General features: G+C 70.0%; 45 protein-coding genes, 1 pseudogene and 1 riboswitch (1 of these 47 running past the window's edge). Of the genes and pseudogenes, 12 read left to right on the top strand and 34 right to left on the bottom strand.

The window, feature by feature from the left end; translation table 11 throughout:
- Nucleotides 1–406: 406 nt before the first annotated feature.
- The 4 genes from fxsA to ACFXJL_RS24395 form a co-directional block, all read right to left on the bottom strand.
- Nucleotides 407–1,027: an FxsA family membrane protein gene (fxsA, locus tag ACFXJL_RS24410; protein WP_358879149.1), complete on the bottom strand. Its 621-nt coding sequence runs from the start codon at nt 1,025–1,027 to the stop codon at nt 407–409.
- 123 nt (nt 1,028–1,150) lie between these two features.
- On the bottom strand, nt 1,151–1,936 hold the full coding sequence (locus tag ACFXJL_RS24405; protein ID WP_358879150.1) for a polyprenol monophosphomannose synthase: 786 nt from the start codon (nt 1,934–1,936) through the stop codon (nt 1,151–1,153).
- Between the two features lie 578 nt (nt 1,937–2,514).
- The gene (locus ACFXJL_RS24400) at nt 2,515–4,158 is read right to left on the bottom strand and encodes an amidohydrolase (protein ID WP_358879151.1); all 1,644 of its coding nucleotides are present in this window, start codon (nt 4,156–4,158) and stop codon (nt 2,515–2,517) included.
- A gap of 21 nt (nt 4,159–4,179) precedes the next feature.
- Nucleotides 4,180–4,620, bottom strand: coding sequence for an Lrp/AsnC family transcriptional regulator (locus ACFXJL_RS24395; protein WP_358879152.1), 441 nt, complete (start codon nt 4,618–4,620; stop codon nt 4,180–4,182).
- Nucleotides 4,621–4,822: 202 nt separating this feature from the next.
- On the opposite strand from ACFXJL_RS24395, the gene ACFXJL_RS24390 reads away from it, so the two are divergent.
- The gene (locus tag ACFXJL_RS24390; protein ID WP_358879153.1) at nt 4,823–5,233 is read left to right on the top strand and encodes a hypothetical protein; all 411 of its coding nucleotides are present in this window, start codon (nt 4,823–4,825) and stop codon (nt 5,231–5,233) included.
- Between the two features lie 365 nt (nt 5,234–5,598).
- Here ACFXJL_RS24390 and ACFXJL_RS24385 read toward each other — a convergent pair whose 3' ends face one another.
- A complete protein-coding gene (locus ACFXJL_RS24385; protein WP_384695588.1) occupies nt 5,599–6,771 on the bottom strand; it encodes an acyl-CoA dehydrogenase family protein in 1,173 nt (390 codons plus the stop codon).
- A gap of 289 nt (nt 6,772–7,060) precedes the next feature.
- On the opposite strand from ACFXJL_RS24385, the gene ACFXJL_RS24380 reads away from it, so the two are divergent.
- Together ACFXJL_RS24380 and ACFXJL_RS24375 are read left to right on the top strand one after the other, a co-directional pair.
- Nucleotides 7,061–7,615, top strand: a complete 555-nt coding sequence (locus tag ACFXJL_RS24380; protein ID WP_384695585.1) for an HAD domain-containing protein — start codon at nt 7,061–7,063, stop codon at nt 7,613–7,615.
- A 93-nt stretch (nt 7,616–7,708) separates the two neighbouring features.
- Nucleotides 7,709–8,340, top strand: a pseudogene (locus ACFXJL_RS24375) (class I SAM-dependent methyltransferase).
- A 123-nt stretch (nt 8,341–8,463) separates the two neighbouring features.
- Here ACFXJL_RS24375 and ACFXJL_RS24370 read toward each other — a convergent pair.
- Together ACFXJL_RS24370 and ACFXJL_RS24365 are read right to left on the bottom strand one after the other, a co-directional pair.
- Entirely contained in the window at nt 8,464–9,165 is a 702-nt protein-coding gene (locus ACFXJL_RS24370; RefSeq protein ID WP_384695583.1) for a hypothetical protein, read from the bottom strand.
- A 1,027-nt stretch (nt 9,166–10,192) separates the two neighbouring features.
- A complete protein-coding gene (locus ACFXJL_RS24365) occupies nt 10,193–10,822 on the bottom strand; it encodes a TetR/AcrR family transcriptional regulator (RefSeq protein ID WP_384695580.1) in 630 nt (209 codons plus the stop codon).
- A 134-nt stretch (nt 10,823–10,956) separates the two neighbouring features.
- Between ACFXJL_RS24365 and ACFXJL_RS24360 the strand changes: the two genes are divergently transcribed.
- Complete coding sequence (locus ACFXJL_RS24360) at nt 10,957–11,838, top strand: GNAT family N-acetyltransferase (RefSeq protein WP_358879159.1); 882 nt, start codon at nt 10,957–10,959, stop codon at nt 11,836–11,838.
- 370 nt (nt 11,839–12,208) lie between these two features.
- Here ACFXJL_RS24360 and ACFXJL_RS24355 read toward each other — a convergent pair whose 3' ends face one another.
- Both ACFXJL_RS24355 and ACFXJL_RS24350 read right to left on the bottom strand, forming a co-directional pair.
- The gene (locus ACFXJL_RS24355) at nt 12,209–12,349 is read right to left on the bottom strand and encodes an SCO1431 family membrane protein (protein ID WP_358879164.1); all 141 of its coding nucleotides are present in this window, start codon (nt 12,347–12,349) and stop codon (nt 12,209–12,211) included.
- A 343-nt stretch (nt 12,350–12,692) separates the two neighbouring features.
- Nucleotides 12,693–14,057: a peptidase C39 family protein gene (locus tag ACFXJL_RS24350; protein ID WP_384695576.1), complete on the bottom strand. Its 1,365-nt coding sequence runs from the start codon at nt 14,055–14,057 to the stop codon at nt 12,693–12,695.
- A 195-nt stretch (nt 14,058–14,252) separates the two neighbouring features.
- On the opposite strand from ACFXJL_RS24350, the gene ACFXJL_RS24345 reads away from it, so the two are divergent.
- On the top strand, nt 14,253–14,882 hold the full coding sequence (locus tag ACFXJL_RS24345) for a uridine kinase (protein ID WP_384695574.1): 630 nt from the start codon (nt 14,253–14,255) through the stop codon (nt 14,880–14,882).
- 369 nt (nt 14,883–15,251) lie between these two features.
- A complete protein-coding gene (locus ACFXJL_RS24340) occupies nt 15,252–17,168 on the top strand; it encodes an AAA family ATPase (RefSeq protein ID WP_358879167.1) in 1,917 nt (638 codons plus the stop codon).
- 28 nt (nt 17,169–17,196) lie between these two features.
- Here ACFXJL_RS24340 and ACFXJL_RS24335 read toward each other — a convergent pair whose 3' ends face one another.
- The 8 genes from ACFXJL_RS24335 to ribD all read right to left on the bottom strand — a co-directional run bounded on the left by ACFXJL_RS24335 (nt 17,197) and on the right by ribD (nt 23,122).
- The gene (locus ACFXJL_RS24335) at nt 17,197–17,658 is read right to left on the bottom strand and encodes a PH domain-containing protein (protein WP_384695571.1); all 462 of its coding nucleotides are present in this window, start codon (nt 17,656–17,658) and stop codon (nt 17,197–17,199) included.
- Between the two features lie 15 nt (nt 17,659–17,673).
- Nucleotides 17,674–18,522, bottom strand: coding sequence for an ATP phosphoribosyltransferase (gene hisG, locus ACFXJL_RS24330; protein ID WP_358879169.1), 849 nt, complete (start codon nt 18,520–18,522; stop codon nt 17,674–17,676).
- A 61-nt stretch (nt 18,523–18,583) separates the two neighbouring features.
- Nucleotides 18,584–18,856 carry a phosphoribosyl-ATP diphosphatase gene (locus ACFXJL_RS24325; RefSeq protein WP_329015786.1) on the bottom strand — a complete coding sequence of 91 codons (273 nt, stop codon included), beginning with the start codon at nt 18,854–18,856 and terminating at the stop codon, nt 18,584–18,586.
- 34 nt (nt 18,857–18,890) lie between these two features.
- Nucleotides 18,891–19,376 (bottom strand): 6,7-dimethyl-8-ribityllumazine synthase, encoded by a 486-nt coding sequence (gene ribH, locus ACFXJL_RS24320; RefSeq protein ID WP_329015788.1) that lies wholly within the window; start codon nt 19,374–19,376, stop codon nt 18,891–18,893.
- A gap of 42 nt (nt 19,377–19,418) precedes the next feature.
- Nucleotides 19,419–20,789 (bottom strand): bifunctional 3,4-dihydroxy-2-butanone-4-phosphate synthase/GTP cyclohydrolase II, encoded by a 1,371-nt coding sequence (locus tag ACFXJL_RS24315; RefSeq protein WP_384695566.1) that lies wholly within the window; start codon nt 20,787–20,789, stop codon nt 19,419–19,421.
- Nucleotides 20,786–21,430, bottom strand: a complete 645-nt coding sequence (locus tag ACFXJL_RS24310; RefSeq protein WP_358879171.1) for a nicotinamide mononucleotide transporter family protein — start codon at nt 21,428–21,430, stop codon at nt 20,786–20,788. Before ACFXJL_RS24310 ends, ACFXJL_RS24315 begins: the two co-directional genes overlap by 4 nt.
- Nucleotides 21,427–22,035 carry a riboflavin synthase gene (locus ACFXJL_RS24305; protein ID WP_384640076.1) on the bottom strand — a complete coding sequence of 203 codons (609 nt, stop codon included), beginning with the start codon at nt 22,033–22,035 and terminating at the stop codon, nt 21,427–21,429. The genes ACFXJL_RS24310 and ACFXJL_RS24305 overlap by 4 nt, the downstream gene beginning before the upstream one ends.
- 1 nt (nt 22,036) lies before the next feature.
- Nucleotides 22,037–23,122, bottom strand: coding sequence for a bifunctional diaminohydroxyphosphoribosylaminopyrimidine deaminase/5-amino-6-(5-phosphoribosylamino)uracil reductase RibD (ribD, locus tag ACFXJL_RS24300; protein ID WP_384695563.1), 1,086 nt, complete (start codon nt 23,120–23,122; stop codon nt 22,037–22,039).
- A gap of 154 nt (nt 23,123–23,276) precedes the next feature.
- Nucleotides 23,277–23,407, bottom strand: a riboswitch (FMN riboswitch).
- 372 nt (nt 23,408–23,779) lie between these two features.
- Between ribD and ACFXJL_RS24295 the strand changes: the two genes are divergently transcribed.
- On the top strand, nt 23,780–24,532 hold the full coding sequence (locus tag ACFXJL_RS24295; protein WP_384695560.1) for an SDR family oxidoreductase: 753 nt from the start codon (nt 23,780–23,782) through the stop codon (nt 24,530–24,532).
- Between the two features lie 37 nt (nt 24,533–24,569).
- On the opposite strand, the gene ACFXJL_RS24290 is transcribed toward ACFXJL_RS24295, so the two are convergent.
- Complete coding sequence (locus tag ACFXJL_RS24290; protein WP_358879175.1) at nt 24,570–25,763, bottom strand: ROK family transcriptional regulator; 1,194 nt, start codon at nt 25,761–25,763, stop codon at nt 24,570–24,572.
- A gap of 92 nt (nt 25,764–25,855) precedes the next feature.
- Between ACFXJL_RS24290 and ACFXJL_RS24285 the strand changes: the two genes are divergently transcribed.
- The 3 genes from ACFXJL_RS24285 (at nt 25,856) to ACFXJL_RS24275 (ending at nt 29,771) form a co-directional block, all read left to right on the top strand.
- Nucleotides 25,856–27,088 carry an MFS transporter gene (locus ACFXJL_RS24285; protein WP_384640085.1) on the top strand — a complete coding sequence of 411 codons (1,233 nt, stop codon included), beginning with the start codon at nt 25,856–25,858 and terminating at the stop codon, nt 27,086–27,088.
- Between the two features lie 362 nt (nt 27,089–27,450).
- Complete coding sequence (locus ACFXJL_RS24280) at nt 27,451–28,923, top strand: solute carrier family 23 protein (RefSeq protein WP_358879239.1); 1,473 nt, start codon at nt 27,451–27,453, stop codon at nt 28,921–28,923.
- 74 nt (nt 28,924–28,997) lie between these two features.
- Nucleotides 28,998–29,771, top strand: coding sequence for a DUF5995 family protein (locus ACFXJL_RS24275; protein WP_358879177.1), 774 nt, complete (start codon nt 28,998–29,000; stop codon nt 29,769–29,771).
- A 70-nt stretch (nt 29,772–29,841) separates the two neighbouring features.
- Here the strand turns inward: ACFXJL_RS24275 and ACFXJL_RS24270 are convergent, their stop codons facing one another.
- Together ACFXJL_RS24270 and ACFXJL_RS24265 are read right to left on the bottom strand one after the other, a co-directional pair.
- The gene (locus ACFXJL_RS24270) at nt 29,842–31,533 is read right to left on the bottom strand and encodes an NAD(P)/FAD-dependent oxidoreductase (protein WP_358879178.1); all 1,692 of its coding nucleotides are present in this window, start codon (nt 31,531–31,533) and stop codon (nt 29,842–29,844) included.
- A 536-nt stretch (nt 31,534–32,069) separates the two neighbouring features.
- On the bottom strand, nt 32,070–32,525 hold the full coding sequence (locus ACFXJL_RS24265; protein WP_329015812.1) for an Lrp/AsnC family transcriptional regulator: 456 nt from the start codon (nt 32,523–32,525) through the stop codon (nt 32,070–32,072).
- Nucleotides 32,526–32,815: 290 nt separating this feature from the next.
- Between ACFXJL_RS24265 and ACFXJL_RS24260 the strand changes: the two genes are divergently transcribed.
- Nucleotides 32,816–33,901: a GDSL-type esterase/lipase family protein gene (locus ACFXJL_RS24260; RefSeq protein WP_384695555.1), complete on the top strand. Its 1,086-nt coding sequence runs from the start codon at nt 32,816–32,818 to the stop codon at nt 33,899–33,901.
- A gap of 60 nt (nt 33,902–33,961) precedes the next feature.
- Here the strand turns inward: ACFXJL_RS24260 and ACFXJL_RS24255 are convergent, their stop codons facing one another.
- The 6 genes from ACFXJL_RS24255 to fmt form a co-directional block, all read right to left on the bottom strand.
- The gene (locus ACFXJL_RS24255; RefSeq protein WP_384695552.1) at nt 33,962–34,834 is read right to left on the bottom strand and encodes an RNA polymerase sigma factor SigF; all 873 of its coding nucleotides are present in this window, start codon (nt 34,832–34,834) and stop codon (nt 33,962–33,964) included.
- 160 nt (nt 34,835–34,994) lie between these two features.
- On the bottom strand, nt 34,995–36,437 hold the full coding sequence (locus ACFXJL_RS24250; RefSeq protein ID WP_384695549.1) for a GuaB1 family IMP dehydrogenase-related protein: 1,443 nt from the start codon (nt 36,435–36,437) through the stop codon (nt 34,995–34,997).
- A 279-nt stretch (nt 36,438–36,716) separates the two neighbouring features.
- Entirely contained in the window at nt 36,717–37,757 is a 1,041-nt protein-coding gene (locus ACFXJL_RS24245) for a sugar-binding domain-containing protein (RefSeq protein ID WP_358879182.1), read from the bottom strand.
- A gap of 163 nt (nt 37,758–37,920) precedes the next feature.
- Nucleotides 37,921–38,607, bottom strand: a complete 687-nt coding sequence (gene rpe / locus ACFXJL_RS24240; protein ID WP_384695546.1) for a ribulose-phosphate 3-epimerase — start codon at nt 38,605–38,607, stop codon at nt 37,921–37,923.
- A 390-nt stretch (nt 38,608–38,997) separates the two neighbouring features.
- On the bottom strand, nt 38,998–40,443 hold the full coding sequence (locus ACFXJL_RS24235; RefSeq protein WP_358879184.1) for a transcription antitermination factor NusB: 1,446 nt from the start codon (nt 40,441–40,443) through the stop codon (nt 38,998–39,000).
- A 153-nt stretch (nt 40,444–40,596) separates the two neighbouring features.
- Nucleotides 40,597–41,553, bottom strand: coding sequence for a methionyl-tRNA formyltransferase (fmt, locus tag ACFXJL_RS24230; RefSeq protein WP_358879185.1), 957 nt, complete (start codon nt 41,551–41,553; stop codon nt 40,597–40,599).
- Nucleotides 41,554–41,789: 236 nt separating this feature from the next.
- On the opposite strand from fmt, the gene ACFXJL_RS24225 reads away from it, so the two are divergent.
- The gene (locus ACFXJL_RS24225; RefSeq protein WP_384695543.1) at nt 41,790–42,320 is read left to right on the top strand and encodes a hypothetical protein; all 531 of its coding nucleotides are present in this window, start codon (nt 41,790–41,792) and stop codon (nt 42,318–42,320) included.
- 92 nt (nt 42,321–42,412) lie between these two features.
- Here the strand turns inward: ACFXJL_RS24225 and ACFXJL_RS24220 are convergent, their stop codons facing one another.
- The 8 genes from ACFXJL_RS24220 to ACFXJL_RS24185 all read right to left on the bottom strand — a co-directional run.
- The gene (locus tag ACFXJL_RS24220; protein ID WP_384695540.1) at nt 42,413–44,557 is read right to left on the bottom strand and encodes a primosomal protein N'; all 2,145 of its coding nucleotides are present in this window, start codon (nt 44,555–44,557) and stop codon (nt 42,413–42,415) included.
- Nucleotides 44,558–44,733: 176 nt separating this feature from the next.
- Nucleotides 44,734–45,954, bottom strand: a complete 1,221-nt coding sequence (gene metK / locus ACFXJL_RS24215; protein ID WP_329015836.1) for a methionine adenosyltransferase — start codon at nt 45,952–45,954, stop codon at nt 44,734–44,736.
- A gap of 253 nt (nt 45,955–46,207) precedes the next feature.
- Complete coding sequence (gene coaBC, locus ACFXJL_RS24210; protein ID WP_358879188.1) at nt 46,208–47,410, bottom strand: bifunctional phosphopantothenoylcysteine decarboxylase/phosphopantothenate--cysteine ligase CoaBC; 1,203 nt, start codon at nt 47,408–47,410, stop codon at nt 46,208–46,210.
- Nucleotides 47,411–47,526: 116 nt separating this feature from the next.
- Complete coding sequence (gene rpoZ, locus ACFXJL_RS24205) at nt 47,527–47,799, bottom strand: DNA-directed RNA polymerase subunit omega (RefSeq protein WP_329015842.1); 273 nt, start codon at nt 47,797–47,799, stop codon at nt 47,527–47,529.
- Between the two features lie 152 nt (nt 47,800–47,951).
- Nucleotides 47,952–48,524, bottom strand: coding sequence for a guanylate kinase (gene gmk, locus ACFXJL_RS24200; RefSeq protein WP_358879189.1), 573 nt, complete (start codon nt 48,522–48,524; stop codon nt 47,952–47,954).
- Nucleotides 48,525–48,562: 38 nt separating this feature from the next.
- Nucleotides 48,563–48,886 (bottom strand): integration host factor, encoded by a 324-nt coding sequence (locus ACFXJL_RS24195; RefSeq protein ID WP_329015847.1) that lies wholly within the window; start codon nt 48,884–48,886, stop codon nt 48,563–48,565.
- A 301-nt stretch (nt 48,887–49,187) separates the two neighbouring features.
- Nucleotides 49,188–50,018 carry an orotidine-5'-phosphate decarboxylase gene (gene pyrF, locus ACFXJL_RS24190; RefSeq protein WP_358879190.1) on the bottom strand — a complete coding sequence of 277 codons (831 nt, stop codon included), beginning with the start codon at nt 50,016–50,018 and terminating at the stop codon, nt 49,188–49,190.
- Nucleotides 50,015–51,088: the 3' portion of a quinone-dependent dihydroorotate dehydrogenase gene (locus ACFXJL_RS24185; RefSeq protein WP_383537627.1), read on the bottom strand. 48 nt of this gene lie beyond the right edge of the window; only the last 1,074 of its 1,122 coding nucleotides appear in the window; its start codon lies beyond the right edge, outside the window — the gene reads right to left on this strand; it ends in the stop codon at nt 50,015–50,017. Before ACFXJL_RS24185 ends, pyrF begins: the two co-directional genes overlap by 4 nt.

Below are 51,088 nucleotides of genomic sequence, written 5' to 3'. Positions count from 1 at the left end.
GTGAGATGTGTATAAGAGACAGGAGTGGAGCACAGCCCGCGGCTCTGTGCGTTGCCGTGCGCCCGCGTTTCCACGGGTTCCGGGCAGGTGTCCGGACAGATGCAGCGCCAGGCCGGCTCACTACCCCAACACACGGTGACCGTCGTCCGGGACCGACCATTTCGAGCCGCCTCAGGGCCCGGGCGGCAACACGCCCCCTACGGAGCGAGTCCCGCTGCCCTGTCCGTACGCGGATACGCAGATCGGGCTGGCTCGTACGGAGAGAACTGGTCCGTACGGAGAGAACTGGTCCGTACGAACAGGACGGACACAGAACGGACAGAGGCGAGCCCGGGCCGCTCTGGTCACTCGACACCGGCCAGCGCGTTGAGGGGGAACTCCACGCCTCAGCGTCAGCGAGGAGCGTTCATGAGGTCAGCGGCGGCCGGGGGCCGGACTTGCCCGTATCGCCGGGTCCCGGGCGTTCGGAGTTGGTCCCCTGCTGGCGGCCCGCGTCCTCGCGGATGACCTCGCCGGGAACGACCTTGCCGTCGGGCCGGTGGATCCTGGCCTGCTGGTAGGCATCGCCGATAGTGCCCGGCGATGCGGCCCGCACGCGTCGCTCCAGCGACCTCTCGACCGAGCGGCGGAGGACCGAGCGGACGGGCGGAACGAGCAGCACCAGCCCGAGCACGTCGGAGATCAGTCCGGGCAGCATGATCAGCAACCCGCCGAGCATCAGGAACCCGTTGCCGTCGCTCTTGGCACCGGGATCGCTCGGGGTGCCCGGCTGCGCCGGCCCGCCCTGTTGGCGCTGGATGGTCTCGGAGAGATTGCGGAACGCCCGGCGACCCGCTCGCTTGATGACGGCGGCCCCCAGGATGCCGCCCGCGATGAGCAGGGCCAGTACGGTCAGACCGCCCGCCGCGGCGGCGACGAGGGTCAGCAGCCAGATTTCCAGCACCAGCCAGGCGACCAGGGCGAGCGGAATGAAACTGCGGGCGCGGGAGCGCTTGGGGGCTGTCGGGGGCGTGGCGCCGATCGTCATGTCACCAGTGTGCCTGGACGTCCGCCGAAGCGGCGTAAGGGGGTGATCAAGAGGATCACCACCACGGGCCGGAAGGGGTTCCGGATCGCATCGGCACCGGGCGGCGGAGACGGCTCCGGACCGTCAGAGCGTCTTACGACCGCGCAGCCGGTTCGCCCGGTCGTTGAGGCCCCAGCCCGCGACGCGCCAGAGGGCTTCCACGGCGATGTTCCGGTTCATCTTGGAGTCGCCGAGCTCCCGCTCGACGAAGGTGATGGGGACCTCCACCACGTGATAGCCGGCGGCCACGGCCCTGCGGGCGAGGTCGACCTGGAAGCAGTAGCCCTGGGAGGCGACCTCGTCGAGTCCGAGGCCCTTCAGCGTCTCCGTGCGGAAGGCGCGGAAACCGCCTGTGACATCGCGGATCGAGAGTCCGAGGAGCAGTCGGGAGTAGGTGCTGCCGCCACGGGAGATGAACTCGCGGTACTTGGGCCAGTTGACCACCCGGCCGCCGGGCACCCAGCGTGATCCGAGGACCAGGTCGGCGCCCTTGAGCGCGGTCAGCAACCGGGGGAGCTCCTCGGGCTGGTGGGAGCCGTCGGCGTCCATCTCGATGAGCACGCCGTAGCCGTTCTCCATGCCCCAGGCGAAGCCTGCGAGGTAGGCGGCGCCGAGCCCTTCCTTCCCCTTGCGGTGCAGCACCTGCACCTGGGGTTCTTCGGCAGCGACCTCATCGGCGATCTTGCCGGTGCCGTCGGGGCTGTTGTCATCGGCGACGAGGACGTCCGCATCGGGTACTGCGGCGCGCACCCGGGAGACGATCTTCTTGATGTTCTCGGCCTCGTTGTAGGTCGGAATGATCACCAAGGATCTGCCGAGCGGCCCGTACCGCTTCCCCTGGGCTTCGCTGTCCCTAGCGCCGTCGTTCACTACTGCCCCTTTTAATGTCCGTGCACAGAACCCCACCATAGCGAGCGGGCCGCGCCGGCTCACGACAGCACGGACCTGGGGTGTCGTGCCCGAGGTCCGTGCTGGTGCGTGGTGCGGGTCGGCCCGGTGGCGGCAGGTGTCACCGGTGGTCCCAGGGACGGTATCGCGAATGGTGCGGATCGGGGCCCGGCGTCCTTCGGGCCGGCCTGGGACCCGCTGGCTGCGGGTCGACCGAGAGCCGTTGTCTACTGAACGCCGGACCCCATCCGGGTCGCACCAGCCGGCCGGCTGAAACCTTCCCTCGCCCCCGAGGCGCGGGTGCTGGACCTGGCTCCCAGTGGCAGTGCCCCGGTGCGGCGCACTGCCCCCTGGCCCAGCGGCGTTCAGCGACTGCGTGGAGATCCCACCGGCCGGACGTCCTGTGGTGGACTCGGCCGAACCTACCCGCCCGTGGGCGCTCCATGTCAACAGTCATGCGATCTGCGCGGTTTGCCCATTTCGGCCGGATCAATACCGAAGATCCGCAGGTCGTGGCCGAACGTCACAGACAGTAGCGCGCCGTACGAAATGTCCGTACGTCACTCGTTCGGCCGGTCAAACACGGTCCGCCCGGAGACCACCGTGCGCAGGCAGCGCGGCAGTTCACGGCCGGGGGTGAGATCGGGCAGACCGGGGGTGCCGGAGCGCGGGTCGGTGGACCAGCGCGCCACCCGGTCGTCGGGGGCCTGGACCACCAGTTCCTCGGTGCGCCACACGGCGTAGTCGGCCGGTGCTCCGGGCACCAGGACACCGGCGTCGTCCCGGCCGGCGGCCCGCCAGCCGCCGCGGGTGTGAGCGGTGAAGGCGGCCCGCACCGAGATCCGGTGCTCGGGGGTGCGGTGAAAGGCCGCGGCCCGGACGGTGCCCCACGGATCGAGCGGGGTGACGGGACTGTCGGAGCCCAGCGCCAGGGGCACTCCGGCTCTGAGCAGCGCGGCGAACGGGTTGAGCGTACGGGCCCGTTCGACGCCGAGCCGCTCCGCATACATGCCATCCTCGCCGCCCCAGGCGGCATCGAAGGCGGGCTGGACGGAGGCGGTGAGACCGAACTCGGCGAAGGCCGCGATGGTTTCGGGCGTGAGCATCTCCGCGTGTTCGATGCGGTGCCGAGCGGCCCGGACCCGGTGCGGACCGACCAGTTCGGCCGCGGCGCGCACACCCTCCGTGACCGTGGTGAGCGCGGCGTCGCCGATGGCGTGGAACCCGGCCTGGAGGCCGGCCTCGGTGCAGGCGGCGACGTGTGCCGCGACGGCGGCCACATCCAGGTGCGCCGACCCGGTGTGGGCGTCGGCGTCGGCGTAGGGGGCATGGAGGCAGGCGGTATGGGAACCGAGGGAACCGTCGACGAACAGGTCTCCCGCGGCGCCGACGGCGCCGAGTTCCTTGATCCGCTGAGCACCCTTCGCATCCGCGATGCGCTCGGCCCAGTATCCGACCACCCGAGGCCCCGCGCCTTCCGCGGCCAGGGCCAGCAGGGCGGTGAAGTCCTCCTCGTCGGAGATGTCGGGCCCGGCGCACTCATGGAGGGTGCCGATGCCGAGGGAGGCCGCGCGGTCCAGCGCGGCCCGCTGGGCAGCCGCCCGCTGCGCAGGGCTGACGGCCTCGTGGGCGGCGGCTCGTACGGCGTGGTGGGCCGCCGCAGTGAGCGGTTCGTCGGGACGGTAGCCGGTCAGCCCGGTGACCTCGGGAACGAGGTCGAGCAGGGCGGTGGTGACGACGGCGGAGTGCACGTCGATGCGGGTCAGGTACAGGGGCCGACCGCCGGTCGCGGCGTCGAGTTCGGCGCGGCTGGGGTGACGCCGCTCGGGCCAGCGGGCGGCGTCCCAACCATGGCCGAGAAGGACCTTGTCCGCGGGGTGTGCGGTGCTGTGGTCCCGTACCAGCCGCAGGGCGTCGGCCAGGGTGCTGGCGTCGGACAGATCGAGCCCGGTGAGGGCGAGCCCCGTGGCGGTGGTGTGCACGTGTGCGTCAGTGAACGCCGGGGTGACCAAGGCGCCTTCGAGGTCGACGACCTCGTCGACGCCGCCGGCGAAGGCATCGGCGGCCCCTTCGGAGCCCACCCATGCGACATGGCCCCGCTCGATGACCATCGCGGTGGCGAAGGGGTCGGCCGGGCTGTGGACTTCCCCGCCGCGCAGCAGGGTGGTGCGCTGTGCGCCGGGGACGGTGGTGCTCTCGCTCATGGGGCCAGCCTAGGCACTGGCCTAGATACGCGGTGGGCGGGCCTCGTAGGGAGTCGAGAGGACGACCGTGGTGCGCGTGGAGACGCCGGCGAGGGAACGGATGCGGGTGAGGAGGTTCTCCAGTTCTAGGGGCGTGGAGACCCGCACCTTGAGGATGTAGTTCTCGTCCCCGGCGACGCTGTGGCACGCCTCGATCTCCGGCACGTCGGCCAGGCGTTCGGAGATGTCGTCGGGGGCGCTCGGGTCGAAGGGCTTGACGGAGATGAACGCGGTCAGCGGCAGCCCGACCGCCTCGGAATCGACGACCGCGACATAGCCCCGGATGACTCCACGCTGCTCCAATCGGCGGACTCTTTGATGCACCGCGGAAGTGGACAGGCCAGTGGCCTTGCCCAGGTCTGTGTAGCTCATGCGCCCGTCTTTGACGAGCAATTCAACGATCTGACGATCCAGCTCCTCCATGCGGATCAACCTAATTCCCCAGGTCGGCTACGGCACAGTCATATGCGATGCCGGAGGGCACTGATGGCCACCATGTGACGAACGCCACACGATTGGCGCGCCCTTGCCCGTGACCGGATGGTTATGCGCCCGCGCGGATGGGAAGTGCTTGCTGTGGTCGAGGCCACATGTGCCTGATTGGCCCACCCGAGGGGGAGATCCCATGCAGAACGTCAGGAACATCAACCGTCATCAACCGGAGCCCCTCGATGTGGCTGAACCCGGTGAGGCGGATGAGCTCGATGCCTATGACACCTTCGAGATGTACCGCGTGATCTGCCCGGACTGCGTCCAACCGATCGCCCTGCTGGCGGGCGAGGACCTGCTGCCGGAGCACGCGCTGTGCCCGACCCCGTGGAATCCGTTCGGACTGACCGTGTGCAGCGGCACCGGTCGAACGGCAGCGCAGGCGCGGCCCGCCGATGAGAACCTCGTGGCCCAGGAGCAGGAGATGGGACTCCTGCTGACCCTGCCCCAGGGACTCGACTGGCGGATGCAGCCCTTCTCCCACGTCGGCGGCCCGGAAACCCGACCGGTTCGGGTGCCCCCGATGCGCAGCCGCCGCGCGGCCTAGAGCCCCCGCCGCTCGCTTCTCCGTAGTTCCCTTGCCCCACACGTGCCTTCACCATGGCAGCCGACTGGCGTGGTGCAGGATCCGTCGACACGGGCTCTCGGGCCCGGTCGCGAACGAACACCGGCTCCACCCCGACTCACCTCTCTCCACCCGCGGGCCGTGGCCCTGCCACTCGGCGTGAACGCCTCGCCCCGTCGAGCCTGCCCGCGTCTGCGCACCCCATGCCCCGTACACCCGGATGAGTGCCGGGCCGTGCTCACTCGGCCCTGTGCCGACGCGCTCCCGGATCGCCGGAGACCGTGCCACTGAACGGGCACGCCTCGGCCCCGACAGGATCTGCCGGGGCCGAGGGTAGTGCGGGACGATCAGCGGGACTCAGGGCCGATCAGATGACGGGCGATCACCATGCGCTGGATCTGGTTGGTGCCCTCCACGATCTGGAGCACCTTCGCCTCGCGCATGTAGCGCTCCACCGGGAAGTCCAGTGTGTAGCCGTAGCCTCCGAGCACCTGTACGGCGTCCGTGGTGACGCTCATCGCCGCGTCCGTGCAGAACAGCTTGGCCATGGCCGCCTGGCGGGAGAAGGGCCGCTGCTGATCGTGCAGTCGGGCGGCGGCGAGGTAGAGCGCACGGCCCGCCTCTATCCGGGTGGCCATGTCGGCGAGGAGGAAGCGCATCCCCTGGAAGTCGGTGATCGGGCGGCCGAACTGGTGGCGGCCGGAGGCGTAGTCGACCGCCTGGTCCAGCGCCGCCTGGGCAACGCCGATCGCGCAGGCCGCGATGCCGAGCCGCCCCGCGTCGAGCGCGGACAGGGCGATCGCGAAACCCTGGCCCTCGGCGCCGATCCGGCGGGTGTCGGGCACCCTGACTCCGTCGAAGTGGACCTGGGCCGTGGGCGAGCCCTTCATGCCCATCTTCTTCTCGGGGGCCGCTGCGCTGAGCCCCTCGGCGTCACCGGGTACCAGGAACGCGGTGATGCCCCGGGGGCCCTCCGCACCGGTGCGGGCCAGGACCGTGTAGAAGTCGGCGATCCCGCCATGGGTGATCCAGGACTTCGTACCCGTGATCACCCAGTCGTCGCCGTCGCGCACCGCCTTCGTGCGCAGCGACGCCGCATCCGACCCGGAAGAGGGTTCGGAGAGGCTGTAGGCGCCGAGGAGACCTCCGCCGAGCATCGCCGGGAGGTGGGCGGTCCGCTCCTCCTTGGTGCCGTAGCCCGCCAGGGCATGGCAGGCCAGGGAGTGGACGCTGACCCCGAGGCCCACGGTCAGCCTCGCAGCGGCGAGCTCTTCGAGGACCTGGAGATAGACCTCGTAGGGCTGGTCCCCGCCACCGTACTCACCTTCGTACGGCAGGCCGAGCAGACCTGACGACGACAGGAGGGTGAAGAGTTCGCGGGGGAAGTGCCCCGCCTCTTCCTCATCGGCTGCACGGGGGGCGATCTCCCGCTGGACGATGTCTCGCACCAGGGTGATGAGGTCCCTGGACTCCTCGGTGGGCAACTGACGTTCCACCGGCTGCGGGGCGCGGTCGGACATTACGGCGCTCTCCTCCCTCTACGGGCGCTGCGGCGGCGCGCGAAGGGTGAAGCGCGCCTCGCCGATCTTGCTCTCCAAGGCCGTTAGTACCCCTCCGGATCACGGAAAAGCCCTGCTGACGGCCGTGGCGGGTTGAGTATGCCCGATCAGCGCCCTTCCGTCACGGGTGCGATGGAGCGCTTACCGTCGACCCGGTCGGGAGGCAACAGACTCCCCATGGGAAGCCGCGCGACGCGTGTGACGCAGGAGGCTGACGCGAAAGGGCCCTGGGGCGCCGATACGGTGGGGCATGATCTCCTCGGCCCGGACACCCCTGCTGTTCCTCGATGTCGACGGACCGCTCATCCCCTTCGGTGGGACCCGGCAGCAGCGTCCGGACGGCTACCCGCTCTACGGGTCGGCCTCGATGCGTGCCACCCACTCGAACCCCCTGCTGGCGCGGATCGACCCGGCCCACGGGCCCCGATTGGCCGCCCTCCCCTGCGAGTTGGTGTGGGCCACCAGTTGGATGGAGGAGGCCAATGAGTGCGTGGCCCCGTGGATCGGTCTGCCCGCCCTGCCCGTGGTCCACGGGCACCCGCACTCGTCGGCTCGGGAAACGGACACCTGGGGCGACCGGCACGGCAAGGCCCCGGCCATCGTCGAGTACGCGGCCGGGCGGGCGTTCATCTGGGTCGACGACGAGATCACCGAAGGGGATCGGACCTGGGTTGCAGCCCACCACAGGGGGCCGGCCCTACTCCATCGGGTCGAGGCGCACCGAGGGCTGGTCGAAGCGGACTACGCCGCGCTGCGGGCGTGGTTGCGCACCACAGGGGACACCACGCCCACGGACCCGGTCTAGGCACATTGCCCAGCGGTTTTTCGGACAGATTGGCGATGCTCGCCGTTGGGCACTCCTCGTCACTGTCCCAGCGTGCCGCTACTGTCCTCGCTCGTGTCCGAACTCTCCTCGCACCTCAGCACAACGGCGGATGCCTACGATGCGATCGCCGTGGTGTACGCCGATTCGTCCGTAACGCGCTGGATGATTTTCCGCTCGATCGCGCGGTGCTCGCCGCATTCGCCGAACTAGCGAGGGAGGGAGCGACCAGGCCCGTCGCCGAGTTGGGGTGCGGGCCCGGATGGATGACGGCGCACCTGCGGGATCTGGGTCTGGACGCCTTCGGCATCGACCTGTCGCCGGTGATGATCGATCTCGCCCGGAAGGCGTACCCGGATCTGCGGTTCGAGATCGGCTCGATGCACGCCCTGGACCTGCCCGACGGAGAACTGGGCGCCATTGTGTCGTGGTACTCGATCATCCACACCCCGCCGCGGATCGTGCCTTCGATCTTCGCGGAGTTCCGTCGGGTCCTCGCACCCGACGGCCATCTCCTGCTCGGGTTCTTCGAGTCGGATGGCGAGCCGGTGACGGAGTTCGACCACAAGGTCACGGCCGCCTATCGATGGCCGATCGACGACCTCGCGGAGTTGGCGGGCGCCGCGGGATTCGTCGAGGTCGGCCGCATGCTGCGCGGGCCGCACCAGGACGAACGGTTTCGCCGGGGTCATCTGCTGATGCGTTGAGACGAGCAGTTCGTCCGGCCCGTCCGAATGCCCGCTGGCTCCGAGAAGCGCTCGGGTGCGGACCGACGGTGCGTGGCCACTCGCCGGTGGGTCGAGCGGGCCCGGTCGGCCAGCGGGGCCGTCTCAGGATCGGCAGGGGGCCTGGCGGTCGCCCGACGGCTCCCATGCGTCGCAGTACTCCAAGCGCATCTCGCGCGCACGGCCTGGCGCGGCACCTTCGGGGCGGAGCGCCGTACGGAAGTCGCGCCGATCAGTCCGATCAGCCCGATCAGCCCGATCAGCCGCATGCTCGGGACCTCGGTGCGCCACGTCCAGGAAGTGATGGGCGCTCTCCCTGAAGGTCTTGGCGTTTCCGCTCATCAGGAGCGTCTCGGCGTGGAGGTGTTGGTGGAAGTGGTCGACGCTCTCCCGCGAGCGCCGGGCCCTGCGGCCCATCGCGAGTGAGGTAGCGGCGCCCGACGACGCGAGGGTGACCGTCTGGACCCGTCCGGGGTCGAGCCGTCCGCGCACCTCCTGCCAGTGCGAGGGGGCGAACGGAAGCGAGCGGTGATGCAGGACGAGGTCCAACTGACGTGTGCCGGGTCCGTCCAGTTCCCGGGTCGGGTTGGGGTTGCCGCGGAGCGGAAGGTGGATCAGGGACCGGGGTGAGGTCGCCGCGAGGGTCCACAACCCTCCGATGTGCTCCGCGGCTTCCTCGTCCAGATAGGCGCCCAGATGTCGATCGTGATCGATGAGTACGGCACGGAGCAGTCGTCGGGCGGGCCGGATGACGATGAACTCCTGCGACCCGAGGCGCGCTTGGTGGACGGTGATGCGAAGCTTCATGGGTTCTCCGGGGACACGGTGAATCACGAGTTGGCCCGAGGACAGCCCGGCGGCCGGGGCTGAACCCGTGGAGTCTGGTCAGAGAGGTGGGGCGGGACTGGCGAACATCGACGGGGTCCGGCGGCGGAATCGGTGGGGCGTACGGGGCACGGCTGTCGCCCTCGGCCCCAACTGTTCAACATAGCGGTGGCGTTGGGCGAGCTGACACGCGGCTGGCAGGCGGGGCCCAAGGGGGTTCGGATCGAGCACGCGGTTCGGGTCGGGTTCGCGGTTCGGATCGGGCACGCGGATCGGGCACGCGGATTGGGGGCTCGGTTCGGCGCAGCTCGGCCAGGGGCTCGGTTCGGGGCGGGCGCATGGCCGGTCCCCGGTCAGCAGGGCGTTCGTAGGCCGGTGAGCACCTTGCGGCGTCCTCTCCACTCCTCCGCGGGAGGAGCCGTGGCTCCGCTGCGATGGCAGCCCCGGGTGATTGGTCCAAACCATTGACCCAATGGTCTAGTCCTCCTAACGTTTGCGGCAGCGTACAACCGCGTTCCCGCTCATGCGTCAGACGGCCGACGGCCCTTTCCACCCGGCTCTCCCTCCCCCACGAGGAGACGTGATGTCCGCCCCCCTCTGTCCGTACGCCCGCTCCCGAACATCACCCACCGGAGCCGGCCCCACAACCCCGCGGAAAGAGCAGCTCGCCGCCGTTGCCGTGGCAGCAGCCCACAGGGCTGGGCCATGGGAGCGAACCACCCCCCGGGAACGAACAACTCCGCTCGATCTCTTCGCCGAATTGACCAGCGATCCGGTCGATGCGGTCCATGCGGTCCATCCGGGCACCATCCGAGCAACCATGTACGGTCGCAACCACTTCGATGAGCAGATGGCGTCCCCCGGAGGTCCTGTCCGGACGGTTCCACGCGACCAGCCGCGCCCGATGGGACCATCCGGATCGGCAGACGGGGCAACCGGCTGCGAGTCCGTCCGGGACACCGTGGGCCAGCCGTGTCCACGAGGTGATTCCCCTCGTCAACCGAGCGGCCTAGCCACACAGAGTGGGCCGATCCGCGCGATGTGCTGAGTGGCGCGCCGATGGGGAACCCACACCGCTCCCCCACCCGCCGCCGTACCTCCGTGTCGGCCGGACGCCCGCCGTCGACACCGGACGGAAGGACCTGCCCCGGAACCTCCCCCGCGCCGGGAGCCGGCGCGAACCTCCCTGGGCCATGTCTGTCTCATCCCGCCTGGTCTGCGACGCCCGGCACGCACTCCCCCTGTGCCTGGCGGCACGGGATGCGCACTCCGCCTGCGGCCCGCTCTGCTGCACCGCACCGATCCCCATGGATCGCAGCGCCGAACGCCCGGTGTCGGACGCCTCCGGTTCGGGTTGCGGACGACTCGGTTCCGACTGCTCGATCGTGGCCGGGGTGGCCCGCAGCAGCCGCGTCAGCAGATCGGCGACGGAGTCCTCGATGACCGCGAGGTAGTAGCCGCACTTGCTGCCGAAGTAGTCGTAGATGAGCCCCTTGGCGACGCCGGTACTCCGCGCGATGTCGTCCATCGACAACGCGTCGTAGGAGGTACGGGCGAACAACGTCCTCCCGATCGCCAGCAGTTCGGTACGGCGGGTCCGCGATCGCCCGGTGCTGCGACGGCCTCCACCGATATTCACTTCTGTCCTTGCCCCGAACTGACAGAGGATCGCGGCAGTATCGCAGACCGTCCCGCGGCGGCTTCCCGGGCTCCCCCCAGCGGATCACGAGCGCATGGAGAGCCGTATTCGCCCCCACGCACGGGAGACAAGCCTTGTCGTTCCGCATCACTCCACTCATCGATCCCAGCCCGCCGGCCGCCAGCCGCCGACTGGTCTTCCTGGCCTTGGACGCCTCCGGTTTCCCCGTCGGATCCGCCTCGCTCAGGCTGTTCACCTCCGCAGGTCAAAAGCATCTGGCCGAGCTCGATATGAACGTCCACCCCGTCGATCGACGGCTGGGAATCGGAAGCCAACTGCTGGAGGCGGCCGTGGCCCGGGCCAAGGAGGAACACCGTAGGAGCGTCGTGGCGCAGGCCGACGCCGGTTCGCCAGGCGATGCCTTCCTGGCGGCCCGGGGCTTTCGCAGGGTGCTCACGCTGACCTTCGCCCGTCTGCCGCTGCCGCACGTGGACTGCGACGCGCTCGCCGAGCAGTTGGAGGAACCACGCCCCGGCTACCGGCTGCTGTCCTGGCTGGGAAGCGTGCCGGACGAGTTGGCCGAGGACTTCGCCGCTTCGCGCAGTGCCATGGACGACATGCCGATGGACGGCACCGACTACGGCACGGTGGCGTGGGACGCGGACCGGGTGCGGGCCGCGGCCGGGGTGATTGGGGAACGGGGCGATCTGCTGCGGACCGTCGCCGTCGTGGACGAGGTCAGCAACAGGATCGTCGGATTCACCGAACTCGTGGTTCCCGGGGACGGCCGGGGCGATGCCCAGCACTACGGGACGGGCGTCCTACCGGAGCACCGGGGACGGGGGCTCGGCCGGTGGATGAAGGCGGAGTCGATCCGCCAGGCGCGGGCGGACCATCCGGGGCTGGGCGGGCTACTGACGGACACCGCCGAATCGAACACGCCGATGCGTCGGATCAACGACGCGCTGGGCTATGCGCCGACCCATCGCGCATTCGAGTACCAGTTGGACCTCTGAGGCGCGGCCCCGGACGCAGGGCCCCGGACGGGTGGCGTATTCGAGGGGTCGTCCGGGGCCGTATGAGGAGGACTGCGGTTCCCGCCCGGGGTCACTCCGTGCGCAGCGCCGCGGCCGTACGGACTCGGGCCGCCCAACCGGCCGGGAGGAGCGCGCCCAGCACGGCGATCACGACTGGTGATTCTGGCGTACGAGACGGGGCTGATCGCCCCCGGGGACACCGCACGGCCGCGCTCGACCGAGGACGAGCTCTCCGGCGGAACCGGCCCGAAGAAGCACTGACGGCGCGCCCTGGGACCTCTGGCACGGAGGATCCAGTGGCGGGGAGAACGGCCCGTGGCCCCGCAGCGCCCTGGAGGAAGGGCGCTGGCTAGAGCAGTCCGAGCTGGGTGACGAGCATCGCCAGGACGACGACCAGGGTCCATCCGACGATGTGTTCCAGCACCCGGGAGCCGTCATCGGGCCCACCGGTGCGGGTACGGGCGCGGGTCTCGCTGGCGTAGGTGTTCATGGGCGTCTCGCTCTGTCGGCGGGGTGCGGGTCGGCTACGACGGGCACGGTGACCCGACCAATGTGCCAGCGGCTCCTCCCGATGGGTAGAGACGCAGATCACCCCGCCGGAAGCCTTCTCGATCGGATGGCGGCCCGCGGCCGACGACTCCGTACACCGCAAGGGCGGCCCGCCCCCGGAGCGCGGACCGGTGGCAGACCGCTGTGCCGTAAGACACGTTCATGGGCGCCGCCCATGAGTGCGCAGTGCCATCGACCGGCACCGTGCGCAGTCGTCCCCCGGTCGTCCGGCGTGCCGGGGACCAGGACGGGCCGGTTCTCCGAGAGCGCGCCTCCCGGGTCGGTCAGCGCACTCCGAGGGAGGTCAGAACCCGCCGCTGGGCCCCGTTGATGCGGTCGGGCCAGTAGAGGTAGCACACACCGCCCGTTCCGGAGGTCACCTTCCCCTTGGCGTCGTACCGCTTGGTCCGCAGCCACACGTCCTCGAACTCGCGGCGACGGTAGACCCTGCGGACGGCCTCGTTGTCGGGGGCGGCCGGGTCATGGGCGATCACTTCGCCGTCCGGGGTGAAGCCGATCACCGCCATCAGATGGCCTGCGGTGCCGTAGCCCGCGCCGGTGAGTTCGCCCGCGAGGAACGACTGCGAGGTGATGACCGGGATGCCGACCCGGATGAGGCGCTCCAGGTCCGTGAGGGAGGAGAGCCGGGTGACGACGGCGTTCATCTCACGGTAGGTCGCCGCGTAGGCGGCGTTGAACGCCCAGTTGCCGCACCCCTCGTACTGGTGGTCGAAGGTGAACCGGGCGGCGTGGCAGACCTGGGGGTCGTCGAGGTCGGGCTGGACCCAGGCCAGTTGTTGCGCGGTGGGACGGCGTCCCCAGAACTCGATGACCATCTGCGATGAGGTGGGGCTGCACCATGCCTCACCGCCGTTGTCGTACTGCGGGTACCGACCGAGGTGGGTGTTCTGGGAGTAGCGCGGCACCGCCAGTTCACGGGCGTGCCGCGGTGGTGCGGCCGGCACGGTGAACCGGTCGGGGACCGCAGACGCCATCGCGCCCAGCCTCCGTACGGTGGGCGTCTCCCGGGTGCCGGGTCGACGGTAGAGGGTCAGCCGCAGCCGGTACGCCTCGATCCACAGCCCGCTCGCCGGGTCGTCGATGGCCAGGGTGTCCGTCCAGACCGATGCCCTGCCGTCCTTCTGACCGTCGACGGAGGCACGTCGCACATCCTCGTCACCGGCCGCCCAGCGGCCCATCACCAGCCAGGGGGACTCGGTGGAGTCGGAGTAGGCGGCGCGCAGTTCGACCTGGAGCCAGGTGCCGGGTGGGGTGTCCGCGTTCCAGGAGGGGATCAGTTCGGTCGCGGGCACCCGGCAGCGGTGTACGGGCGATTCCCAGGTGGCGTACTCCCAGGTCTCGGTCCTTCCGGTGTGCGGATCGGTGTGGTCCACGGTCCCCACCGGTCGGGCGATGGCGACCGCGGGCCGTCGACCGGGGACGGTCCGCACCCCCGCCGCCGTCCCTCGGTGCCAGTCGAGGAAGGAGGTCCAGAGTCGGAGGTCCACCTGCTGGTCCCGCCCCCGATCCATGGCCGCGGCTCCCGTCGGCTGCGGCAACGCGGGCGTGGCGGCGGACAGGGTCCCCGCCCCGGCCGCCACCGCGACGGCGGCACTCAGGAGGGTTCTGCGCGAGGTCGCTCTGGCCATCGGGCCCCCAAGTCAGGTGCGTGGCATGTGCATGGGATACGCCGGGGCCACTATCGCCGCTCATGGGCCGGGATTTCCAGCACTCCGCCCTCGCGTCCCGCCACCAATGTGAACCGTTTCCGGCCGCGACGGGTCCGGCGACCCGAGCTCGGGGCCGCGTCGGGTGGGTGATCGGGTACGTCCTAGGCTGGCCTGATGGACGATCTCCAGTGGCTGGCCACCGGGCTGCACGCCCTGGCCCCCTCCTGCGGGCCGGTGCGACTGGTGTCGGTGGACGGTCATGCCGGTTCGGGCAAGAGCACGTTCGCGGCCCGCTTGGCGGCGGCGCTCGGGACGGAGTCCGAGCCGGCTCCCGTACTCCATCTGGACGACCTCGCCAGCCACGCGGAGCCCTTCGCCTGGACGGATCGGATGCTCGCCGAGGTGATCGCACCCCTGTCCGAGGGACGAGCGGCGCACTACGCCCCGTACGACTGGGATGCACACCGCTTCACCGCCCCGCGACGCCTGCCGCTCGCCCCCGTCGTCCTGATCGAGGGCGTCGGGGCCGGTAGACGAGCGCTCCGGCCTCGGCTGGCCGGTCTGTTCTGGATGGACCGGGACGCGTCGTCCTCCTGGCAGCGGGGCAGACAGCGGGACGGGGAGGCGCTCACCGAGTTCTGGGACGGTTGGACGACCGCGGAGACACAGCACTTCTCGGCCGACCCTTCCCGCCCGTACGCCCAGGCGCTGGTGCAGGAGCGACCTGAGGGGTATGCGGTGCTTCCCGGACCCGATATCCCTTCAGAACTGAATCGTTTCATCACACTGAGTAATCGGACCTAATGGCCATACCACCCGGTCGGAAATCTGCCGGAAGACTGTCTAAACTCTGCTTGACCGCCGGGCTAACAGGTCTTACGTTCTCAATGTGCGGCTTTTCAGTCGCCCAGGACTCGAAGCCCCCGGTTGTTCCCCCGTGACCGGGGGCTTCGTTCTGCCCGCCGCGCGCACCTCTACGACCGGCGACTTTCACCCTGGGTCACCACGAACCGGATCACTTCAGGACACCCTTAAGCTGGGCCTCCTCCCGCGGGTACGATGCTCTGCGGTGGGGGTCAATTCCCGTCCGCGGCAAGGCGGTTCAGTACGTTTCCCGCGTCGCCCACCCGGCGGGGGATCACCAGCATCGCAGGTGCTCTTTGTGGGGGACTGATGGACATCGGCACACAGGGCGCACCAGTCCCGGCCGACCTTGCCTGGGTGCGTGGCGTCGACGCGTACACCATGGGGGCCTACCCCCAGGCGGAGGAGGAGTTCCGCACCGCCGTGCGGCTCGACCCCCAGATGGCCGACGGCTGGCTGGGACTCCATGCGCTGCGCGTGGACACCACCACCGCCCTCCTGCGGATGTACCGCGCCCGTGACCGCTTCGGCGAACAGCGCTCCCGGCACAGTCGCACCCTTAACTCCTGGTACTGGTTGGGCTGGTGGGTCCAACCGGTCCTGGAGAGCCCCCGGGACCTGCTGCTGGCCCATGCCTCCCACTGGCTCGACGGCCGCCACGTACCCGAGTTGGACCGGGCACTCGCCGGGCTGCCCCCCGTCGACACCGACGCCCAGGTGCGCTTCCTCCACGCCTGCCGTTCCTACCTGGTCAAGGACTGGGAACAACTCGTCCGCCACACCGAACCCCTCGTCAACGATCCCCTCCTGGGCATCGAAGCGGGACTGTTCGGCGGCATGGCCCGGGTGCGTCTTGAGATGTACCGGCAGGCCGAACCGCTGCTCGCCACCGCGTTGATGCGATGTCGCAGCGAGCAGCCGCAGCGCAAGGAGTTGCGGTACTGGCTGGCGCGGGCGCGTGAGGGCTCCGGGCGCAGCGCCGCCGCACTCCCCCTGTACCGGGCGGTCCACCGCATCGACCCGGCCTTCATGGACACCTCCGCCCGGCTCGCGGCCATCTCCGAACTCGACGGGCTCGGCAGCCTCGACGGATTCGACGGGGTCCACGACCCCGAGGAGCCTGCCGGACTCGCGGTCTCCTTCGCCGGATTCGGGCAGGACGCCATCGAGGCCGCGGAGGGCGAGCCGGGGGCGACCGACGGCGCGCTCGTCACCGACCCACAGACCCAACTGCCCGGTGCCGTGCCATCGGCGCCCTTGTCGGATGCGATCCGTCAGCGGGCCGTGGTGCCGCCGCAGCCGACCCCGCCGCAGTTTCCCGCGGGCCCCACCGATCCGGCGCTGCTCGCCCAGGCTCTCTCGGAGCTGGAGCGGATGGTGGGCCTGGATCCGGTGAAGCGGCAGGTCAAAGCGTTGTCGGCACAGTTGGAGATGGCTCGGCTCAGGGCGGGGCAGGGGCTCCCGGTACGGCCCCCCAAGCGGCATTTCATCTTCTCCGGCCCCTCAGGCACGGGCAAGACCACGGTCGCCCGCATCCTGGGCCGGGTGTTCTACGCACTCGGTCTGCTCGGCGGTGACCATCTGGTAGAGGCGCAACGCTCCGATCTGGTGGGGGAGTTCCTCGGTCAGACGTCGGTCAAGGCCAACGAGTTGATCGATTCCGCGCTAGGCGGTGTGCTCTTCGTCGACGAGGCGTACAGCCTCTCCAACACGGCCTACTCCAAAGGGGACGCGTACGGCGACGAGGCGTTGCAGGTACTGCTGAAGCGCGCCGAGGACAACCGCGACCATCTCGTGGTGATCCTGGCGGGCTATCCCGAGGGGATGGACCGGCTCCTGGCCACCAACCCGGGGCTGTCCTCCCGTTTCACCACCCGGGTCGACTTCCCGTCGTACCGACCGCTGGAACTGACGGCGATCGGGGAGGTCCTCGCCGCGGAGAACGGGGACATGTGGGACGAGGAGGCCGTGGACGAGCTGCGTTCGATCAGCGGCCATGTGGTGGACCAGAGCTGGATCGACGAGTTGGGCAACGGTCGCTTCCTGCGCACGCTGTACGAGAAGAGTTGCGCCTACCGGGACCTGCGGCTGTCCGGCTACCCCGGCACTCCCACCAGGGAGGACCTCGCCACCTTGCGACTGCCCGATCTGATGCAGGCGTACGGGGAAGTGCTCTCGGGCCGCGGTCCCCTACGGCGCGGGCCGCAGGACCCTCCGCTGGGCTGACCCGCCCGGCGCGGGCCGGGCGGGTGCGTCAGCGCGGTTCGGAACCGCCCGCGCGGGCGTCCGCGAGGGCGCGCAGTGCACGGGCGTCGCTGATCGCGTGCTGGCGGGCGATCCCCGGCTGAATGCCGAGAACCGGCAGGCTGGTGCCGTCACTGAGGTCGAGGAAGACCCAGGGGTCACCCGGTCGGAGGTTCACCCGGAGGATCTCCGCCCATTCCAGGCGCCTGACCCGGGTGATGTTGACGACGGTGACCCCACTCTCCTCGGCGACGACCTTGGGGCGGCTCAGCAGCCAGAGCGCCCCGAGGAAGAGGAGTGCGGTGAACACGAAGCTGATGCGCTCCCCCGTGCTCAGCCGCTCCAGCGTCACGGCGACCGCCGTGATCACGAGGAACATCACCGCACCCACGGTCAGCAGGACGATACGGGTGTGGGTGGGCCGGAAGGTGACCGGGAGGGCGGGGGGCTGCTGCGCAGTGGGGGTGGACATGGTGTCGGTGTTCTCTCAGAGCCGGCAGGCGTGGATGGCGGTGGTGAGGATGGCTCGGGCGCCCAGTTCATAGAGGTCGTCCATGATCCGCTGGGCTTCCTTGGCCGCCACCATCGAGCGTACGGCGACCCATCCCTCGTGGTGCAGGGGGGAGATGGTGGGGGATTCCAGCCCGGGGGTGAGGGCCACCGCCTGCTCCAGGTGCTCCACCCGGCAGTCGTAGTCCATCATCACGTAGCTGCGGGCCACCAGGACGCCCTGGAGGCGCCGGAGGAACTGTTGGACCTTGGCGTCCTCGGCGTCCGCACCGGTACGTCGGATCACCACGGCCTCGGAGGTCATGATCGGATCGCCGATCACCTCCAGTCCGGCGTTGCGCAAGGAGGTGCCCGTCTCGACCACATCGGCGATGATCTGGGCGACACCGAGTTCGATCGCGGTCTCGACGGCGCCGTCGAGGTGGACGACGGAGGCGTCGACGCCGCTGTCCGCGAGGTGCTTGCCGACGATCCCCTCGTACGAGGTGGCGATGGTCATCCCGCCGAAGTCGCCCACACCGCTCGCCGTGCCGGGCTTGGTGGCGTAGCGGAAGGTGGAGCGGGCGAAGCCGAGTTGGAGGATCTCCTCGGCATTGGCGTCCGAGTCGAGCAGGAGATCACGGCCGGTGATCCCGATGTCGAGCTTCCCGGAGCTGACGTAGATCGCGATGTCGCGCGGACGCAGGTAGAAGAACTCCACCTGGTTCTCGGGGTCCACGAGCACCAGCTCCTTGGACTCCTTGCGCTGCTGGTAGCCGGCCTCATGGAGCATCGCCATCGCAGGTCCGGACAGTGAACCCTTGTTGGGGACGGCGATGCGCAGCATGAGGTCGGCTTCCTTACGTGAGGTACGGGGGCTGTGGGCTGGTGCGGGGAAGGTCTGGGGCTCAGAGGTGGGCGTAGACGTCGTCGAGGGTGATCCCGCGCGCCACCATCATCACCTGGACGTGGTAGAGCAGCTGGGAGATCTCCTCGGCGGCGGCTTCCTTGCCCTCGTACTCGGCGGCCATCCAGACTTCGGCGGCCTCCTCGACGACCTTCTTGCCGATGGCATGGACGCCCTTGTCCAGGAGCTCGGCGGTACGTGAGGTGGCGGGATCGCCGTTCTCCGCCTTGAGCTGGAGCTCGACGAAGAGTTCTTCGAAGGTTTTGTTCGCCATGATGGTCTCAGGGTACGGGGTCCGGGGCGACTGCTCAGCGCCAGGGTTCGCTGACCGTGCGCAATGTGGCGGCCGTCGCGACGGCCGCGGTCACGGCCTCGTGGCCCTTGTCCTCGGTGGATCCCTCGATGCCCGCACGGTCCAGTGCCTGCTGTTCGGTGTCGCAGGTCAGCACGCCGAATCCGATGGGCACTCCGGTGTCGACGGCGACCTGGGTGAGCCCCTGGGTGACCCCCTGGCAGACGTACTCGAAGTGCGGTGTGCCACCGCGGATGACCACGCCGAGGGCGACGATGGCGTCGTAGCCGCGGCCGGCGAGCACCTTGGCCACGACGGGGAGTTCGAAGCTGCCGGGGACCCTCAGCAGGGTCGGTTCGTCGATGCCCAGTTCACCGAGGGCGCGCAACGCCCCGTCGACCAGACCGTCCATGATCTTCTCGTGCCACTGGGCCGCGATGACGGCGACCCGGAGGTCTTGGCAGTTGCGTACGGACAGTTCGGGTGCGCCGTGGCCGCTCACACTTCTCCTTGAGGACTGCTGGGGTGATGGACTGGGGGATGGTCACTGATTGCCGCAGGCGGGTGCGACGGGCGCGTCCAACCAGGGCAGATCGTGCCCCATCCGGTCGCGCTTGGTGCGCAGATAGCGAAGGTTGTGCTCACCGGCGTGGACGGGCATGGCCTCCCGGCCGTGGACGGTCAGTCCATGGTCGACCAGGGCGGTGATCTTGTCGGGGTTGTTGGTCATCAGCCGGAGGCTGCGTACGCCGAGGTCCACCAGGATCTGGGCACCTGCGGCGTAGTCACGGGCATCGGCTGGCAGCCCCAGCTCCAGATTGGCGTCGAGGGTGTCCCGGCCGCGTTCCTGGAGCTCGTAGGCGCGGAGTTTCGACATCAGGCCGATCCCTCGGCCCTCGTGGCCACGGAGGTAGACGACGACTCCCCGGCCGGCGCGGGCGATGTGTTCCATGGACGCCTGGAGTTGCGGACCGCAGTCGCAGCGCAGGGAGTGGAAGACGTCGCCGGTCAGGCACTCGGAGTGCACCCGCACCAGCAGGTCTTCACCGTCCCCGATCTCGCCGTGGACGAGAGCCACGTGTTCGACGCCGTCCGTGCGGGAGCGGTAGCCGTGGGCGGTGAAGCGGCCGAAGGCGGTGGGGAGGTCGACCTCCGCCTCCCGGGTGACCGAGGGTTCGGCGGCGCGGCGGTAGGCGATCAGGTCCTCGATGGAGATGATCGTCAGACCGTGCTTGCGGGCGAAGGGAACCAGCTCGGGCAGGCGCAGCATGGCGCCGTCCTCGCCGGCGATCTCGACGATCGCTCCGGCGGGCCGCAGCCCCGCGAGGCGCGCGAGATCGACGGCGGCTTCGGTGTGGCCGTTGCGGGTGAGAACACCACCGGGTCGGGCGCGCAGCGGGAAGACGTGTCCGGGGCGGACGAAGTCGTCCGGCTCGGCGCTGCCGCTGGCCAGCAGGCGCAGGGTGGTCGCCCGGTCGGCGGCGGAGATGCCGGTGCTGATGCCGTAGGTGGGGGCGGCGTCGACGGAGACCGTGAAGGCGGTCTGGAGGGACTCGGTGTTCCGCTCGACCATCTGGGGCAGTTCGAGCCGGTCGAGTTCGTCGCTCTCCATGGGTGCGCAGATCAGCCCGCGGCACTCGCTCATCATGAACGCGATGATCTCGGGGGTGGCCTTCTCCGCGGCGATGACGAGATCGCCCTCGTTCTCGCGGTCCTCGTCGTCGACGACCACGATGGGGCGCCCGGCGGCGATGTCACGGATGGCCTGCTCCACGGGGTCGAGCCTGAGCTCGCTCTCCTGGTCGTCGGAGTACCAGGTGGGGGGCGTGGGATGCGGGGCGACGACGGCGGGGGGCACTGGTGCGTCTCGGGACGCGGTGGACGGCGCGGGGGCGGGCAGCGGGTGGGAGGTCATGCCGGGGCTCCTTCCAGAACCGGGGTACGGGAGCGCAGCCACCAGTCGCGCAGTCCCCACAGGACCAGCGCGAAGTAGACCACGTAGACCAGGCCGGAGAAGGCGAGGCCGCTACTGAAGGCCAGGGGGACGCCGACGAGGTCGACGAGGAGCCAGGCGAACCAGAACTCGACCAGCCCGCGTGCCTGCGCGACCATCGCGACCAGGGTGCCGACGAAGATGTACGCGTCGGCCCACGGGCTCCAGGACAGCGAGGGGTACAGGGTGAAGAGGCCGCCGACGGCGAGCGTCCCGAGGACAGCACCGGCGGCGAGGAGCGCGCGTTCCTTCGCGGTGGCGAACCGAATGGCGATGGAGCCGTCCTGGGCCTGCTGCCGTCCCCTGGTCCACTGGCGCCAGCCCCACAGCGCGACGAGGATCACCAGGAACTGCTTGCCGACTCCCCCGGTGAGTTGGGCTGAGGCGTAGGCGGCGATCAGGATGACGCCGGACAGGAGTTGCGCGGGCCAGGTCCAGATCGATCGCCGCCACCCGAGGGCGAGGGCGATCAGCCCGATGGTGTTCCCGACCATGTCGGACCACTTGATGGTCTGCCCGAAGGCGCTGAAGGCTTCGGAGTTCAGCCAGGACAGGGTGCTCATCGGGTGGTCTCTCCCGTGCGGGCGCCGAGCAGCCGCTCGACGTACTTGGCGATGATGTCGACTTCGAGGTTGACCGGGTCCCCGGGCTGCTTCACGCCGAGCGTCGTCAGGGCGAGCGTGGTCGGGATCAGGCTGACGGTGAAGAAGTCCGCGCCGGCTTCGACGACGGTGAGGCTGACGCCGTCGACGGTGATCGACCCCTTCTCCACGACGTAGCGGGCGAGGCCATCGGGAAGGGAGACCTTGACGATCTCCCAGTTCTCCGAGGGGATGCGCTCGACGACCGTGCCCACCGCGTCGACGTGACCCTGCACGATGTGCCCGCCGAGGCGACCGCCGACGGCCGTGGGGCGCTCCAGATTGACCCGGGCGCCTTCGGACAGTGCCCCCAGGCTGGAGCGCTTCAGCGTCTCGGCCATCACATCGGCCGTGAACTCGCCGTCGCCGGTCTCGACCACGGTCAGGCAGACGCCGTTGACGGCGATCGAGTCACCGTGCCGTGCCCCTTCGGTGACCAGGGGGCCGCGCAGTCGGAAGCGGGAGGAGTCGCCGAGGTTCTCGACGGCGGTGACCTCACCCAGTTCTTCGACGATTCCGGTGAACACTTCAGCGCTCCTTGGGGGCGGTGGCGGGGACGGCGGTGATGCGCAGGTCGGGCCCGATGCGTCGGGTCTCGGTCATGTCGAGCCGCAACGCCTGCGCGATCGTGGTGATTCCTGCGTCGGCGAGGGCGTTCGGGCCCGCGCCGAGGAGTACGGGGGCGAGATAGCCGATGACCTTGTCGATGGCACCGGCGGCGGCGAACGCTCCGGCGAGGGTGGGGCCGCCTTCGAGGAGGACGGAGCGGACACCGCGTTGGTGCAGAGCGTCCAGGAGTGCCGGCACCGACAGGCCCCGGTCGGCCCTGGGCAGTCTGAGCACATCGGTGAGGTCGGTGACGACGTCATCGGCGATCGCGATCAGCGTGGGCGCCGCATCGTCGAGGACCCGGGCACCGGGCCGTACCGCGGTGCCCTCGGTGTCGACGACGACCCGCAGCGGCTGTACGGCACCGGGAACGCCCCGGACTGCGAGGTGGGGATCGTCGGTGCGGGCGGTGCCCGAGCCGACGACGACGGCGTCGACCTCGGCACGCAGCCGATGGACGTCCGCGCGGGACTCGGGCGAGGTGATCCATCGGCTGCTGCGGTCCTGGGCTGCGATCCGGCCGTCGAGGGAGGCCGCGTACTTCCAGCTGACGTGCGGGCGGCCGATGCGCACCGAGGTGAGCCAGGCGGTGTTCTCCGCTTCGGCCTCGGCGGCCAGCAGACCGGACTCCACCAGCACTCCAGCGGCACGCAGGGTGTCGGCGCCGCCCGTGGCCCGGGGGTTCGGGTCGGCGACCGCATAGACGACGCGGCTGATCCCCGCTTCGGCCAATGCGGTCGCACAGGGGCCGGTGCGCCCGGTGTGGTTGCAGGGTTCGAGGGTGACGTAGGCGGTGGCGCCCCGGGTGCGGCCTGCGGCTTCGCGCAGGGCGTGGATCTCGGCGTGCGGGCCGCCGGCACGCTGGTGATGGCCCTCGCCGATGATCTGGCCCGAGGCATCGGTGATCACGCACCCGACGATCGGGTTCGGGCTGGTGGAGCCGAGTCCGCGGGCGGCGAGTGCGATCGCGCGCTGCATGGCGGTGGTGTCGGCTGCGGTGGCCACCGGGTCCTCCTGCCTTTCGGGCATGGACTCCGGGGCCTGTCGATGACGACAGAGAGCGGGGCGCCGATCTGGTGCGCGCCGGACCGCCGAATGCGCCGATCGTCGGTGAGACGATCAGCCCGATGACGGCCGGCGGACCACAGGGGACCACCCGCCGCGCACTGCCTCCCATCCGGACTTTAACCGTCGGTCCAGGAATTCCACCTGGTCAGCCGACCACTGGAAGTGGACGGGTCGCGGACTATAACCGCCGGTTCGGAATTTCACCGACCCCGGAGTGCGCTTGCTGCTGATAACAAGGCCAGTGTGCCATGAGGCCCCGTGGACCAGACAGATGGCGAGTTGTGCGGTGACTCACAGCGAGCACTTGACAAACGCAGTAGCGGTAGCTTCACCTCCGCTTAGCCCGACCCATCGCGGCTCGGGCCCGACCTATTGACCCCTATGGTCTAGTCCATTTAATGTCTGCGGCATCTCCGCGCGCGCGGGGTAGTGGACGCCCGGCGGCGGAGTCCCGGCCCTTGCCGCCGTCGGGCTTCCACAATCCCCGGCCGATACGCGGGATCCCCAGCGACTCAGTCCGGGATTGCGAGTCCCGGGCGGCGGGCGGCGACGCCAGCACACGCGCGTTCGCGCCCCCTCTGCCACGCTGGAGCCATGGCCACCATTTTGGTGACGGGCGGAACCGGCACCCTGGGCAAAGAGGTCTGCGAGCGGCTGCGCAGCAGCGGGCAGGACGTCCGTGTGCTCAGCCGTCGATCCCCCGAACACCCCGTCGACCTGCGGGAAGGCACCGGCCTCGACCGTGCGGTCGACGGCGTGGACGCGATCGTCCACTGCGCCTCGACCCCTCGCGGCGGCGATGACCGGGCGGCGGCGCACCTCCTGAGAGCCGCGGGAGAAGCCGGCGTACCCCATCTGGTCTACATCTCCATCGTCGGCGTCGACCGGGTGCCCCTGGGCTATTACCGCGTGAAGCGCCGCGTCGAGCAGATGGTCGAGGAGGCGGGGCGCACCCATCCCGGGCTGGGATGGACCGTGCTGCGCACCACCCAGTTCCACGACCTGGTGCTGCGCGTACTGGCGGGAGCGGCCCGGCTCCCGGTGCTGGCGGTGCCGGCGGGTGTCGGCGTGCAGCCCATCGATGTGCGGGAGGTGGCGCAGCGCTTGGCGGACCTCGCCGTGGGACCTCCGGCAGGACGGGTGGCGGACATGGGCGGACCTGAGATCCGCTTCTTCGACGATCTGGCCAGGCTCTATCTGTCGACCACGCACCGTCGACGCGCGGTCCTGCCGGTGCGGCTGGCCGGGCGGGCCTACGCCGGGTTCCGGGCCGGGGGCCATCTGGCGCCGGAGCAGTCGGTGGGCAAGGTGACCTTCGCCGAGTTCCTGCACCGTGGACCGGGATAGCGACGGCGACAGCCTGCCGCCCCCGCCCCGAACGGAGTCAGCCGCCCGGGCCGAAGAGGTCGTCCTGCGCCACGTCACGGGCGGTGATCAGAGCCCCGCGCAGGACCGCCGTCCCGCCCAGTTCCCCCGGGCGTACCTGGGTGGGCAGCGGGGTGAGTCGGGCCAACTGGGCTTCGACCCGGGCGGCCAGTTCAACGCCTCCGGCCAGTCCCATCTCCCCGCCGAGCACGAGGAACCCCGGATCGAGGATGGAGACCACGGACGCCGCGCCGAGGGCGAGCCGATGGGCGAGGGCATCGAGGAATCCGTCCCGTCCGGCCGCGAGGGCTTCGGTGACCAGGACAGCAGCCGCCGAACCCCGCGGTTCGGACACCTTGGCCCCCAAGATGGCGGCGGTGTCGATGCCCTGCTCCTCCGCAAGGGCGACGACGGCGGTCGAGCCCCCCAGCGAGTGGAATCCCCCGCCGCAGTCCGTGGCGGAGGGGAGCCCACCGGTGCCGGGGACGGGGAGGAAGCCGATCTCGCCCGCGCCGCCCGATACGCCTCGACGCAGTCGGCCGTCGAGGAAGAGGGCCGCACCGACTCCGTCGCCGAGCCAGAGGAAGACAAAGGTGTCGTGGTCACGGCCCGCGCCGGCGCGCTGCTCGGCGACTCCCGCAAGATTGGTCTCGTTCTCCAGGACGATCCTGGCCGGCAGTCTCTCGTGCAGGACGGACACCAACTGTCGGTGCCAGCGGGGCAGCCCGGTGGTGTTGCGCAACTCGCCCGTGGTCGGATCGATCAGTCCGGGCATGCCGACGCAGACGCTGTGCAGCCGGTCGGCCCCCGCTTCGCTCACGGCGCGCTCCAGCAGGGCGGCGGCGCGCTCGACCGCGGGTTCGGTGCCGATACCGCCGTCCATGGGCATGGATGCCTCGGCGAGCGTGGTCCCGAGGAGGTCGGCCACGACCACGGCGACGCTCTGCGTACGGATGTCGAGGGCGGCGAGATGCGCGCGGTCGGCGACGAGCCCGTACAGCCGGGCGTTGGGACCGCGGCGATCGGCTCCGGACTCCCCCACGACCTGGATCAGACCGGAGCGCTGGAGGCGCTCGACGAGGTCGGCGACGGACGGACGGGAAAGTCCGGTCCCCGCCTTCAACTGACCTGCCGTCAACGGGCCCTCGCGCTGGAGCATGTGTAGCGCCACCCGGTCGTTGATGGCCCGGGCGGTGCTCGGAGATGCGGGCATGGACCCAATCTTTTCAGATTGACGCGGAGACTATTTAACAGGCAGGCTTCCTGATAATTTACGGAACACCTTCAACGGGGAGGGACCACGTCATGACCACCTACGCGGCAGCCCGAGCGCGCCAGCGGTTGAAACGAGCGCGGTACGCCATCGCGGTGACGTTCTGCGCCCATGGCGCTGTGACCGGCAGTTTCGCCACTCGCATCCCATGGATCCAGGACCATGCGGCGATCAGCGCGGGCCAACTCGGTCTCGCCCTGGCGTTCCCCGCGCTCGGCGCATCGCTCACGATGCCGCTGGCGGGACGGATCATGCATCGCTTCGGCGCCCGTCAGGCCCTGAGCGGGCTGCTCGCCCTGTGGACGCTCTCCCTGATCCTGCCCTCGCTCGCCCCGAGCATGCTGACGCTCTGCGGAGCGCTGTTCCTCATGGGCAACGCGGCCGGCATGTCCGACGTGGCGATGAACGCGATCGGCGTGGAGACCGAGAAGGAGGTGGGCCGCTCGATCATGTCCAGCCTGCACGGCATGTGGAGCGCGGGCGCGCTGATCGGTTCGGCGGGAGGGACCCTCGCCGCACATCTGGACATCGCCGCGCCGGTCCACCACGTGACCGCGGCACTGATCCTCACCGTCATCGGGGTGACCGCCGCCGAGCGCGTGCTCGACGTCCGCAGGACGCCCGACGAGGAACCGCCGCCGCGATTCGCCCTACCGCCGAAATCCGCACTGGTCTACGGCCTGGTGGGATTCTGCGCGGTGTTCGCCGAAGGCGCCAGCCTCGACTGGTCCGCGGTCTATCTGGAGGATGAGCTCAAGACATCGGCAGGGCTCGCCGCCGCATCCACCACGGCCTTCGCGCTGACGATGACCATCGCCCGGCTCGCCGGGGACCGGGTCGTCGACCGCTTCGGGCCGGTGCGCACGGTCCGGTGGGGCGGGATCCTCGCCGTGCTGGGCGGGTTGATGGTGGTCGTGGCGCCCGACCCGTTCACCGCGATGGCGGGGTTCGCCTGCATCGGTCTGGGCATCGCCGTGGTCGTCCCCCTCGCCTTCGCGGCGGCGGGCCGCAGCGGCCCCAACCCCAGCCAGGCCATCGCGGGCGTCGCGACCATCACCTACACCTCGGGGCTGATCGCACCCTCCGCCATCGGGGCCGTCGCGGACGCGACCAGCCTGGTGTTCTCCTTCGGGCTGGTGACGGCGTTGGCCATGGGTCTGGTGTTGGGCGCGGGCGTGCTCGGACCGCGGGCAGGTGTGCGTTCCCCGGCTGAGCATTCCCCAGCACAGCGGGACGCAGTGGGACAGACGGACACCCAACCGTAGACGGCGTAGATGGATCGGGCGCGCCTCCCACCGTGCGGCGGCGGCGAGACCCGACGGCACACCAACCACCGGACGCCCCGCCAGCCCCCGCACCTTGTAGAAGTTTTCGGCCATCCATTGCTGGCTCCCCAACGGCATTGGAGGGCCACCCCATACCGCGGCACCCCCCTCACCTCGACCATTGCCAGGGAAACGCAGGACACGGACGGGACCCCACTCGGGAGTACCTCTACGATTGCGCCAATCGCAGAACACCTGACATGAGCACCGAACTGCTCACCGGCACCGGCCGTTCGTCCCGTACGTCCCACGAGGCCCGAGACGTACGACCGTCGCCATCGATTGAGGAAGTGGAGCGGCCCGTGAACCTCGGCGTGCGCTGGACCCTGCACGGCGACGGGCGGACTCCCGCTCCCGGCGCCGTCGTACGCCCCGACGAACGGCTCACCTGGCCACGGACGATGGGCTTGGGCGCCCAACACGTGGTGGCCATGTTCGGCGCGTCCTTCGTCGCTCCCGTACTGATGGGCCTCGATCCCAACCTCGCGATCATGATGTCCGGCGTCGCGACGGTGATCTTCCTCCTGGCGACCCGGGGCCGGGTCCCCAGCTACCTCGGCTGTTCGCTCTCGTTCGTGGGAGTCGCGGCCACCATCCGCGCGAGTGGCGGGGACAGCGCCACCGTCACCGGCGCGGTCCTCGTCGTGGGTGCCGCGCTCTTCCTCGCGGGCCTCGCGGTACAGCGCTTCGGCGCCCGCGTCATCCACACCGCGATGCCGCCGATCGTGACCGGCGCGGTGGTCATGCTGATCGGGTTCAACCTCGCTCCGGTGACGGCCAGCACCTACTGGCCGCAGGACCAGTGGACCGCGCTCCTGGTGATGCTCTTCACCGGTGGTGCCGTGGTCTGTCTGCGCGGCTTCTTCTCCCGGATCGCGATCTTCCTCGGCCTGGTCTTCGGCTATCTGCTCTCCTGGGTGCTCGACCGGGTGTTCGGCAAGATCCACTCCCCTGCCGGAGGGGCGGAAGCCGTCGACCACTGGCGGCTCGACCTCTCGGCGGTGGGAGGGGCCGACTGGATCGGACTGCCCTCGTTCCACGGTCCCAGCTTCGAATGGTCGGCGATCCTGGTCGCCCTCCCCGTGGTCATCGCCCTGATTGCTGAGAACGCCGGCCATGTCAAAGCCGTGGGCGAGATGACCGGCGAACCGCTCGACGACAAGCTCGGCACCGCCATCGCCGCCGACGGCGCGGCGTCCATGCTCTCCACCGCCGTGGGCGGACCGCCGAACACCACGTACTCCGAGAACATCGGTGTCATGGCGGCCACCCGCGTCTACTCCACCGCGGCCTACTGGGCCGCGGCCGGGTTCGCCCTGCTCTTCGGTCTCTGCCCCAAGTTCGGCGCCGTGGTCGCTGCGATCCCCGGTGGAGTGCTCGGCGGGATCACCGTCATCCTCTACGGAATGATCGGGCTGCTCGGCGCACAGATCTGGATCAATGCCAAGGTCGACCTCAGCAACCCCCTCAATCTGGTGCCGGCGGCAGCGGGCATCATCATCGGTGTCGGCGGGGTCAGCCTGAAGATCACCGACTCGTTCGAGCTCGGGGGCATCGCCCTGGGAACCATCGTCGTCATCGGCGGGTACCACCTCCTTCGGGCGTTCGCCCCGGCCCATATGAAGAGGCGGGAGCCCCTGCTCGACTCGGGCACCTCCACGTACGACTCCGACTCCGACTCGGGCGCCTCCACGCACGACTCCGATCACGACTCCGACTCCGACTCCAGCTCCAACGCCGGCTCGGAGCCCGGGCCCGGGCCCGACAAGCGGTAGCGTCCCGTCCCCCGTTCCGGGGAAGTCCCAGCCGGCGGGCTCTCGTGCCACCCGGCGGCTGGGACCCTGCTGCCATGGCGCACAGGGAACAACTCGCGGCAGCACCGGTCATGTCCTGCCAACCGGGGCCGCCGCCCCCGGCCGCATCGGATGCATCGGGCACGATCCCCCCGGAAGCTGCGAACCACTCCGCGCTGGAGGACGTGATCCACCGGATGCGGACCCTGGATTCCCACTGGCCCGCACGCGACGGTGTGGCCGTCTTCAACCGGATCTACCTCCTCGTCACGGAAGAGATCGCACGGCGGATCGCGGCGGGCGAGTTCCCGGACCGCAGGGCGGCCACCACCCTCGACGTGATCTTCGCCCGGCGCTATCTGACGGCCGTGGACCTCGCCGGCGCGGGTGGTCGACCACCCGCCTGTTGGCGCCCGCTGTTCCAGTACCGACGGCATCCCGGCATTCGCCCGACGCAGTTCGCACTGGCCGGGATCAATGCCCACATCGGCTACGACCTGGCGTTCGCCGTCCTCGACAGCTGTCGCGTTCTGGGGTGCGAACCATCCGACATCGAGCCCGACTTCGATCGGGTCGGCGACGTCCTCACCCTGATGGAGGAACGCATCCGGGACGACCTCATGCCCGGCCCGGACCTGCTGGAGATCGCCGATCCGCTGACCCATCTGGTGGGGGCGTGGAGCCTGGACCGCGCTAGGGAGGGAGCGTGGTCAGCCGCCAGACTCCTGTGGGGCGTACGGAATCTCCCGGAGCTGTCGCGGGAGTTCGACGAGCGGCTGGATGCCGGCGTGGGGCTCGTCGGACGCTGTCTGCTCACCCCGTGGCGTTAGCCACCTCCCCAGGGCCGCCGCGGGCCGCTGATGGTCTCCCAACCCAGCGGCGCCGCGCGCCACCCGCCCGTCAGTCCTCCGGCAGTTCCACCGGGGCGATCTCGTCGTACACATCGCCCGGCCCCGGATTCGTCGGGTCACTCTCGCCGCCGAAGTGGTGCATCACGCCCCAGACGGCGTTCAGCGCGGTCTGCACCGCGCCCTCCGCCCAGCCCGCGGTCCAGGAGATGTCATCGCCGGCCAGGAAGATGCCCCGCTGGTCCTCGGGGAGCGAGTCCTGCATGAAGTGGGTGAACAGCCGGCGCTGGTAGCGGTAGTGACCGGGCAGGTTCGCCTTGAACGCGCCCATGAAGTACGGCTCGTTCTCCCAGGAGACCGTCACCGGGTTGCCGATGATGTGACGGCGGATGTCGACCTTGGGATAGATCTCGCCGAGCGACTTGAGCATGACCTCCATCCGCTCGTTCGCCGAGAGCGGCAACCATTTGAGGCTGTCGTCGCACCAGGTGTAGGAGAGGCAGATGACCGCAGGCTTGTCCGGGCCGTTGTCCAGCAGATAGGTACCGCGCGTCATCCGGTCGGTCAGCGTCATCGACATGGTGTCGCGTCCGGTGGTCTCGTCCTTGTCCAGCCAGAAGGGCCGGTCGACCGGGACGAACAGCTTCGACGACTCCATGTAGTGGGTGCGCTCGATCGCGGTCCAGTGGTCGATGGGGAAGAGCGCGTCATCGCAGGTGATCTTGGAGAGGAGCATCCAGGACTGCGCGGTGAAGACCGCGGCCCGGTAGGTACGGATGTCGCCCGAGGCGTCCGTGACGGTGATCCGGTGACCCGCCGTGCGATGCAGCCGGGTGACGGCCGGTCTCGGAGACCCCTCGTGCAGGGAGGCGAGCGAGGTGCCCGGCGCCCAATGGGTGATCTTCACCGGTTCGCGTTCCCACAGCCGCAGCGGGAGCTGCTGACTGCCTTCGACGATCCCGCGGTGGTGGTCGTCGGCCTCCGAGTAGACGACGCGGAGGATCTCCAGGATCGAGTTGGGGAAGTCGGTGTCCCAACCGCCCGTACCGAATCCGACCTGCCCGAAGATCTCCCGGTGGCGGAAGGAGGCGAAGGACTCGGAAGCGCAGAGGAAGCCATAGAAGGTCTGGTTGTCGAGCTTCTCCACGAGCCGTGCCCAGATCTCGCGAATGCGCGGGACATCGCGCTCGCGCATGGCACGGTTCATGTCGGTGAAGTCGGCGCCCTCCTCCAGAGTGGCGTTCCAGGCGTCCATCACATCGCGGTAGACCTGCGGCAGGTCGTCGATCGTCTCGGCGTAGTGGGAGGCGCCCTTGAGGTCGACGACGGTCGACGGCGTGCTCGGGGCCAGTGGGTTGGGGAAGGGCCTGGTCGTCAGCCCGACCAGATCGATGTAGTGCTGGAGCGCGGTGGACGACGGCGGGAAGCGCATCGCGCCCATCTCGGCGCTCAGCTCGGGGTCACAGCCGTCGAACCCGACCGTGCGCAGCCGGCCCCCGATCTGGTCCGCCTCGTAGACGACCGGGCGCAGCCCCATCTTCATCAGTTCGTACGCGGCGACGAGCCCGGAGAGTCCGCCGCCGATCACGGCGACCTCGGTGCCGTGCTCGGTGGCCGGGATCTGTCCGAGCCCGGCGGGGTGGGCCAGGAAGTCGTCGTACGCGTATGGGAAGTCCGGGCCGAACATGGTGATCGGCGGCTGCGCGTCGGTGTGCTGGACGGCGGTGGGCACCGTGGACGTCATGGGGTGCGGACTCCTTGCGAACTGCGGTACGGGGTGGGCCCGCCCCCGCGGGGTACGGGGTGGGTCCGGTCGGGGCTGCGGTGTCCAGAGGGCGGGGATCGCGGGCCCGTGGGGCTCGCGGTGATCCGTCCGTCCCGGGCAGATCATCCTGCTCTTGGCGCTATGGCCCTTCACACCGCGGGCCGACCCGGTGCCCGAGGATTCGCGGTGGGGACACGGCTGACCTCGGGCGGAGTAGGGGGGTGGCGCGGACCGGCGCCGGGGCGAGAAGGAACGATTACGACGGTACGGTCCGCACTTGTGCCGGGACAAGGCGCGTCCGTTGCGCGCAGATGGGCGATCCATTGCGCATTGCGGGCGGGATCCGGCGATTCGTTGCGTGCCTGGCTGTCCGGGGCGTTCAGGAGGGGGCATCGCTGCTCAGCTGCGGTCGTGGGCGGGCCCCACCACCTCGGCCGGGGCCGGTCGGCGGCCGGTGACACGGGAGCCCCGGGGTCCACGGCGGAGCGCCCTGACTGCTGGCCGGACGGGTCCGCTCAGCCGGGAGTGCCCGAGGAGAATCGCCGCAGGAGCGGTGAGAGCACCAGAACCGACTTGGTGCGCTCCACGAAGGGCTCGCCCGCGATCCGCTCCAGAACCCGTTCGAAGTGCCGCATGTCGGAGGCGAAGACCTGGACGATCGCGTCCGCCTCCCCGGTCACGGTCGACGCCGACGCCACCTCGGGGTAGCGCTTGAGACCCCGTTCGATGGCCTCGGGCGAGGTGTTGCTGCGGCAGTAGAGCTCGATGTACCCCTCGGTCTCCCAGCCGAGCGCCGCCGGGTCGACCCGTACGGTGAATCCGGTGATCGCGCCGACCGCACGCAGCCGGTCCACGCGTCGCTTCACCGCGGGGGCGGACAACCCCACCATCGAACCGATGTCGGCATAGGAGCGACGGGCGTCCTCCGCGAGAGCGTGGACGATGCGTTCGTCGAGGTCGTTGAGTCGCACTGCGGGTGGATCACTTCTCTACTGGGCCGGCCGGGCGGCGGTTGCCGTCATCGCAGTAGAACACGCCACCGGGCCCACTCGGACATCCCGGTCCCGGTGTCCGACGATCATCAACTCCTCCCCGCGGCGGCCCCACAGGGCAACCGCGTCCGGAGCCGCTCTGCCCGGCGTCCTGCCCGGTGGCGGGGGTAGGCGGTGGGGAAAGCCACCCACCGCAGGCCGACGTGGTTCATGATCGAAACTGACCGCCCTTCGCCCACCACCACCCCGCTCGCCCCGGGAGGCGCACCATGACCTGGCTCGATCCCCAGCCCTTCCTCCGTGGGGTGGCCTGGCGCGACCAGGGGCGCCCGGTGCGCGCCGACCCCGCCGATCTGGGCCGATTGCCCTGGCACACGGCTGTTCGGGCGGAGCTGCCGATCGGGGTGCGACTGGAGTTCGCCACCGACGGCGCCCGTGCGGTCGAGATCCACTACCGCAGTTCGCCCGATGCCGGAGGTTCGACCGCTCGGCTGCCCGACTGCTTCGCCCTCTGGCAGCGGACCGGGCTGGTGGGCGAGACGCTCGTGGAACCCACGGAGGAAGGGATTGTCACGCTGTCGCTGCCGAAGGACCTGTCGGAGGGTTCGGACCGGTGGATCGTGCATCCGCCCGAGGCCCGCTCTCCGCTGGTGCTGGGCGTGCGCGCCATCGGTGGCTCCCTCGCTCCCCCACCGGAGCAGCCGCGCTGGCTGGTTCACGGGGACTCGATCACCGAGGGTTGGTGGTCCACCCGCCCGGCCCACTCCTGGCCCGCACGAGCGGGTCGGCTGCTGGGGCTGGATACGGTCAATCTGGGATACGCGGGCTCGGCTCATGGCGAACCCGCGATCGCGGAGCAGTTGTCGACGCTGTCAGCGGATGCCATCACCCTCGCCTTCGGCACCAACTGCTGGTCACAGGTGCCGTACTCACCGGCGCAGCTGTACGAGACCGTGCGGACGTTCCTCGCCGTCGTACGACAGGGGCATCCGCGTACACCTCTGCTCGTGGTCTCTCCCGTGCTTCGACCTGCCGCTGAGAACGCCCGGAATCGACTCGGTGCCACGTTCGCGCAACTGCGCACGGCCCTGGAGCAGGCGGTACGCGATCGGATCGACGGCGCATCGGGACGGGCGGGGGGTGACGGGGGTGCGGCCGGACCGCGGAACCTCGAAGGTCTCCCGGGTGCCGAGCAGGGGGATCGTCATCTCGCCCTGCTTGCCGGGCGCGAGGTGCTGGGCCCGCAGCAGTTGACCGATGGAGTGCATCCCGATGACGAGGGACATGCGGCTCTTGCGTCGGCAGTCGCCGATGCCCTGCGGTCCTTGCATCCGCAGGGCATCCAGGCACGGTGACCACTAGGTATTTCGTTCTCGATCCCGCCGAGGCCCGCAACGGGCCTCGGCGGGCGGGCTTCACTCCACGACGAGCAGCCCCTCGCGGAGCTTGGTGGTGATCCGGTTCAGCAACCGGGACACATGCATCTGGGAGACGCCGAGCTCGGCGCCGATCTCCGACTGGGTCATCTCGTCACCGAAGCGCATCTGGAGGATCCGACGGTCCCGCTCGTCCAGCTCCTCGATGAGGGGCTTGAGCGCCTGGACGTTCTCGGCGATCTCCAGATCCGCGTCCGGGGCGCCGAGCCGATCGGACAGGGGCGTCGCCGCACTGTCCGACGAGTCGTCCATGGGGATGTCGATGGAGCCGGCGGTGTAGCCGTTGCTCGCGACGACCCCCTCGATGACTTCCTGCTCGTCGATCCCGAGGTACTCGGCGAGCTCCGCCATGGTCGGGGAGCGGTCCAGACGCTGCGACAGATCGTCGGTGGCCTTCGCCAGGTCGATGCGAAGCTCCTGGAGCCTGCGCGGTACGTGGACCGCCCAGCTCGTGTCGCGGAAGAACCGCTTGATCTCCCCCACGATGTAGGGGACCGCGAAGGTGGCGAACTCCACCTCACGGCTCAGCTCGAAACGGTCGATCGCCTTGATCAGACCGATGGTGCCGACCTGGATGATGTCTTCCATCTGCTCGGCCCGGTTGCGGAAGCGACCGGCCGAGTACTTGACGAGCGCGAGGTTCAGCTCGATCAGCGTGTTGCGGACGTACTGGTGGTCCCGAGTGCCCTCTTCGAGCGAGGCGAGGCGCACGAAGAAGATCCTGGAGATCTCACGCGCGTCCTTCGGGGCGACCTCCCCGGGGTTGGTCACCTCCGGAAGGCTCAGCTCAGTGCTCGGGCACCATGTGCCGGGCTGTGTGAGTTCGGTCGCGACCGTGCTCGCCATGGACACTTAGTCCTCCCCTGCTCCGTGGTCAGTGCAGGGCGCGTATACCCCGGTCCAATCACCCCATGCCAAGAAAGTTCAAGGAAGTTCGAAGAGGTCCGCGCGGTCATGACTGCGGCCCCGGGAAGCCCGGGGCCGCAGTCACATCGAAGTGCTTACTCGGTGGTCAGGTCCAGCTGGCGTGGAGCGGCTTGCCCTCCGCGTATCCCGCGGCGCTCTGAACACCGACGATGGCCTTCTGGGCGAACTCCTCCAACGATCCCGCCCCCGCGTAGGTGCACGAGGAGCGGACGCCGGCGATGATCGAGTCGACGAGGTCCTCCACCCCCGGACGGGTCGGGTCCAGGAACATCCGCGAGGTGGAGATGCCCTCCTCGAAGAGCGCCTTGCGGGCCCGGTCGTACGAAGACTCCTCGCTCGTGCGGTTGCGCACGGCGCGGGCGGACGCCATACCGAAGGACTCCTTGTAGTACCGCCCGTCGGCAGACTGCTGGAGGTCTCCCGGGGACTCGTAGGTACCGGCGAACCAGGAACCCACCATCACGTTGGAGGCTCCCGCGGCCAGTGCCATGGCCACATCACGGGGATGCCTGATACCGCCGTCGGCCCATACGTGCTTGCCGTACTTCTTCGCCTCGGCCGCGCACTCCAGGACGGCCGAGAACTGCGGCCGGCCCACGCCGGTCATCATGCGCGTGGTGCACATGGCGCCGGGGCCCACACCGACCTTGATGATGTCGGCGCCCGCCTCGATCAGATCGCGGACCCCCTCGGCCGCGACGATGTTCCCGGCGACGATGGGAACCTGCGGGTCGAGTCCGCGGACCGCCTTGATCGCGGCGATCATGGATTCCTGGTGGCCGTGCGCGGTGTCGACGACCAGGGTGTCCACACCCGCGTCGAGCAGCTGCTTGGCCTTGCCCGCCACATCGCCGTTGATGCCGACGGCGGCGGCGATGCGCAATCTGCCCTGGGCGTCGACGGCCGGGGTGTAGAGGGTGGCGCGGAGGGCGCCCTTGCGGGTGAGGATGCCGGCGAGGCGACCGTCCGCATCCACCGCGGGGGCGTAGCGCCGGTTGGCGTGGTCCAGCTTGTTGAAGGCGTCGCGCGGGTCGATGTTCACGTCCAGGAGCAGAAGGTCCTTGGACATGACCTCGCTGAGCTGGGTGAAGCGGTCGACTCCGGTGAGGTCCGCGTCCGTGACCACACCGATCGGACGCTGGTCCTCGTCGACGACCACTCCGGCGTCGTGGGCCCGCTTGGGCAGCAGGGCCAGCGCGTCCGCGACGGTCTGGTGGGGCGCGAGCACGATCGGGGTGTCGAGGACATGGTGCCGGGTCTTGACCCAGGAGATGACGTCGGTGACGACCTCGATCGGAATGTCCTGCGGGATGACGACGAGCCCACCGCGGCGGGCCAGGGTCTCCGCCATCCGGCGGCCGGCGATCGCGGTCATGTTGGCGACCACCAGGGGGATGGTCGTACCGGTGCCGTCGGGGGACGAGAGGTCCACCGCCTGACGGGAACCGACGGCCGATCGACTCGGCACCATGAAGACATCGTCGTAGGTCAGGTCGTACGGAGGCTTGAGATCATTGAGGAAACGCACGTGCTGGACATCCCAGTCGATTGGAGTTGACCCCCGGGCACATCAGCCGGGGAAACGCACGTACTTCATTGTCCCACGGGCGGTGGATTTCCCGCTCTGGGAGAAAGCTCCAGCTCATGGGGGTCGCCGCAAGCGCATCCTCCAAAGGGCGAGGCCCTGCGGGGCGGTACGGTCAATACCGGGCGAAGTCGAGTCATGACCGTCCGTGCAGCACGGAAGCAGACACCGCGGCGGGCGGGCTTCCGGCCCGATCGGGGCCGGAAGCGATGCCCGGCGCGGTCAGCTGTCGGGGTCGACGCGGTCCAGGGCGGGGCGGGGACCGGCCGGGCTCGCCAGCAGGTGATCCGCCGCAGCGGTGTCGGTCACCAAGCTGGTGACCAGGCCCGAGCGGAGGACGGCGGCGATCGCATCGGCCTTGCGCGCACCTCCGGCGATCGCCACGACCTCGGGGATCCGGCGCAGCCGGTCCGCCTCCACCGTGATGCACCGCTCCCCCAGATCACGCCCCACCCTGCGACCGTCGCGGTCGAAGAGGTGTGCCGACATCTCGGCGGCCACACCGTACGAGGCGTACCGGGCGCGCTCCTCGTCGCTGAGCATGTCGTGGACGGTGGAGATGCCCCGCTCCCAGGAACCGATGGAGACGGCGGCCACGGTCACCTTGTCGAAGTACTCGAAGGCGCGGGCGATCCCCGTCTGGTTGCGCAGCGCCGCGGCCGTGGCCGCATCGGGGAGCAGCATGGGCGCGTAGATCGGATGGGCGTCGCCGCCCGATACCTGTGCCGCGCGTCTGACGGCCTCCACCGAACCGCGCTCGGCCGTTCCCGCGTCGTAGACACCCGTGAGCTGGACGACCGTACAAGGGGGCAGTCGATGGAGGGCGGCGGCCATGTGGATGGTGGACCGACCCCAGGCCAGGCCCAGCACATCGCCCTCGGCCACCAGTTCGCCCAGCAGGTCCGCGGCGACTTCGCCGAGGTTCTCGGGGTCCGGCGACTCCTCGGCCTCGGCGGGCGACTCGACGACGACCGCGTGCCGCAACCCGAAGTGGGCGCGGAGCGCGTCCGAGCGCTCGGCGTCCAGCTCTGCCGGAACACGAATCTCGATGCGTACGAGATCGCGCTCCAACGCGGTCTCCAGTACGCGTGCCACCTTGAAGCGGCTGACGCCGAACTCCTCGGCGATCTGGATCTTGGACTTGCCCTCCAGGTAGAAGCGGCGGGCCATGGCCGCCGCCTGTACCAGCTCCGCGGGTCCCATCCGCAGGGCAGACCGTCCCGCCGACCTAGCAGACACCGCGATCTCCTCACTGCTGTTCACACTTCGGACCTGTAATCCTGTCAGATCCGACGGTTGTTGATCAGCCCTGATGGGCTGAGTTCATTTGCTTCTGGCTCAATGGCCGTAACTGCACGGTTTCGGTTGCGCGACCGGTGCGGTGTCACTTCGGTTCACTCCGGTTCATTCCGGCGCGCGCACCGGCTCAGCGGTGGCAGGCCCAGCCCGCGGTGGCGATGGTGCCTTCAGCCTTGGCGCGCAGCGCGCGCACCGCTTCGGCGGGGTCATCCGCACCGTAGACCGCGGACCCGGCGACGAACACGTCCGCACCCGCCTCGGCGCACTGCTCGATCGTGGCGTCCGACACCCCGCCGTCCACCTGGAGCCACAGCTCAAGGCCGTGCTTGCCGATCAGCTCCCGGGTACGACGGATCTTCGGCAGCATGATGTCGAGGAACGCCTGTCCGCCGAAACCGGGCTCCACCGTCATGATCAACAGCATGTCGAGCTCCGGCAGGAGGTCCTCGTAGGGCTCGATGGGGGTGGCCGGCTTGAGCGCCATCGAAGCGCGTGCGCCCTTGGCCCGGATCTCACGGGCCAGCCGCACCGGAGCAGCCGCCGCCTCCACATGGAAGGTGACGGAACCGGCCCCCGCTTCGACGTACTGCGGTGCCCAGCGGTCGGGGTCGGCGATCATCAGATGGCAGTCCAGCGGGGTGTCCGTCGCCCGGCTGAGGGATTCCACGATCGGGACGCCCAGCGTCAGATTGGGCACGAAGTGGTTGTCCATGACGTCGACGTGGAGCCAGTCGGCGCCTTCGACAGCCTTGGCCTCATCCGCGAGGCGGGCGAAGTCTGCGGAGAGAATGCTCGGATTGATCTGTGCGGCCATGGCCCAAGCCTGCCATGCTCGACGGCGCTTGCCCGCCCCCGCGGGAGTTCCGGTACAGACCAATGCAGTCCAAAATTAGTGCAGTACGCGCATTCCACCACTTTTCCCCTTGCGGCTTTTCCCCTTGCGGCGAGGGCGTACCGCAGCGATGTGCCCGCCCATCACGCAGTGACCCGGGTGCGGTCGCATGCGCTCCGTTCGCCCTCGGAGCCACGGTTGCGGACCGAGCCCCACAACCGTGGTCGACAGCCGGGCAGCACTTCCACCGACCCGAAGGCGAAACAGCACCCCCGGCCGAGGGCCGCGGCCCGGGCGCACTCACCACCGAGTCGCAGCACCTCTGGCGCCACCGCGTCGACGGATACGACGGACGCCCCCGGCCGGGCCCGGTCAGGCAGTGCGTCTGAGCAGGGCCAGATACATGGCGTCGGTACCGTGGAGATGCGGCCAGAGCTGTACGTCCGGCCCTTCCCCGAGTGCCGGTACGCCGGGCATCAGCGGCCGGGCGTCCACCCACTCCGCCTCGACCGGCGCACCCCCACGGCCCCGCAGCACATCGGCGACGACCACCCGGGTCTCGGCGAGGTGCGGCGAGCACGTGGCGTACCCGACGATCCCTCCGACACGGACCGCGCTCAACGCCTCACGCAGCAGCGAGCGCTGGAGCGGAGCGAAGCCGTCCAGGTCCTCGGGCCGCCGTCGCCAGCGCGCTTCGGGTCGACGGCGCAGCGCTCCGAGACCGGAGCACGGAACATCGACGAGCACCCGGTCGAAGGTGCCGGGCGACCAGGGCGGACGGGTCCCGTCCGCGGCAATGACCTGGTACGGGCCCGGGTTCCCCGCCAGCGCCTGCGCGACCAGGCGGGCACGGTGGGGCTGCTTCTCCGACGCGAGCAGGGACGCCCCGCGCTGGGCGGCAAGCGCCGCCAGCAGGGCGGCCTTGCCTCCGGGGCCGGCGCAGCCGTCCAGCCAGCGGGTGTCCTGGCCCTCCAACGGCGCGTTGGCCAGGGCGATGGCGACGAGTTGGCTGCCCTCGTCCTGAACACCGGCCCGGCCTTCGCGCACCGCGTCGATGACGCCCGGCTCGCCGCCCTCGGCCATGCGGACCGCAAAGGGCGACCAACGGCCCGGCAGGGCCGATTCCTCGCCCAGCACGTTCAGCAGTTCATCGGACGTGGCACGGCCGGGCCGGGCCACGAGGGTGACCTCGGGCCGCTCATTGTCGGCCTCCAACAGGTCCTCGATCCCCGCGCGACCGCCGCCCAGCGCGTCCCAGAGGGCGGACACGACCCACCGCGGATGCGAGTGCACCACAGCGAGGTGCTCCTCGGCATCGTCGTCATAGGGCGGAGCGACCTGTTCCAACCAGGTGTCCAGATCGGACCGGGAGATCTTGCGCAGCACCGCGTTCACGAACTTGGCCCGACCGTCGCCCAGCACTACCCTGGCCAACTCCACACTGGCGGAGACGGCGGCGTGGGTGGGGATACGGGTCCCGAGCAGTTGGTGCGCGCCCAGGGACAGGACGTCGAGCACCGGTGGGTCCACCTCGCGCAGCGGGCGGTCGATGCAGGCCGCGATGACGGCGTCGTACGTGCCCTGGCGGCGCAGCGTGCCGTAGACCAGCTCCGTGGCGAGCGCCGCGTCCCGGGTGTCGAAGTCCCCCTTCTCACGGGCCTTGCGCAACAGGGGCGGGAGAACGAGGTTGGCGTAGGCGTCGCGTTCGTCCACGGCACGCAGGGCCTCGAAGGCGAGGATCCGCACGGGATCCCGCTGGGGACGGCGGTAGGGCTTGTGGGGGCGGCCGGGCCCCTTGGGGCGTGCCTGCTGGTTCAAAGGTGCTCCGCTGTCGAAATGGGTCTCAGCCCTCCAGCGTAGTCCTTGGTTCGAACAGGGCACGGCGTGGCGAACCCGAGGCCCCGCGCAGCCATGGGCCCACCGCCGCCTCCGCCCGGCGCTCCCGTGCCCGACCGGCTGATCAGGGATGGGTCAGGGCTTCGCGCTGTCCGCCTCGGCCACGCCCACGCGCTCACCCGCCGCGATCCGCACCCCACGCGCCCAGTCCGCCGCCCGCATCGGCTTCTTGCCCTGCGGCTGGACCCACCCCAACTCCACGGCGTGCGAGCCGGTGCCGACGTGGACATGGTTCTTGCCGACGGACAGTTCGCCAGGGCTCAGATCGGTACGGTCGACGAGGAGCCCCACGGAGATCAGCTTCAGCCGCTCGCCGCGGAACTCGGTCCAGGCCCCCGGGGCGGGCGTACAACCGCGTACGACCCGGTCGACGCGCAGGGCCGGGGCACTCCAGTCCACCCGGGCGTCCTCCACACCGAGCTTCGGCGCGAGTGACACCCCTTCGGCGGGCTGCGGCACGGCGTGCAGGGTGCCGTCCTCGATGCCGTCCATGGTCGCCGCCAGCAGACCGGCGCCCGCGAACGCGAGACGGGTGAGCAGATCACCACTGGTGTCGGTGGGCCTGATCGCCTCGGTGATCACCCCGTAGACGGGCCCGGAGTCCAGGCCCTCCTCGATCTGGAAGGTGGCGGCGCCCGTCATCTCGTCCCCCGCGAGCACCGCGTGCTGGACGGGTGCGGCGCCGCGCCAGGCGGGCAACAGCGAGAAGTGAAGGTTGACCCAGCCCCGAGCGGGCACGTCGAGGGCGACCCGGGGCAGCAGGGCGCCGTAGGCCACCACCGGGCAGCAGTCCGGTGCGATCTCCCGCAGCCGGGCCAGGAAGTCCTCGTCACGCGGTTTGACGGGCTTGAGCACCTCGATGCCGGCTTCCTCCGCCCGCTGGGCAACAGGGCTGGCCACCAGGTGCCGACCCCGTCCGGCCGGGGCGTCCGGCCGGGTGATGACCGCCGCCACCTCATGCCGGTCGGAGGCGATCAGGGCGTCCAGGGCGGGCACGGCGACCTCTGGGGTACCTGCGAAGACGAGCTTCATCGGTGCTGACTGCCTCTCAAGCTGATGCCTACGGTGAGCTGATCACGAGCGGCGCACCAGTCTATGGGGGATGCCGACAGGGGGCGTACGGGAGCTCGCGCGCCCTCGGCGTATGCGGATACGCCCCCGCAGCGTGACCACATCGGCGGGTGGAGCGTTGGTCAAGAGAGATTGACCGAAGCGGGCCGCCGGGACGCGGCCCGGCCCCTTTCAACGCCGGTTCGAGAGGCTTCCCAATGGCCGACCACGCAACCCACGACGCCCAGGCCCGGGCGAGTTTGCACCTCTTGGTACGGGACATCGAGCGGGTCCGCAGGCAGGTGGACGCATTGCGCACGCTGACCGCGCAGCTGGGCAACGTCTACCGCCCGCGGCGCTCGGGTCCCTCCACCGGCTTCGTCGTCTACGGCAGAGCCCCCGCACCGACGGTCCGGCTGGCGCAGGAACTGCGCGACAGCGTTGAGACGCTGGTGACGGCCGCCGTGGACTTCGACCGTTCGCTGGGATTCTCTTGGGACGCGGTCGGATCGGCACTCGGAGTGACCAAGCAGGCGGTCCACCGACGCTACGGCGCCCGCCGAGCCGCCCAGCAGCCCGGCGGGAGCGATGAACTGCCGGTGGAGCCGACCGCCACCCGTACGCTGCCGAGTCCTGCCCTGCCCGCCGTACCCGCCGCGCGGGCGATGCCGCCGCAGCCGACGGTCAGCAGCCAGTCCTTCCGGGAGGAGATCCGCCCCAACGCCTTCCCCGGCCCCCGCAACGGTTGACCCGGTCCACTCGCTGCCCCGTCCCGACTGCCCGGGGCGGGGCAGCGGTGTGCTGGGCTCGCCGGCCCCCGTCGACCAGTTCCCCCCGTCCGCTAACCGATATCCAGGGGATCGATCCTGATCCGCACCTGGTCCGTGCCACCGCGGGCCAACCTCCTGGCCTGGGCCGACTTCACCGCCGCCGCAAGCGCTGCGCCACTGCCGGGCGGCACCCGCAACAGCGCCCGCACCCAGGACTCCCCGATCGGTGGCTCCCCCGGTCTGCGGGGCCTCCCCGGCGGAGGCGAAGGCAACGAAACCGGACCGAGCACCTCGGCGTCGGACGGCAGCTCGACGGTCGTGAGGAAGTCCTCGACCGTCTCCGCCCGGCCCGCGACCGCCGCCATCCGCGACACCGGGGGGAATCCCAGCTCCGCGCGCTCCGCCAGCTCCCGCTGGGCATGGCCCACCGGATCCCAGCGCACCAGGGCCTGCACAGGTCGTAGGGAAGGCTCGCCCATGACGACGACCGTGCCCCCCTCGCTCTGGCTCCGCACCAGGGAAGCCGCATCGATCCACCGCCGCAGGGCATCCTCACCGGCGCGGAGGTCGGGCCGCGACAGCATCGCCCAGCCGTCGAGCAGGAGTGCCGCCGCATAGCCCCCTTCGGCGACAGGCTCCGCACCCGGTGTGCTCACCACCAGCGCGGGCCGGCCCGAAACGGCGTCCAGCACATGGTCTCGTCCGGACGTGCGCACCGGAACGGCCGGGAAGGCCCGGCCCAGCTCCTCGGCCGTCCGTCGCGCACCGACGACCCGTGCACGCAGTCGTGTCCCACCGCACTCGGTGCAGTGCCAGGCCCCGGCGTCACGCCCGCACCAACGGCACGACACGTCCCGGTCGTCGGGGGCCTCCAGCGGGCCCGCGCAGTGTGCACAGCGCGCGGTGACCCGACAGCGCTCACACGCCAACGCCGGCACATAGCCTCGTCTCGGCACCTGCACCAGCACCGGCCCGATCGCCAATCCGTCCCGCACGGCCCGCCAGGCAAGGCTCGGCAGCCGAGCCGACCGGGCGGCTTCGTCGCGCGCCAACTCCGCATCGCCGACCGTACGGACCAGGGGCGCCGCCAGACGCACCTGGTCCCGGGTGGCGGTCAGCGGAAGGGCCCAGCCGCTCTCGACCAGCTGCGCGGCTTCCACCGTGCAACTGGTGCCGCCCAGCAGGAAGGCGCACGACTCCTGGCCGGCGCGCAGCTCCAGCACCTCCCGGACATGGGGAAACGGAGCGTGCTCATCGCTGAGGCTGGCGTCGCCGTCGTCCCACACGGCGACCAGACCAAGACGCTGGACGGGAGCGAACATCGCCGCCCTGGTCCCCACCACGGCCCGCACCGAGCCGCGGCGGACGGCCAGCCACTGCCGATAGCGCTTCTCGGGCCCGGACTCGGCCGTGAGCACCGCGTGATGGCCTTCGCCGAGCAGCGCCGTGAGCGCCGCATCGAGCCGTGCGGCCCGGCGTCCGTCAGGCACCACCACGAGCGCCCCCCGGCCGGACGCCAGGGTGGCGGCGACGGCGCGCGCCAACTCATCGGGCCAGTGCGGGCCGGGCAGCGCCGTCCACACGGCGCGCGGGGCGCCGCCGTCCGCCAACGCGGTGAGGAAGGCCGCCCCCCTGGCGTAGCGCTCCCAGGTGCCGATGCCCGGGGGCTCGGGAACGGGCAGCGGCTCGGGGGACGGCTTCGACTCGGCGCGCCCGTTCCTCGGGGGGATCGCGAGCTGGAGCACATCGGCGAGGGAGCCCGCGTACCGGTCGGCGACCGCCCGCGCGAGGGCGAGCATGCCCGGGCTGAGCACGGGCTCCGGGGACACGACATAGGCGAGGGCCGCGAGCGCCCCTCCGTAGTCGGTGTCGGCCCGGCGCTCGACGATGAAGCCGTCGATCATGCCCCCGCCCTCGCGGCGGCCGTCCCGCACCCGATGCCCTCCGGCCCCGAACCGCACCCGAACCCGCACGCCGGGGAGGGCTTCCGCGTCGAGTTCCTCCGGCACCGCGTAGTCGAAGAACTGGTCGAGGTGGAGCACGCCCTTGTTCACCAGCACCCGCGCCACCGGCAGCTCCTTGGCGAGCGCCGCGCCGCGCCAGGTCCGCGGCTTGGCCTTGGGGACCTGCGCCTTGCGGACGGTCTCCCTGATCAGCGCAAGCTGCTCCGGCCCGCCGGCGGCGGGCTCCTCGGGCTGCTCATGATCGCTGCTCACAACCAAATTCCTACCAGACCCCACTGACACCGTGACCACTGCGCGATTGCCTCCCCCACCACTACGTCTTGGCACTCCAGGGCCCCGTACACGGCCGAAGTCCCGGCCACCCCGAGAGGGGGCGACCGGGACTTCGGGTCGTGCCGTGGAACGAGAAGCCGGCCTAGAGCAAGGCTCTAGAGGCCAGCGGCCGTGCGCAGGGCGTCCACACGGTCGGTGCGCTCCCAGGTGAAGTCGGGCAGCTCACGACCGAAGTGGCCGTAGGCGGCGGTCTGGGCGTAGATCGGACGGAGCAGGTCCAGATCGCGGATGATCGCGGCGGGCCTCAGGTCGAAGACCTCGCTGATGGCCCGCTCGATCTTGTCGACCTCCACCGTGGCCGTGCCGAAGGTCTCCACGAACAGACCGACCGGCTCGGCCTTGCCGATGGCGTACGCCACCTGGACCTCGCAGCGCGCGGCAAGACCGGCGGCGACGACGTTCTTGGCGACCCACCGGGTGGCGTAGGCAGCCGAGCGGTCCACCTTGGAGGGGTCCTTGCCCGAGAAGGCCCCACCGCCGTGGCGGGCCATGCCGCCGTAGGTGTCGATGATGATCTTGCGGCCGGTCAGACCGGCGTCGCCCATCGGGCCGCCGATCTCGAAGCGACCGGTCGGGTTGACCAACAGGCGGTAGCCGTCGGTGTCCAGCTTGATGCCGTCCTCGACGAGCTGCTTGAGCACGTGCTCCACCACGAACTCGCGGATGTCAGGTGCCAGCAGGGAGTCCAGGTCGATGTCCGAGGCGTGCTGGGAGGACACGACCACCGTGTCGAGACGGACCGCCTTGTCACCGTCGTACTCGATGGTGACCTGGGTCTTGCCGTCCGGACGCAGGTAGGGGATGGTGCCGTTCTTGCGGACCTCGGACAGCCGGCGCGAAAGCCGGTGCGCGAGGTGGATCGGCAGCGGCATCAATTCGGGCGTCTCGTCGCAGGCGTACCCGAACATCAGGCCCTGGTCGCCCGCGCCCTGCTTGTCGAGGTCGTCCCCGGCATCCGTCGAGGCACCCTGCACGCGCTTCTCATAGGCGGTGTCGACACCCTGGGCGATGTCGGGCGACTGCGCACCGATGGAGACCGAAACGCCGCAGGAAGCGCCGTCGAACCCCTTCTTGGACGAGTCGTAGCCGATGTCCAGGATCTTGTTGCGCACGAGCGTGGGAATGTCGGCGTACGCCTTGGTGGTCACCTCGCCGGCGACGTGCACCAGGCCGGTGGTGATCAGAGTCTCGACGGCGACGCGAGAAGCCGGGTCCTCCGTCAGCAGGGCGTCGAGAATGGTGTCGCTGATCTGATCGGCGATCTTATCGGGGTGACCTTCGGTCACAGACTCCGAAGTGAAGAGACGGCGGGACACATCGCTCCCTGGGGTTGCAGCGGCTGCTGGCTGATCATTGGCGGACCGGCAGGGGGCTGCGCCCCGCGACGTTCCATGACCAGTTTATCCGTGACCCTCCGCCAGCGGACCACCTGTCTCGCTCCGTGGGAGTCTGGCGGGAAGTCGCTCACCTGCGGCTGGAAGGTTTCGGGCAGGACAATAGGCCGAAATCGATCGATGGCATGCCGCCCTTCGTGTGATTTCCTCCACTAGTTCGGACAAGCGGGGTTCCTCACCGAATCCGCGGCGCCACCAGATCCCAGACGATGTCCGCGAGGGCTTCCTTGGGTCCGTGCGGCACGGGCGTCTCACCGCCGTCGGCCGCCAGGACAACGGCCTCGTTCTCCTCCGAGCCGAATGTCTTGCGTTCGCCGACCTCATTGACGACCAGCAGGTCACAACCCTTTCGGCGGAGCTTCTCGCGGCCGTTGGCCAGGACGTCGTCGGTCTCTGCGGCGAAGCCCACGATCACCTGATCGGCCCGGAGCCGTTCGGCGGAGATCTCGGCGAGCACATCGGGGTTGCGTACCAGCGCCACGGGCTCCGGGTCGGCCCCGTCCTTCTTCTTGATCTTGCCGGAGGCGTACTCGGCAGGGCGGAAGTCGGCCACGGCTGCGGCCATCACCACGGCGTCCGCGTCCGCCGCAGCCTTGATCACGGCCTCCCGCAACTGCACGGCGGTGCCCACTCGGACCACATCCGCGCCCGCGGGATCCGCCATCGAGGTGTTGGCAGCGATGAGCGTCACCCGCGCACCCCGGGCCACCGCGGTACGGGCGAGGGCGTAGCCCTGCTTCCCGGAGGAACGATTCCCCAGGAAACGGACCGGGTCGAGGGGCTCACGGGTGCCACCGGCACTGATCACCACGTGACGGCCGGCCAGATCCCGTTCGCCCACGCCCCGGGCCAGGACCCGGCGACAGACTTCGAAGATCTCTCCCGGGTCCGGCAGCCGGCCCTTGCCGGTGTCCACCCCGGTCAGCCGGCCGACCGCGGGCTCGATGACCACGGCTCCGCGCCTGCGCAGGGTGGCGACGTTCTCCTGGGTTGCCGGGTGCTCCCACATCTCGGTGTGCATGGCCGGCGCGAAGACGACGGGACAGCGCGCGGTCAGCAAGGTGTTGGTGAGGAGGTCCCCGGCCAGTCCATGGGCCGCCTTGGCGAGGAGATCGGCCGTGGCCGGTGCGACCACGACGAGGTCGGCGCCCTGCCCGATCCGCACATGGGCGACCTCGTGCACATCGGACCACACCTCCGTCGAGACGGGGTGCCCCGAAAGGGCCGACCAGGTGGGGGCACCCACGAACTCCAGGGCCGCGGCCGTCGGCACGACCCTGACGTCATGACCCGACTCCGTCAGCCTGCGCAGCAGCTCGCACGCCTTGTAGGCGGCGATGCCTCCACTGACCCCCAGAACGATCTTCGGCTTCTCCACTGCGTCTCCCCGCACGTCGCCCGTACTCCCCTGCACGCCCTATGACACACCACAGGCCCGACGGACGCGCCGCCGGGCCTGTGGTGAACGTGCTCTGACGATGTTCCGATGCAGCCCTACTGGGCCGGGCCGTCGATGGCCTCGGAGGTCAGCAGACCCGCGTTGATCTCACGCAGGGCGATCGAGAGCGGCTTCTCGTGGACGTGAGTGTCGACGAGCGGACCGACGTACTCCAGCAGGCCCTCGCCCAGCTGGGAGTAGTAGGCGTTGATCTGACGGGCACGCTTGGCCGCGTAGATCACGAGGCTGTACTTCGAGTCCGTGGCCTCAAGCAGCTCGTCGATCGGCGGGTTGATGATGCCCTCGGGCGCAGTAATGGAAGAGGACACGCTCTACCTTCCGAAAGATGGGAAAAAACCGGGTGGTGCAGTCGGGGGATCACTCCCCGCGGCCGAAGACGACTCCATGGCTCCTGAGGAGCATGCCCCCATGAGGAGCCAGTGGAGTCATGAGGAGCCGGAAAGGACTCCACAGCCAAAGATCACTCTCCAGCGGACACCTTGAGCAAGGCTAGCAGCTCACGCGCCACGTCCTCGACGGAGGTGTTGACCAGGGTGGTGTCGAACTCGGACTCGGCAGCCAGTTCGATACGGGCCGCATCCAGTCGGCGCGCGATGACCTCAGGGGATTCGGTGCCCCGGCCCGTCAACCGCCGCACGAGCTCGTCCCAGCTGGGCGGGGCGAGGAAGACCAGTTGCGAATCCGCCATGGACTCCTTGACCTGGCGGGCCCCCTGGAGATCGATCTCCAGCAGCACGGGCTCGCCGGACTCCAATCGCTGGAGTACCGCCTGACGCGGTGTGCCGTAGCGGTTGCCGGCGAATTCGGCCCACTCCAGCAGCTCGCCGTTGGCGATCAGCTTGTCGAACTCATCGTCGTTGACGAAGAAATACTGCACGCCGTGACGCTCGCCGGGGCGCGGCTTTCTGGTGGTGGCCGACACCGAGAGCCAGACCTCGGGGTGGACCTTGCGCATATGCGCGACGACCGTGCTCTTGCCGACCCCTGAAGGGCCGGAGAGCACGGTCAACCGCGGACGTACCTCTGCTGCCATGCAGCGATTATCCAGCTTCCCAGGAGTGCCCGGGAACGTCAGGCGGGCTTGCCGCCGAACTCGCGCTCCAGGGACGCGATCTGATTGGACCCGAGACCGCGAACCCGGCGGCTCTCGGAGATGCCCAGTCGCTCCATGATCTGCTTGGCGCGGACCTTGCCCACGCCGGGCAGGGACTCAAGGAGGGCGGAGACCTTCATCTTGCCGATGACGTCGTTCTCCTGACCCTGCTTGATGACCTCTTGGAGCGAGGCACCGGAGTGCTTGAGTCGATTCTTGACCTCGGCCCGCTCCCGGCGAGCCGCGGCGGCCTTTTCGAGCGCGGCTGCGCGCTGTTCAGGGGTAAGGGGCGGAAGAGCCACGCCTACGTCACCTCGGATGTCGAACTGTCGGATACGGACCGGTGAGGAACCTCATAGCCCCACACCAGGCGAGCGACGAGCAACGGAGTTGCACGTTCGCTCTTCGACGGAGACTAGCGGCCAACACCGCTCTCGTCAGCGAGAACAAGCGAAAAGTCCTGGTCAGCATCAACCGACCAGGACTTTTGCGACATAACGAACGGTATTTACGCCAAGATTCCGTCAAGGCGACGCCGCGCGTTTCCCCCGACCGTCCGGGCCGGCAACTGACCCCGATGCGCAATAGGGCACGAAGGGGACGTCACGCCCCGATCGCCACCCGTGTCTCGTCGACGAAGCGCTCCGCGGCGGACCGCAGCGCCGCGATGTCCGGTCCGTGCCGAAGTACGCCTCGACTGACGCTCGGCAGGACGTTGCCCACGGCGTCCCCGAAGACCCGGGGCAGGTCGGCGGGGGTCGCCCCCTGTGCTCCGATGCCGGGGGCGAGCAGCGGCCCGTTGATCGCCAGGTCCACACCGGCGTCGGCCAGGGTGGCACCGACGACGGCGCCGACCGAGCCCATCGGCCGGGCGTCGGCGTTCTCCGCGGCCATCCGGTCCAGCATCAACTGAGCGAGGGAGCGGCCGTCGGCGGTGGTGGCGCGCTGGACCTCCGCGCCCTCCGGGTTGGAGGTCAGCGCGAGCACGAAGACACCCGCGCCGGAGGCAGCGGCAGCGTCCAGCGCTGGCCGGAGCGAGCCGAAGCCCAGGTACGGCGACACGGTGAGGGCGTCCGAGAACAGCGGGGAGTCCGGGGTGAGGAACGTCTGTGCGTAGGCGTTCATGGTGGACCCGATGTCACCGCGCTTGGCGTCCATCAGCACCAGGGCGCCCGCGGACCGCGCCTCCTCGACCGCCTTCTCCAGCACGGCGATGCCACGGGAGCCGAACCGCTCGAAGAAGGCCGACTGGGGCTTGAGGACGGCGACCCGGTCGGCCAGCGCCTCCACGGCCGTGCGGGTGAAGCGCTCCAGGCCCGCGACATCGTCGTCGAGACCCCAGTCCTTCAGGAGCGAGGTGTGGGGGTCGATGCCCACGCACAGGGGGCCACGGGTGTCCATGGCCGTGCGAAGACGCGTACCGAAGGGGGTCATGCGGCGGCCTGCTTCCGGGCGGCGCGGTCACGGGTGTCGGCGCCGACGGCTTCGGCGAGGGTGGCGTGGGGACTGGCGGCAAGACGGGCGGCCAGGCCCTTGTGGATGGAGCGGCTCCAGAAGGGGCCCTCGTAGATGAACGCGCTGTAGCCCTGGACGAGGGTGGCGCCGGCGAGGATGCGCTGCCAGGCGTCCTCGGCGTTCTCGATGCCTCCGACGCCGACCAGGGTGACCCGGTCGCCGACCCTCTCGTACAGCCGGCGCAGCACCTCAAGGGAGCGCTCCTTGAGGGGGGCTCCGGAGAGTCCGCCGGTCTCGGCGGTCAGCTCGGCGGCGGAGCGCAGCCCGTCGCGCGAGATGGTGGTGTTGGTGGCGATGATCCCGTCGAGGCCGAGTTCGACCGCGAGGTCGGCGACGGCGTCCACGTCCTCGTCGGCGAGGTCGGGGGCGATCTTCACCAGCAGTGGGACCCGACGGTCGGTGACCGTGCGGTCGGCGGCCTCGCGCACCGCGCTGAGCAACGGGCGCAGCGACTCCGTCGCCTGGAGGTTGCGCAGCCCCGGCGTGTTGGGCGAGGAGACGTTCACCACGAGGTAGTCGGCGTGACGGGCCAGCCGCTCGGCCGATGTGACGTAGTCGTCGACCGCTTCGGACTCGGGGACGACCTTGGTCTTGCCGATGTTGACGCCGACGACGGGCTTGAAGACCGGACGTCGCTCGGCGAGTCGCTGGGCGACCGCGGCCGAGCCCTCGTTGTTGAAGCCCATGCGGTTGATCAGCGCCCGGTCGGACAGCAGCCGGAAGAGGCGCTTCTTGGGGTTGCCGGGCTGGGCCAGTCCGGTGACCGTGCCGATCTCGATGTGGTCGAAGCCGAGCATGGCCATGCCGTCGATGGCCACGGCGTTCTTGTCGAAGCCCGCCGCGAGGCCGAAGGGACCGTGCATCCGCAGCCCGAGGGCCTCGGTGCGCAGTTCCTTGTAGCGGGGGGCGAGCACGGCCGTGAGGTAGGTGCGCAGGACGGGTGTGGCCGCGGCGAGCCTGATCCAGCGGAAGGCCAGGTGATGGGCCTT

Origin of the sequence: Streptomyces sp. NPDC059256 (assembly GCF_042753785.1) — a bacterium.
GTDB lineage: Bacteria > Actinomycetota > Actinomycetes > Streptomycetales > Streptomycetaceae > Streptomyces.
The sequence above is the reverse complement of the archived record's forward strand: the minus strand, read 5'-3'. Positions and strand labels throughout refer to the sequence as shown.

Excerpts from the sequence above, each read along its gene's own strand:
- fxsA (WP_358879149.1), bottom strand. The coding sequence starts at position 1,027 with ATGACGATCGGCGCCACGCCCCCGACAGCCCCCAAGCGCTCCCGCGCC.
- ACFXJL_RS24400 (WP_358879151.1), bottom strand. The coding sequence starts at position 4,158 with ATGAGCGAGAGCACCACCGTCCCCGGCGCACAGCGCACCACCCTGCTG.
- ACFXJL_RS24395 (WP_358879152.1), bottom strand. The coding sequence starts at position 4,620 with ATGGAGGAGCTGGATCGTCAGATCGTTGAATTGCTCGTCAAAGACGGG.
- ACFXJL_RS24390 (WP_358879153.1), top strand. The coding sequence starts at position 4,823 with ATGCAGAACGTCAGGAACATCAACCGTCATCAACCGGAGCCCCTCGAT.
- ACFXJL_RS24385 (WP_384695588.1), bottom strand. The coding sequence starts at position 6,771 with ATGTCCGACCGCGCCCCGCAGCCGGTGGAACGTCAGTTGCCCACCGAG.
- ACFXJL_RS24380 (WP_384695585.1), top strand. The coding sequence starts at position 7,061 with ATGATCTCCTCGGCCCGGACACCCCTGCTGTTCCTCGATGTCGACGGA.
- ACFXJL_RS24370 (WP_384695583.1), bottom strand. The coding sequence starts at position 9,165 with ATGAAGCTTCGCATCACCGTCCACCAAGCGCGCCTCGGGTCGCAGGAG.
- ACFXJL_RS24355 (WP_358879164.1), bottom strand. The coding sequence starts at position 12,349 with ATGAACACCTACGCCAGCGAGACCCGCGCCCGTACCCGCACCGGTGGG.
- ACFXJL_RS24350 (WP_384695576.1), bottom strand. The coding sequence starts at position 14,057 with ATGGCCAGAGCGACCTCGCGCAGAACCCTCCTGAGTGCCGCCGTCGCG.
- ACFXJL_RS24345 (WP_384695574.1), top strand. The coding sequence starts at position 14,253 with ATGGACGATCTCCAGTGGCTGGCCACCGGGCTGCACGCCCTGGCCCCC.
- ACFXJL_RS24340 (WP_358879167.1), top strand. The coding sequence starts at position 15,252 with ATGGACATCGGCACACAGGGCGCACCAGTCCCGGCCGACCTTGCCTGG.
- ACFXJL_RS24335 (WP_384695571.1), bottom strand. The coding sequence starts at position 17,658 with ATGTCCACCCCCACTGCGCAGCAGCCCCCCGCCCTCCCGGTCACCTTC.
- hisG (WP_358879169.1), bottom strand. The coding sequence starts at position 18,522 with ATGCTGCGCATCGCCGTCCCCAACAAGGGTTCACTGTCCGGACCTGCG.
- ACFXJL_RS24325 (WP_329015786.1), bottom strand. The coding sequence starts at position 18,856 with ATGGCGAACAAAACCTTCGAAGAACTCTTCGTCGAGCTCCAGCTCAAG.
- ACFXJL_RS24315 (WP_384695566.1), bottom strand. The coding sequence starts at position 20,789 with ATGACCTCCCACCCGCTGCCCGCCCCCGCGCCGTCCACCGCGTCCCGA.
- ACFXJL_RS24310 (WP_358879171.1), bottom strand. The coding sequence starts at position 21,430 with ATGAGCACCCTGTCCTGGCTGAACTCCGAAGCCTTCAGCGCCTTCGGG.
- ACFXJL_RS24295 (WP_384695560.1), top strand. The coding sequence starts at position 23,780 with ATGGCCACCATTTTGGTGACGGGCGGAACCGGCACCCTGGGCAAAGAG.
- ACFXJL_RS24290 (WP_358879175.1), bottom strand. The coding sequence starts at position 25,763 with ATGCCCGCATCTCCGAGCACCGCCCGGGCCATCAACGACCGGGTGGCG.
- ACFXJL_RS24285 (WP_384640085.1), top strand. The coding sequence starts at position 25,856 with ATGACCACCTACGCGGCAGCCCGAGCGCGCCAGCGGTTGAAACGAGCG.
- ACFXJL_RS24275 (WP_358879177.1), top strand. The coding sequence starts at position 28,998 with ATGGCGCACAGGGAACAACTCGCGGCAGCACCGGTCATGTCCTGCCAA.
- ACFXJL_RS24270 (WP_358879178.1), bottom strand. The coding sequence starts at position 31,533 with ATGACGTCCACGGTGCCCACCGCCGTCCAGCACACCGACGCGCAGCCG.
- ACFXJL_RS24260 (WP_384695555.1), top strand. The coding sequence starts at position 32,816 with ATGACCTGGCTCGATCCCCAGCCCTTCCTCCGTGGGGTGGCCTGGCGC.
- rpe (WP_384695546.1), bottom strand. The coding sequence starts at position 38,607 with ATGGCCGCACAGATCAATCCGAGCATTCTCTCCGCAGACTTCGCCCGC.
- fmt (WP_358879185.1), bottom strand. The coding sequence starts at position 41,553 with ATGAAGCTCGTCTTCGCAGGTACCCCAGAGGTCGCCGTGCCCGCCCTG.
- ACFXJL_RS24225 (WP_384695543.1), top strand. The coding sequence starts at position 41,790 with ATGGCCGACCACGCAACCCACGACGCCCAGGCCCGGGCGAGTTTGCAC.
- gmk (WP_358879189.1), bottom strand. The coding sequence starts at position 48,524 with ATGGCAGCAGAGGTACGTCCGCGGTTGACCGTGCTCTCCGGCCCTTCA.
- pyrF (WP_358879190.1), bottom strand. The coding sequence starts at position 50,018 with ATGACCCCCTTCGGTACGCGTCTTCGCACGGCCATGGACACCCGTGGC.